51 protein-coding genes, 1 tRNA gene and 1 pseudogene (2 of these 53 running past the window's edge) are annotated in these 57,671 nt (G+C 48.6%); 15 read left to right on the top strand and 38 right to left on the bottom strand.

What is annotated here, in order from left to right; translation table 11 throughout:
- From GO013_RS05015 to ybgF, 7 genes are all read right to left on the bottom strand, one after another.
- Nucleotides 1-52 carry the 5' portion of a peptidylprolyl isomerase gene (locus tag GO013_RS05015; RefSeq protein ID WP_163808955.1) on the bottom strand. It extends 455 nt beyond the left edge of the window, so 52 of the gene's 507 nt are visible here — the first part of the coding sequence; the start codon lies at nt 50-52; its stop codon lies beyond the left edge, outside the window.
- A gap of 3 nt (nt 53-55) precedes the next feature.
- On the bottom strand, nt 56-1,015 hold the full coding sequence (xerC, locus tag GO013_RS05010; RefSeq protein ID WP_163808954.1) for a tyrosine recombinase XerC: 960 nt from the start codon (nt 1,013-1,015) through the stop codon (nt 56-58).
- Nucleotides 978-1,952, bottom strand: coding sequence for a diguanylate cyclase (locus GO013_RS05005; protein ID WP_163808953.1), 975 nt, complete (start codon nt 1,950-1,952; stop codon nt 978-980). The genes xerC and GO013_RS05005 overlap by 38 nt, the downstream gene beginning before the upstream one ends.
- Before the next feature lie 28 nt (nt 1,953-1,980).
- The gene (locus GO013_RS05000) at nt 1,981-2,817 is read right to left on the bottom strand and encodes an HDOD domain-containing protein (RefSeq protein ID WP_163808952.1); all 837 of its coding nucleotides are present in this window, start codon (nt 2,815-2,817) and stop codon (nt 1,981-1,983) included.
- Nucleotides 2,814-3,206 carry a hypothetical protein gene (locus GO013_RS04995; protein ID WP_163808951.1) on the bottom strand — a complete coding sequence of 131 codons (393 nt, stop codon included), beginning with the start codon at nt 3,204-3,206 and terminating at the stop codon, nt 2,814-2,816. The genes GO013_RS05000 and GO013_RS04995 overlap by 4 nt, the downstream gene beginning before the upstream one ends.
- 170 nt (nt 3,207-3,376) lie before the next feature.
- Nucleotides 3,377-4,615 carry a DNA-processing protein DprA gene (dprA, locus tag GO013_RS04990; protein WP_163808950.1) on the bottom strand — a complete coding sequence of 413 codons (1,239 nt, stop codon included), beginning with the start codon at nt 4,613-4,615 and terminating at the stop codon, nt 3,377-3,379.
- A 69-nt stretch (nt 4,616-4,684) separates the two neighbouring features.
- A complete protein-coding gene (ybgF, locus tag GO013_RS04985) occupies nt 4,685-5,575 on the bottom strand; it encodes a tol-pal system protein YbgF (protein ID WP_163808949.1) in 891 nt (296 codons plus the stop codon).
- Between the two features lie 198 nt (nt 5,576-5,773).
- Between ybgF and GO013_RS04980 the strand changes: the two genes are divergently transcribed.
- Nucleotides 5,774-6,700 carry a hypothetical protein gene (locus GO013_RS04980; RefSeq protein WP_163808948.1) on the top strand — a complete coding sequence of 309 codons (927 nt, stop codon included), beginning with the start codon at nt 5,774-5,776 and terminating at the stop codon, nt 6,698-6,700.
- Nucleotides 6,701-6,773: 73 nt separating this feature from the next.
- Here the strand turns inward: GO013_RS04980 and GO013_RS04975 are convergent, their stop codons facing one another.
- The 5 genes from GO013_RS04975 to GO013_RS04955 form a co-directional block, all read right to left on the bottom strand.
- The gene (locus GO013_RS04975) at nt 6,774-9,707 is read right to left on the bottom strand and encodes a chemotaxis protein CheA (protein ID WP_163808947.1); all 2,934 of its coding nucleotides are present in this window, start codon (nt 9,705-9,707) and stop codon (nt 6,774-6,776) included.
- A gap of 101 nt (nt 9,708-9,808) precedes the next feature.
- On the bottom strand, nt 9,809-10,177 hold the full coding sequence (locus GO013_RS04970) for a response regulator (RefSeq protein ID WP_163808946.1): 369 nt from the start codon (nt 10,175-10,177) through the stop codon (nt 9,809-9,811).
- A 62-nt stretch (nt 10,178-10,239) separates the two neighbouring features.
- Nucleotides 10,240-11,115: a protein-glutamate O-methyltransferase CheR gene (locus tag GO013_RS04965; RefSeq protein WP_163808945.1), complete on the bottom strand. Its 876-nt coding sequence runs from the start codon at nt 11,113-11,115 to the stop codon at nt 10,240-10,242.
- Between the two features lie 8 nt (nt 11,116-11,123).
- Nucleotides 11,124-13,061: a HEAT repeat domain-containing protein gene (locus GO013_RS04960; protein WP_163808944.1), complete on the bottom strand. Its 1,938-nt coding sequence runs from the start codon at nt 13,059-13,061 to the stop codon at nt 11,124-11,126.
- A gap of 44 nt (nt 13,062-13,105) precedes the next feature.
- The gene (locus tag GO013_RS04955; protein ID WP_163808943.1) at nt 13,106-14,152 is read right to left on the bottom strand and encodes a chemotaxis response regulator protein-glutamate methylesterase; all 1,047 of its coding nucleotides are present in this window, start codon (nt 14,150-14,152) and stop codon (nt 13,106-13,108) included.
- A gap of 202 nt (nt 14,153-14,354) precedes the next feature.
- Between GO013_RS04955 and GO013_RS04950 the strand changes: the two genes are divergently transcribed.
- Together GO013_RS04950 and GO013_RS04945 are read left to right on the top strand one after the other, a co-directional pair.
- Nucleotides 14,355-14,431: transfer RNA gene (locus GO013_RS04950), tRNA-Pro, on the top strand.
- A gap of 239 nt (nt 14,432-14,670) precedes the next feature.
- Complete coding sequence (locus tag GO013_RS04945) at nt 14,671-15,501, top strand: hypothetical protein (protein WP_163808942.1); 831 nt, start codon at nt 14,671-14,673, stop codon at nt 15,499-15,501.
- Nucleotides 15,502-15,564: 63 nt separating this feature from the next.
- Here the strand turns inward: GO013_RS04945 and GO013_RS04940 are convergent, their stop codons facing one another.
- The 13 genes from GO013_RS04940 to GO013_RS04880 all read right to left on the bottom strand — a co-directional run bounded on the left by GO013_RS04940 (nt 15,565) and on the right by GO013_RS04880 (nt 28,818).
- Nucleotides 15,565-18,672, bottom strand: coding sequence for a DEAD/DEAH box helicase (locus GO013_RS04940; RefSeq protein ID WP_163808941.1), 3,108 nt, complete (start codon nt 18,670-18,672; stop codon nt 15,565-15,567).
- Entirely contained in the window at nt 18,662-19,480 is an 819-nt protein-coding gene (locus GO013_RS04935) for a Hachiman antiphage defense system protein HamA (RefSeq protein ID WP_163808974.1), read from the bottom strand. The genes GO013_RS04940 and GO013_RS04935 overlap by 11 nt, the downstream gene beginning before the upstream one ends.
- A gap of 232 nt (nt 19,481-19,712) precedes the next feature.
- Nucleotides 19,713-20,429 carry a YkgJ family cysteine cluster protein gene (locus GO013_RS04930; protein ID WP_163808940.1) on the bottom strand — a complete coding sequence of 239 codons (717 nt, stop codon included), beginning with the start codon at nt 20,427-20,429 and terminating at the stop codon, nt 19,713-19,715.
- Nucleotides 20,430-20,512: 83 nt separating this feature from the next.
- Nucleotides 20,513-21,412 carry a relaxase/mobilization nuclease domain-containing protein gene (locus GO013_RS04925; protein ID WP_275406320.1) on the bottom strand — a complete coding sequence of 300 codons (900 nt, stop codon included), beginning with the start codon at nt 21,410-21,412 and terminating at the stop codon, nt 20,513-20,515.
- Nucleotides 21,409-21,627, bottom strand: coding sequence for a hypothetical protein (locus tag GO013_RS04920; protein WP_163808938.1), 219 nt, complete (start codon nt 21,625-21,627; stop codon nt 21,409-21,411). Before GO013_RS04920 ends, GO013_RS04925 begins: the two co-directional genes overlap by 4 nt.
- 502 nt (nt 21,628-22,129) lie before the next feature.
- Entirely contained in the window at nt 22,130-22,294 is a 165-nt protein-coding gene (locus GO013_RS04915) for a hypothetical protein (RefSeq protein ID WP_163808937.1), read from the bottom strand.
- Nucleotides 22,295-22,297: 3 nt separating this feature from the next.
- The gene (locus GO013_RS04910; RefSeq protein WP_163808936.1) at nt 22,298-24,097 is read right to left on the bottom strand and encodes a type IV secretion system DNA-binding domain-containing protein; all 1,800 of its coding nucleotides are present in this window, start codon (nt 24,095-24,097) and stop codon (nt 22,298-22,300) included.
- Nucleotides 24,097-25,029, bottom strand: a complete 933-nt coding sequence (locus tag GO013_RS04905; RefSeq protein WP_163808935.1) for a helix-turn-helix domain-containing protein — start codon at nt 25,027-25,029, stop codon at nt 24,097-24,099. Before GO013_RS04905 ends, GO013_RS04910 begins: the two co-directional genes overlap by 1 nt.
- Nucleotides 25,023-25,253, bottom strand: coding sequence for a helix-turn-helix domain-containing protein (locus GO013_RS04900; RefSeq protein ID WP_163808934.1), 231 nt, complete (start codon nt 25,251-25,253; stop codon nt 25,023-25,025). The genes GO013_RS04905 and GO013_RS04900 overlap by 7 nt, the downstream gene beginning before the upstream one ends.
- Nucleotides 25,254-25,372: 119 nt before the next feature.
- Nucleotides 25,373-26,107, bottom strand: coding sequence for a hypothetical protein (locus GO013_RS04895; protein WP_163808933.1), 735 nt, complete (start codon nt 26,105-26,107; stop codon nt 25,373-25,375).
- Nucleotides 26,108-26,151: 44 nt separating this feature from the next.
- Nucleotides 26,152-27,297: a site-specific integrase gene (locus GO013_RS04890; protein WP_163808932.1), complete on the bottom strand. Its 1,146-nt coding sequence runs from the start codon at nt 27,295-27,297 to the stop codon at nt 26,152-26,154.
- Between the two features lie 27 nt (nt 27,298-27,324).
- Entirely contained in the window at nt 27,325-28,035 is a 711-nt protein-coding gene (locus GO013_RS04885; protein WP_163808931.1) for a hypothetical protein, read from the bottom strand.
- A gap of 330 nt (nt 28,036-28,365) precedes the next feature.
- Nucleotides 28,366-28,818, bottom strand: coding sequence for a superoxide dismutase, Ni (locus tag GO013_RS04880; protein WP_239057745.1), 453 nt, complete (start codon nt 28,816-28,818; stop codon nt 28,366-28,368).
- 295 nt (nt 28,819-29,113) lie between these two features.
- Here GO013_RS04880 and GO013_RS04875 point away from each other — a divergent pair, with 295 nt between their 5' ends.
- The 4 genes from GO013_RS04875 (at nt 29,114) to GO013_RS04860 (ending at nt 34,081) form a co-directional block, all read left to right on the top strand.
- Nucleotides 29,114-30,475 (top strand): L-serine ammonia-lyase, encoded by a 1,362-nt coding sequence (locus tag GO013_RS04875; RefSeq protein ID WP_163808930.1) that lies wholly within the window; start codon nt 29,114-29,116, stop codon nt 30,473-30,475.
- Nucleotides 30,476-30,618: 143 nt separating this feature from the next.
- Nucleotides 30,619-31,347 carry an amino acid ABC transporter ATP-binding protein gene (locus tag GO013_RS04870; protein ID WP_163808929.1) on the top strand — a complete coding sequence of 243 codons (729 nt, stop codon included), beginning with the start codon at nt 30,619-30,621 and terminating at the stop codon, nt 31,345-31,347.
- 77 nt (nt 31,348-31,424) lie between these two features.
- Nucleotides 31,425-32,249, top strand: coding sequence for a transporter substrate-binding domain-containing protein (locus GO013_RS04865; RefSeq protein ID WP_163808928.1), 825 nt, complete (start codon nt 31,425-31,427; stop codon nt 32,247-32,249).
- Between the two features lie 68 nt (nt 32,250-32,317).
- Nucleotides 32,318-34,081: an amino acid ABC transporter permease gene (locus GO013_RS04860; RefSeq protein ID WP_163808927.1), complete on the top strand. Its 1,764-nt coding sequence runs from the start codon at nt 32,318-32,320 to the stop codon at nt 34,079-34,081.
- A 541-nt stretch (nt 34,082-34,622) separates the two neighbouring features.
- On the opposite strand, the gene GO013_RS04855 is transcribed toward GO013_RS04860, so the two are convergent.
- Both GO013_RS04855 and GO013_RS04850 read right to left on the bottom strand, forming a co-directional pair.
- Nucleotides 34,623-36,791, bottom strand: coding sequence for a bifunctional (p)ppGpp synthetase/guanosine-3',5'-bis(diphosphate) 3'-pyrophosphohydrolase (locus GO013_RS04855; RefSeq protein ID WP_163808972.1), 2,169 nt, complete (start codon nt 36,789-36,791; stop codon nt 34,623-34,625).
- A 15-nt stretch (nt 36,792-36,806) separates the two neighbouring features.
- Nucleotides 36,807-38,444: a peptide-binding protein gene (locus GO013_RS04850; RefSeq protein WP_163808926.1), complete on the bottom strand. Its 1,638-nt coding sequence runs from the start codon at nt 38,442-38,444 to the stop codon at nt 36,807-36,809.
- A 199-nt stretch (nt 38,445-38,643) separates the two neighbouring features.
- Here GO013_RS04850 and GO013_RS04845 point away from each other — a divergent pair, with 199 nt between their 5' ends.
- From GO013_RS04845 to GO013_RS04815, 7 genes are all read left to right on the top strand, one after another.
- On the top strand, nt 38,644-41,853 hold the full coding sequence (locus GO013_RS04845; RefSeq protein WP_163808925.1) for a DEAD/DEAH box helicase: 3,210 nt from the start codon (nt 38,644-38,646) through the stop codon (nt 41,851-41,853).
- An 87-nt stretch (nt 41,854-41,940) separates the two neighbouring features.
- Nucleotides 41,941-42,831, top strand: a complete 891-nt coding sequence (locus GO013_RS04840) for a hypothetical protein (RefSeq protein WP_163808971.1) — start codon at nt 41,941-41,943, stop codon at nt 42,829-42,831.
- Between the two features lie 26 nt (nt 42,832-42,857).
- The gene (locus GO013_RS04835) at nt 42,858-43,568 is read left to right on the top strand and encodes an SIMPL domain-containing protein (RefSeq protein ID WP_163808924.1); all 711 of its coding nucleotides are present in this window, start codon (nt 42,858-42,860) and stop codon (nt 43,566-43,568) included.
- 167 nt (nt 43,569-43,735) lie between these two features.
- Nucleotides 43,736-44,752 (top strand): amino acid ABC transporter substrate-binding protein, encoded by a 1,017-nt coding sequence (locus tag GO013_RS04830; protein WP_163808923.1) that lies wholly within the window; start codon nt 43,736-43,738, stop codon nt 44,750-44,752.
- A gap of 94 nt (nt 44,753-44,846) precedes the next feature.
- On the top strand, nt 44,847-46,001 hold the full coding sequence (locus GO013_RS04825) for an amino acid ABC transporter permease (RefSeq protein WP_163808922.1): 1,155 nt from the start codon (nt 44,847-44,849) through the stop codon (nt 45,999-46,001).
- Nucleotides 45,998-47,101, top strand: a complete 1,104-nt coding sequence (locus GO013_RS04820) for an amino acid ABC transporter permease (protein ID WP_163808921.1) — start codon at nt 45,998-46,000, stop codon at nt 47,099-47,101. The genes GO013_RS04825 and GO013_RS04820 overlap by 4 nt, the downstream gene beginning before the upstream one ends.
- Before the next feature lie 12 nt (nt 47,102-47,113).
- Nucleotides 47,114-47,860 (top strand): amino acid ABC transporter ATP-binding protein, encoded by a 747-nt coding sequence (locus tag GO013_RS04815; protein ID WP_163808920.1) that lies wholly within the window; start codon nt 47,114-47,116, stop codon nt 47,858-47,860.
- On the opposite strand, the gene GO013_RS04810 is transcribed toward GO013_RS04815, so the two are convergent.
- The 11 genes and pseudogenes from GO013_RS04810 to GO013_RS04760 all read right to left on the bottom strand — a co-directional run bounded on the left by GO013_RS04810 (nt 47,861) and on the right by GO013_RS04760 (nt 57,122).
- Nucleotides 47,861-48,202: an N-6 DNA methylase gene (locus tag GO013_RS04810; RefSeq protein WP_203529389.1), complete on the bottom strand. Its 342-nt coding sequence runs from the start codon at nt 48,200-48,202 to the stop codon at nt 47,861-47,863. It abuts the gene before it with no gap.
- A gap of 87 nt (nt 48,203-48,289) precedes the next feature.
- Complete coding sequence (locus tag GO013_RS04805) at nt 48,290-49,060, bottom strand: HNH endonuclease signature motif containing protein (protein ID WP_163808919.1); 771 nt, start codon at nt 49,058-49,060, stop codon at nt 48,290-48,292.
- Nucleotides 49,061-49,190: 130 nt separating this feature from the next.
- Nucleotides 49,191-49,558 (bottom strand): annotated as a pseudogene (tnpA, locus tag GO013_RS04800) (IS200/IS605 family transposase).
- Nucleotides 49,559-49,844: 286 nt separating this feature from the next.
- Nucleotides 49,845-50,396, bottom strand: coding sequence for a single-stranded DNA-binding protein (ssb, locus tag GO013_RS04795; RefSeq protein ID WP_163808918.1), 552 nt, complete (start codon nt 50,394-50,396; stop codon nt 49,845-49,847).
- A gap of 34 nt (nt 50,397-50,430) precedes the next feature.
- Nucleotides 50,431-50,772 (bottom strand): hypothetical protein, encoded by a 342-nt coding sequence (locus GO013_RS04790; protein ID WP_163808917.1) that lies wholly within the window; start codon nt 50,770-50,772, stop codon nt 50,431-50,433.
- Nucleotides 50,773-50,778: 6 nt separating this feature from the next.
- A complete protein-coding gene (locus tag GO013_RS04785) occupies nt 50,779-51,426 on the bottom strand; it encodes a biotin attachment protein (protein ID WP_163808916.1) in 648 nt (215 codons plus the stop codon).
- Nucleotides 51,427-51,510: 84 nt separating this feature from the next.
- On the bottom strand, nt 51,511-53,778 hold the full coding sequence (locus GO013_RS04780) for a carboxyl transferase domain-containing protein (RefSeq protein ID WP_163808915.1): 2,268 nt from the start codon (nt 53,776-53,778) through the stop codon (nt 51,511-51,513).
- Nucleotides 53,779-55,197, bottom strand: coding sequence for a biotin carboxylase N-terminal domain-containing protein (locus GO013_RS04775; protein WP_163808970.1), 1,419 nt, complete (start codon nt 55,195-55,197; stop codon nt 53,779-53,781).
- 11 nt (nt 55,198-55,208) lie between these two features.
- Nucleotides 55,209-55,589 (bottom strand): PilZ domain-containing protein, encoded by a 381-nt coding sequence (locus tag GO013_RS04770; protein WP_163808914.1) that lies wholly within the window; start codon nt 55,587-55,589, stop codon nt 55,209-55,211.
- Nucleotides 55,590-55,629: 40 nt separating this feature from the next.
- Nucleotides 55,630-56,370, bottom strand: coding sequence for a flagellar motor protein MotB (locus GO013_RS04765; RefSeq protein ID WP_163808913.1), 741 nt, complete (start codon nt 56,368-56,370; stop codon nt 55,630-55,632).
- The gene (locus GO013_RS04760) at nt 56,367-57,122 is read right to left on the bottom strand and encodes a MotA/TolQ/ExbB proton channel family protein (RefSeq protein WP_163808912.1); all 756 of its coding nucleotides are present in this window, start codon (nt 57,120-57,122) and stop codon (nt 56,367-56,369) included. The genes GO013_RS04765 and GO013_RS04760 overlap by 4 nt, the downstream gene beginning before the upstream one ends.
- A gap of 90 nt (nt 57,123-57,212) precedes the next feature.
- Between GO013_RS04760 and GO013_RS04755 the strand changes: the two genes are divergently transcribed.
- Nucleotides 57,213-57,671: the 5' portion of a purine-nucleoside phosphorylase gene (locus GO013_RS04755; RefSeq protein ID WP_163808911.1), read on the top strand. Its footprint extends 381 nt past the window's final position; the window shows 459 of its 840 coding nt (coding positions 1-459); it begins with the start codon at nt 57,213-57,215; its stop codon lies beyond the right edge, outside the window.

Raw genomic sequence — 57,671 nt, 5'->3', positions numbered from 1 at the left:
CAATCAGGATCTCCCCTTCAGGGGTTTCCAGAAGCACCATGGGATTGTCCATTATCTACTCCGTATCGTTGTTTTTTTTCTTAATTCCATTCACACCCGCTCGTGGATGCGCTGCATCGTATACCTGCATGATATGCTGCATGTCCAGATGGGTGTACCGCTGTGTCGTGGTCAAATTTTCATGCCCCAACAACTCCTGCACACTGCGCAAATCTGCCCCGGCTTCAAGCAAATGCGTGGCAAAACTGTGTCGCAACATGTGCGGATGCACGTCCTTGGGCAGTCCGGCCAATTTGGCAAGCTTGGCAATAATCCGATTGGCCTGCCGCCGGTCCAGCCGCTTTCCGGCCCGCACACTCAAAAAAAGTGCCTGTTCGGAGTAGTCATCCTTGAGAAAGGCGTGCCGCTGCTCCATGTACCGACGAATTCGCTGTATCGCGGCATCAGACAGAGGCACGATTCGCTCTTTGTTTCCCTTGCCCACCACCCGGATCACATCTGAATCCACGTCGTTCATGTCCAATCCGATGGCTTCACTGATTCGAAGCCCAGACCCATACAAAACCTCTGCAAGCGCAATATCCCGCAGCCCTTCCGGGTCAGGTTCCACCGCTACTTCCATCATGGCCACGGCCTGATCGACATTCAACAACTGTGGATGCCGCTGCTCCTGCTTGGGATTGCGGATACCAGCCATAGGATCTTTTCCGATCTGCTTGTGCCGCATGAGAAATTTGAAATATGCCCGCAAACTGGACAACTTGCGCCCCATCGACGTCTTTGAAAGCTCCCGCCGATGCAGCTCGGCCAGAAACCCTCGCACATGATCCCGAGTAATCCGTTCCGGGATTTCCAAGGTCCGTTTTTTGCCTCGAAGAAATTGCTGGAACTGGTCCAAATCCGTTCCATACGACCGAAGAGTCGCAGAAGAGTAGCCCTTCTCAACCTCCAAAAAGGCGAGAAATCCCTGCACGAGTTCACCGTGCTGATGACGTTTTTCGTTGGTCGATGACATAACAACTCTTCGGATTTTTCTTGGCCTTTTTTTTCAATTCCATGGCAATCGATGACACTTCGCCATAATGCCGAATCCGTCCGTTCCGATTGATAACAACGGCAAGGGAAAGAGCCATCAACGGAAAAACTCTGGTATTCCCTTCTCGATCAACCGACGTAATGTTTCCCCGTCGTCGATCCGCAGAGTCGTAGAAATGGGGCACGATGTCGTCAAACGCCGCAAGAATCCGCTCACACGCGCCTTCGACCTTCTCCGGAGACATGATGAAAACGAAATCATCGCCACCGACATGCCCCACAAACGTCTGCGGGTCACGATAACTCCGGATGGTATTCACAATCAACCGAGCCGTCATCATCAAAATTTCATCGCCCCGGGAAAATCCATACGCATCGTTGTAGGATTTAAAATAATCGAGATCACAATAGACCAGGGCGAAATCATCCCCTTGCTCGATCAGCTCCTGAATCCGTTGGAGAATCGAGGAATTACCTGGCAACTTGGACAAAGGATTCGCATCAAATGCGCGCATGGCCCGACACAGGGTCAAATTGAGGCGGTGCCGAACCTCCGCAGGATTGAATGGCCTGACAAGAAAATCATCAACCTCAACGGCATTCCAATCCCATTCCTGCTCATCATCCAATGAATCCAAACACATGACGACGGGCAATTGACGGTAGACGTTTTCACTCTTGACCAAGGAGGTCACCTCCGGACCAGAGATATCCGAAAGACGTGTATCCACGACCAACACATCAGGAGGGGCATTAAACAAATGTTCAATAGCTTGACCGCCGTGCTTGAAAATCGTGAATTCTAGGACATCAGGAGACCACAAACGCTGAACAAGCTGAATTAAGGCTGGGTCGGGAGTCAGTAAAAATCCGTGCTGTTTTCGTTGGAAAAGAGACTGTTCAAGTGGCTGCTTCATGCAGCGGACCTCGCAAAAATTTTTAAAATTATAAAGAGAGATCGGAGACTTCAACAAGCTGATCCGACAGCTCATCCATGATCCTATCAAGATCAGACATCTTGAACTTGAGTTCTATAAGCGCCTCGGGACGCAAATACGCAGTTTGATCGTCTCCCGAATTGCCAAATTCCAAAAGACGAATCAGGAAATCTCCCAAATGAACGACGCAGCACATGGGCTTGTAAAATTCCGCCAATTGCGGAGCGTGGTGCCGACTCATTGACTCCCGAATATTGGGAGGCAATCCCCAATGGCGAGCAAGCCACGCATTGATACGGTCATGACCGAACCCAAGGACTTCCTTCTCTGCCTGAAAATACGAGAATTGTCGGGCCTGCACGGTCTTGAGAATTGAAGCATGGACATCAGGGAGTTGAACCGCAGTCACGACCTTGCCGAGATCATGCAGGAGCCCCGCCACCGCGTACTCTTCCGGATCTTCAAACCCGGCTCGACGGGCAATGAGCGTACAGGCTGTCGCACAGCCCAGACTGTGTTCCCACAACCCTTTCATGGACTGCTCCATCATATCGAAAACCGACGTGGAAATGATGATACCCCGCACGACATTGAATCCGAGCAACACCAAAGCGTGCTGTATGGAACTGATCCGCCCGGGGAATCCGTAAATCGGCGAATTGACCATTTTCAGAACCTTGGCCGACAAAACTTGATCTGTTGAAATAACCTTGGCAATCGACTCAGTGGAGGCGTCAGGATCTTCCACGAGCGAGGTCACTTTGTTCAACACATGCGGCAAGGTCGGCAAATCCTTGACCTGAAGAATTTCACCACGAAAACGGGTTTTCAGATCGTCACTCATACGCTCGGCCTATTTTCTCCATTCTCATGTTCATCGTCAACGGAAGACTCAACCGCCCGCATCCTGGCTTCCTGAGCCGCAGCCTTCAGCTGAAAATACTGTCCCATACGTCCTTTGACGCGGGTCATCCAAGTGTCGTTGGCATACTGTCTGAACAAAATATCCAACCGCTCCAAACGCTCGGCCCACCGAGTTCCGGCTCCTGCTCCCCCCATCTCCACCGGGGTCCCCTGCACCGTGATGCGCTCAACATCCATGGAGTCCAAACGAGCAATGAGACTGCTGGTCAGCTCCATTCCTTCAGCCATGATGGTCATCCCACCGTCCTTGAGCACTGGTTTGGCCAACTTCATGCCGGGAGTAGCGAGACTAAGTGGTATTTTCTGCATACATTTTCCGATTCAGAGCACAGTATTTCGTAAAAGAAACAACACTTCGCATTCAGTGCCCACTCTGTCCAATTTTGTCAAAGGGAATCACTCGCCCCCCCCCAATGACATTCGATAATCCACGACGCTCCCACTGGCCATACGCCACGATTCTCATCCGTTTTAGACAATCAGGATTCTCGAACGACATACCACATACCCGGCAACTGCTGGACAGCCCCCCGCATTTCCAACATCAACAAAAGTCGGCTGATCGAAGCAGAATCAAGATCGAGTTTTCGTCCAAGCGCATCAATATGAATCTTGTCAGTAGAATCCATCAATGCCAACACACTCGACTCTTCTTCCGTCAGGTTCATCGCCTCCCTGTCCACGGACGAACGCCGCTTACGCGCCACAGAAGAAGAGGCCCTAGCTGTGGGCTCCTTTTTCTTGGAATGCGATTTTTTCCTGACCTTCGCCTGTTTGACGTCAACCCCTTCTTCAGTCGTTTCAGAAGGCGGGTCAGGAATCAAAGCCAGTTCTCGAACAAAATCATACCGCAAAATTTCCACAATATCAGAGGCGGACTCTACCAATGCCGCTCCCTGTTTAATCAGACGATGACAGCCGGTAAAAGTCGGCTGCCCAATCGGTCCGGGTACGGCAAAAACATCCTTACCCTGCTCGCCAGCCAAACGCGCGGTAATCAAACTTCCACTGTTATGGGCGGCCTCTGCCACTAATACCCCCAACGAAAGGCCACTGATGAGTCGATTGCGAACAGGGAAATGCTGACCACGCGGCCGCACGCCTGGACCGAATTCCGTGACCACCAACCCCTGTTTGTCGAGCTGTCGTCTAACATCACCATTATCCACGGGATACTCGATGTCCAACCCACATCCAAGCACGGCGATGGAACTCCCAATCCCTTTGAGGCCTCCGAGATGCGCCTGCCGATCGATGCCCAAGGCAAGGCCGGAAACAACCGTGATACCAATTTTTGACAACTGCGCACTGATGCGGCCAGCGGTTTCCAACCCGAGGCGAGAACACTCTCGCGCGCCGACGACTGCAACACCAGGATTCTCGAAAAGCGAAACATCACCCGAAACATACAAAATGGCAGGAGGGTCAGAAAGGTGTTTCAAGGCATGGGGAAACCGGGGATCAAACCAGGTGACCACCTCCATTTTTGCCCGAGTGGCCTTCCTGTATTCATCCTCGGCCTTTTCTCGCCAGACCTCTTGGACACAATTCCGGGACACCGCAGGTGTTGCCAAGGCGTAAAGAGGCCATGAGGCGGCATCCTGAACCGCTTCGAATGCACTGTCATAATGGACAAACAATTCACGCCACACCTTGGGACCAAGGCGGGGCGTGTGTTTCAATGCCAAACAGGCGAAATATTCTTTGCGCAGGTCCATTCAAACAGGTCCCTTGATACGACACTCAACAATCACTCTCCCCAGTCACCGCCCGATGCAACGCAGTCACTATCCTCCCAAACGATTCAATGCCTTTCGGCCAAGAGTGGCAGCATCACTTTTGGGAAAATCCTCCACCAGGGCACGGAGATAAAAAACCGCATTTTCGGTATCTCCGACGTTTTCATACGACATCCCGATCTTCAAAAGCGCGGAGGCTGATTTGAGATGCTTTGAAAAACGTCCGGTGACTTCCTTGAAGGTCAAAATGGCTTGGGCATAGGACTTTTGAGAATAATACGTCTCGCCTTTCCAATACAAGGCGTTCGCAGCCAACGTATTGTTCGGATATTTCTGAAGGAATTGATCGAATGTCGCCCGAGACGCGTCAAACTGCTCGGCATTGTACTGTGACAATCCCAGAGCATACAACGACTTGGGACCTGATGCTTTTTTTGTGACCGAAGGAACTGGCTTGGGAGCGGCTTTGGGAGCGGCTTTGGCCACAGGGCGGGACACGACTTTGGGTTCCGGGACAATCACAGGAGCTTGTGGAACCGTGGCCCAAGGCTGTTCGTCATCATTCTGGACAGCGGATTTGTCTGTCGATTTCTGACCATCAACCCACCCTTCGTCCTCGGGCTTCAAATCCGTCGCCCACGCTTCCTCCGCGACTGGCTCCTTGGATTTTACCGAAGATGAAACCGGAGGAGTTATCGCTCGAAGGGCCGCAATCTCTGATTCAAGATCAGCCAATTGTTGTTCAATTGCAGCATTTGCCACGGCAGTTTCGTTCGCCATCGTCCGTTGCTGTTCCCGAAGATTCAGAAATCCTTCTTCAAGACTTTTGATACGCCATTCCGTACTTGCCGAAGCCGTGACCGCATTTTTCCCGGTGGTCGTACACCCGACAAACAAAAGCGTCACAAGAAGAAGTGAAACAAGCTTCAATTGGACCATTATTGATTTCTCCGCATTCTCACGATTAAACATCCTTTAGGAAATTAAGTGATACTCGCCCTTTTTGCAAGGGATCGATAAAAAACCTCTCTCAGGAGAGGCTCTATGCAAACCTTGCATGACAGACGTTTTTCAGGCAAAAAAAGACGCGCACACAGATGGTGGGCAATGCACAGAAAATCGGAGTTCCAATCAATCATGAATACACAAGAAACCTTGACTATGGTCGCATTCCTGCTGGCCCCGGCATTTTTCAGCCTGCTCGGCATGGGTGCCATAGGCAGCCCCGCGATCGCCATTCTCGGTGAGATATCCGCAAAAACCAAAAAACGGGTCTTTTTCGACAAATACGGCCAACAGATCGGTGCCATGGGGTTGGTACTCCTCATCCTTCTTCTGATTGTCGATGGTGCGGCCTATGCCGTGGCCCTAACCAAGTTCCCGCAATACATCCACGCCCTGTTCTCGCTAAATTCCCCTCTTTTGGACACATTTGTGGCCTTTGGCGTCTTCGCGTTTGTGAGCCTCATCTATTTCACGACGTGGAAAAAAATGCGCACGAACAAAGGACTGCACATGACATTGGGAATGGTCGCATCCCTTGCGGCTCTGACCTGTGTCGCACTGGCCATTCCTGCCAAAATAGCTTGGACTCTGTCTCATGGCACACCGTCGGAAACAGCCGTGGCTGCTGCCGCCGGCATGATTTTGCCCATGTCCACCATGTATGCCCTGCTGACGATGTCTGCGGCCGCAGCACTGAGCGCAGCCTACCTCGTACTGAGACGCAACAAGGACGACTTCGGCCGAGACTATTACAACTTTTCTCTGAAACTCGCTGCACGGTGGGCCACACTGCCGATGATCGGTTTTCTGGCATGTCAAGGCTGGCTGTATGCCGTCCTGCCGCCGTCCTACAAGACGTTGGTTCTGGGCACGCCACTGGTTTTTGCCTGGGGCGGCGTCATTGCTCTGGGCGTTGTCTGTATGCTCCTGTGGATTCTTATTGCCCGCAGCGCATCACCACTCAGGCTCAAAGGACTAACTTTCGTGGCCCTACTCATCTTCTGGCTGTTGCATACCTTGAACATCATGACCACCATCAATCTGTTCACCATGCTCTAGAGGCCGGACCAAATCTGACAAAAAAAAGCCGGAAAGCATATGCTTTCCGGCTTTTTCATTCAGTTTCTAAAGACTACTTGGAATTTGGTAACGCGCCCGCAACAGTCAGGGTTTCCTGCTTTCGTCCGAGCTGTGTCGAAATGCTGTATATTTCATGAGGGTCCAAAATAAGTACAACAGACCCGTCACCCATAATCGTGGCACCAGACAGCCCTTGCAAATTGAAATTGTTAAGATACTGCCCCAAGGGCTTGATAACTATTTCCTGTCGCTCCAAGAGCCTATCAACAACCAATCCAAGCCGACGATCATTATCCTGAATCACTACCATGGGCAAAACATCCCTGTCGTCCATGGATTGCGGCAGGCCGAGCAATTCGGCCAGTTCCACCAATCCCAAAACCTCACCCCGCAGAGTGACAGCCTTCCGATTGTTGACGTCAGACAGTTTTTCCACTTCGATCTTCGTTGTTTCGGAAACCGCATCAAGTGGAATAGCAAACGTATCGCCCGCAACCTGAACCATCAGGGCGTCGATAATAGCCAGAGTCAGCGGCAACGTCAGCGTCAATTTGGTTCCCTTCCCGACTTCAGACTTGGTGTGGACGCTGCCCTTGAGATTCTTGATGTTGGTCTTGACCACATCCATACCGACACCCCGGCCAGAAATATCCGTCACCTTTTCGGCAGAAGAAAATCCCGGAGCGAAAATCAGGTCCAGCGTCTCTCGATCATCCATGACATTGGCTTCTTCCGGGGTCAAAATTCCCTTGCGAATCGCCACAGCCTTGAGCTTTTCCGGGTCCATGCCCCGCCCGTCATCTTCCACTTCAATGGCAACGGAATTGCCCTTGTGGTATGCACGCAACCAGACATGCCCCTTGGGCTTTTTGCCCAAACGCACTCGCTCGGCCTCATCTTCAAGACCGTGATCCACAGCATTTCGGACCAAATGAACCAACGGATCACCAATTTCCTCGACCACGGATTTATCGAATTCAGTCTCTTCGCCTTCCATGATGAGTTCGACCTGCTTGCCCGACTTGCGGCTCAAGTCACGAACCAGACGCGGGAAACGGGAAAAGACGGTCTGTACAGGCACCATACGAACTTTCATGATGGTATCCTGAAGATCATCCGAAATACGAGCCATGGCATACGTTGTTTCTGTCAACTGCTGGGCCACCACGTGTACTTCTTCCTGCCCTTCCTCCAGGGCACGAGCCAGCATGGCATATCTATTTCTATTGATAATCAATTCACCAATAACATTCATCAAATGGTCGAGCTTATGATGATCCACACGAATCGTACTTGAAGCCTTGGGTCTGACAGGAGAAGGATTCACCACGCGTTTTTTCCCGCCCGCCTTGACAGGAGTCGTGGCAACAGGTGTTGCAATCGGCTCAGGCGAAGCCACTGGCGTGGGCTTGGGGACAGAAGGCGCAGGCTTTTCCGGTGCCTTTGCAACAGGAGCCGACACCGAAGAAGATGCCGAATCAGCCCTTGGCTGCGCTTTTTGAGAGGGTTTCTTCGATGAACCAACCTTCCGCTTGTTCATTTTTTTCGTCGGGTCCTCGACCGGACTTCCAGTCAGTTCCTCCAAGGCCTTCAAAATCATATCCTTGAGAATCGCAAATTCCTGATCGAGGATATCCAACATCAAGGTAAAATCCATGTCCGTCTTCCGTCCCTGATCGATCAGACCGACCGTTCGGGAAGAGTATTCCTTGATTTCATCCAACCCCATATATCCGGTGGAATTCTGAATCGTCTGAAACGTCCTGAACAATCCATCCACGATATCGGTCTGCCCGGCATCTTTTCTGAGCAGAGAAAGAGCGACAACGGCTGATTCCAGCTGTTGATTGATCGTCTGAACGAATAGCGCAACATCTTCCGGATCATACTCGCCAGCCGACACCGATGTCTCTTCTGACGCGGAAACAGCTTCTTTCAATGCAGAAGAATCCGGCTCTTTTGCCGGAGCCGAAGTCTCGGCACTCGAAGCCGCCTTGGACCCGGGAAACAATCCGAGCACGGCGGAAGCATCACCATCTTCCGTTACCTTTTGCAGCACCTGCACCATCACGCTGGTATCGAGCGGTTCGACCTTGTTGGTTTCGACATTCACCTTGCCAACCAACGCTTCAATGAGATCAACACTCGCCAACAAAAGATCAATCAACCCCTGACTGGATTCGATTTCCCCCTTGCGAACCTTGTTCAACAGCGTCTCTGCTTCATGGGTCAAGGAATTCAATTCCTTGAAACCAATGATCCCGCTGTTTCCTTTCAAATTGTGAAAATACCTGAACGTATCGTTGATCAATTCATCTCGGCCATCCGGCTCGCCCTCCAAGGACAGCAGGCACCGATTGAGATTTTCCACAATCTCGTTCGCTTCTTCGAGAAAATCAGCCAAATGACCTTCTCCGACAGTTGTCAAAGCATATGGCGTCGTATCAAAATCAGGATCCGGTTGGGGATCAAAAAGTTCTTCAGCAACCATTGAAACAGCGTCCTCCGCCACACGTTCAGATTCGATCACCCCGGCATCATCCTGAGCAGGGGCGGTCTCCGGCTCAGCCGTCGGGACACCCTCCGGGATTTTCCCGACCAATGCCGCTTCGATTTGAGCGATGATGGGAGCCGTATCCACGTCCCCTTCGACACCATTGGTTTCCAGATTATCCACCATGGTTCGCAAGGCATCTGTGGCCGACAGAATCAAATCCATGATCCCAGTGGTCACTTGCATTGATCCTTGACGGAGTTCATCAAGGATGTTCTCCGCCTTGTGCGCCAAACCGTTGATCTTGTTCAGGCCAAGAAACCCTGACGCTCCCTTGAGCGAATGCATGGGTCTGAAAATCTCATTGAGCAAACCGAGATTGTCAGGGCTTTTTTCCAGCTCCAACAGATTTGGCTCGATGGTTTCCAAGTGTTCTTTTGCTTCAGCAAAAAAATCGAACAAGATTTCTGGATCAAGAAAGTCCTGGCTCATCGAAATACCTCTGGCAACACCGTCCCGTTGCACCCGTACCAACGAAACCGTCACTGCCGTCTTGGCTGTGTTTTCATCACAAAGCCGTTAGCAAAAAAGCCCTACCCCAGCAGCATCTTGACATTTCTTACAAGTTTTTCAGGCTGTGCAGGTTTAATCATGTACAGGTTCGCCCCAACGATCAACCCGGTCTCCACATCGCGATCCTGTCCTTCTGTTGAAAGCACCACGATAGGAATATCCCGATATGCCGCCTGTTCTCTCACTGTTTTGATAAACGTCAATCCATCCATACGTGGCATATTGACATCCGAAACAATAAGGTCGACCTCTGTCAAGCTATAGAGCTTTTCAAGGCCATCCAAACCATCTTCCGCTGTCGTCACCTTGAAGCCTTCTTTTTTCATAATGAATGCAACAAGATTCCGTACAGTCTTTGAATCGTCCACTATCAGAATATGTTTAGACATGACTCCCCCTGAATAGCATGGCCTTTTCCCAATAATCAATTCCATATAGTGACAGAATCATTTTATTCTTCCTTCTTGTAAATGATCGCTCCGGGATAATGAATGGGCTTGAATGCGCGCGCAATAGTGTGCAACGATTCGGAATGCCCGATAATCAAGTACCCGCCCGGGAGCAAATTGTCATAGAATGCGTTGATAACATGTTTCTTCATGGCATCGTCAAAATAGATGATGACATTTCGGCAAAAAATAATCTGCGATCGCTCAACCCGCTTCAATTGCATCCGATCCTTGAGATTGATCTGGCTGAAACTGACGAGTCGTTTGACTTCGGGCTTGATCTTGTTCAGCCCCTCATCCCTGTCGAAATACCGGGAAAGAATCTCCGGCGGAGTCGTTCTGAGCGTATAATCATTGTACACACCGCGTCGGGCAGACTCCAACACCCGCTCTGAAAGGTCATTTGCCGTAATTCGGATATCCCAGGCCCCAATCTCACTTTTGAGCAACTCATGCGCGATCAAGGAAATGGTATACGGTTCCTCTCCAGTGGAACACCCTGCCGACCAGATACGCAATTTCTTCCCATTTCGCCGACACCTCCCCACCACCTCGCTCAATATTTCTTTCTGAAACACCGTAAGTTGCGGTGGGTTCCGATAAAAGCTGGTTTCATTTGTGGTAATAACTTCAAAAAGCTTTTTGATTTCAGCGGCCCGACAGGCATCAAACCGAAGTAGATTGTAATATTCATCAAAATTTTTGAGATTCAACTTCTTCAGCCGATTTCCCAATCTGTTTTCAATCAGATATTTCCGGTTATCAGCCACAAATATTCCACATTCCGCATAGATGTAATCTCGCAGATGAAGAAATTCCTGGTCAGTAATCTTGAGAGTCTTGCCAAGCGATATAGTCTTGGAAAATAAAGACGACATGCCCCCCCTTACTCCTGCGCTTCCTGAATCCGGAGAATGGCTTCCTCGGCAGCACTCACCAATTCATATTCATCGCTATTGGTCACCTGCAATAATGCGGCAAAGGCCTTCGGTCCGCCGATGTTCCCCAAGGCTTCCACGGCCTTCATCACCACGAATCGATTGGAATCCTGCAACATATCGATCATGAGAGGCACTGCCTCCTGCGCGCCATGCTCACCCAAAGCGTCCATGGCCCGAATTTTGACCCAATCGTCTTCATCATCCAATGTATCAATAAGATGTGGCAAGGTTTCCCCATCGTAATTCTGCCCCAACGTCTCGACGACTGTCAGGCGCACATCCTTGCTTTCATCATTCAACCGTTGCAAGACCAGAGGCAGCCATGCGTCCCTGAATTCCGTAAAAGAAGCCAATCCTTCGATAGCGACCCGACGGACATCCGACTCCTCATCCTCCACCGCTCGCTGGAGAATCGCGAGATTATCCTCGGACTCAAACTTGCCCAAGGCATACGCGGCCATAAGCCGCTCCACCGCATTGTCACTGACAAACATTTTTTGAAACCGTTTCTGCACGTCCTGAGTGCCAATGGCTATACAGGCATCCAAAGCCGCTTCCTTCACATCATCGTACTGATGATGCAATAACGGGAAAATATTTTCGGTAACTTCAGCCAATTGAAGTTTTTCACCCAAAAGATAAACGGCACTTTTCAAAACGGTTCCGTCCGTGTGGTCAGCCAAAACTCGAATGAAAAAATCCTTGGTCTGGGGACGTCCCCGCTGGGCAATGGCGCTGACAATCTGCCGTTGCAACGGAAGAGCGACTTTCCAAAACGCATCCATCAGCACACCACACACATCATTCTGTGCCACACACTCGCTCGGCGCGATTTGCGACAAGACCTGCACAGCGACTTTTGCCACGCCGGGATCATCTCCGAGCACCCCCTCCTTGAGGGCTTCGGTCATCCCTATCTCAGCCAGGAAAGCGATAATGGATTGCAATCGGTCCTGATCCCGATCCTGATCCAAGGCTCCGGCAATCTGAAGAATACCTCTGGATGCCTCTTCGCCTCCAACATAGGCCAACCCCTGAATGGCAGCGTCCTGAATTTCCACATCTTCGTCCCGCAAGGCCACCAACAAGTATCGGCGGAACCGTTCGCGTTCATCAGAACTCAAGAGAGTCAGGGATTTTCCACCAAGGATCTTGACCACGGCCTTGACGATCTTGTTCCGCAAGGCGGTTGGAGAATCGCTCATCCGCCTGAGCAACATGGTCACCGCCTTGACATTGCCCAATTCACCGAGAGCATCGATAATCATGGAGGCCACCAGATCTGAAGCGGTATCCAACGCCTTGACCAGAGCGTCCACAGAACTGGCGTGCCCGATCTTCGTCAAGGCCTCGATCACCGAATACTGAACCCACTCCTCATCGCCGATGGCCTTGTTCAAACTGGGAATGGCTTCGTCCATGCCCAACTCTCCAAGACTCACGGCAGCCTGATACCGGACATTGACTTCCGGGTCTTTCAGCAAAGCGTCGCACAAAGGAGGCACCGCCAAAGGACTTTTGGTCGATCCCAGAATATCCGAAATGAAAATTCTAATATCCGCATCCGCATCATCGATCAGATCAACAAGAGACCCGATGTCTTGATGACCGACTTCTCGCAGGATATCCATGGCCAAATTACGAACCGGGGCTTCATCGGAACGCAGCAAAGGAATGACAGCCAACACGACATCCTTTCCACCGATCTTGCGCAAAGAGCTGTCAACGGCTTCCTGAATACCCAAATGATGTGTCTGAAGTAATTCTGCCAATTTAGGCACGGCTTCGACACAATTATTTTCGCCTGCCTTGAACGCACTTTCCCGAACAACTTCCTTGTTGTCACTTCCTAAAAGCACAATATATTCAGAGCATTCCACCATGATTCCAGTCCCCCATACAGACAGTAAGCGTCACTCACACGATTCTATTTATACAAATTTGCCATAATGGCCTCGGCCATATCATCCAGATCAACGATCTCGTCCGCCAACTGCTCATCAACAATGGATTTCGGCATCCCGTAGACGACACAGGTTGAATCACTCTGCGCCAAGGCACGCCCTCCCCGTTCCTTGAGGTCCCGAATCCCTTCACATCCATCATTCCCCATACCGGTCAAGAGAACACCAAGCCCTCGCTTGCCAACGGCCTCGGCCACGGAACTGATCAGTACGTTGGCTGAAGGCTTGTACAAAGCGTCACGGGGTCGATCGGTCACCACCACGTCAATTCGGCTGACTTTCTGATCCAGAACAACATGCCGCCCTCCCGGGGCCACATAGGCATGTCCAGGACGAAAGACATCGCCATTCTGCGCTTCCTTGACGGTTATTTTGCTGACACCGTTCAAACGTTCGGCAAATGGCCCCGTAAAAGCCGCAGGCATATGTTGAGCGATCAAAATCCCAGCTGGAAAATCAGCGGGAAAAGAGGATAAAATTTTCTGAACGACAGGCGGTCCACCGGTAGACACCCCGATTGCGACGACATCGCGAACAGGACGCCCCCCAATCCGAGGTCGTACAAGAGAAGGTGCTTTCTTTTTTCGAGCGGTAGGTCGAACCACATGACGCATTTTGCGCAGGGCCACAGTCTTGACCCGCTCAATGAGGTCTTTTTCAATCTTGATAATATCGAGAGAGACTTTAGAAAGCTGCTTCGGAATAAAATCAACTGCACCAAGCTCCATGGCTTTCAGCGTCGCCTCGGCTCCTTCGGTGGTCAGGGAACTGACCATGAGAACGGGGCGCGGTGATTCCATCATGATATGCCTGAGGGAGGTCAACCCGTCCATTTTCGGCATTTCGATGTCCATGGTAACCACATCAGGATTGAGTTCACGCACCATTTCAAGGCCTTCCTGGCCATTACGCGCCACACCGATCACGCTGATACCCGGATCTTTGTCGAGCATGGTGCTGATGGCCTTCCGCATGAAAGCGGAATCATCAACAACGAGAACTTTAATCACGTATCCCACTCCTTACCATCTTTCCTACCGGCCAATATCCGGCAGTGATTCCGCAGTATCTGGCTCTATCACTGTACGGAAATCATTTTGTCATTCAATCTCCAATCTTAGGCGGGTTTATGGCCTTTGTCCACAACTTGAAAAAACTTGAAATTTTATCTTGCCTTTTTATTTGTGAGGGGCTAAATCCCTTTCTCGACAGCGGGATGTGGCTCAGTCTGGTAGAGCGCTGCGTTCGGGACGCAGAGATCGGAGGTTCAAATCCTCTCATCCCGACCAGATAAATCAAGGGTTTATGACAAATCGTCATAAACCCTTTTTTGTTCTTGCTAACCTATTGCTAACACGCGCCCCCGTTGTATCCCTATCGCCAACATAGGTTTGGGTGGATTCTTTTACCTATCCATGTCATTCATCTCGTGAACAAGCTTATATAGATTTAAAAAATAATTCTGACCGATAAAGAACGATACTCATTAAAATAAATCACTTATTCTGATAATCGGGGAGAAGCTATCGTGAGTAGTCTTACAGATGTCGACAAACGTTACCTTGAAAACATACTTGGGATGCAGACAGGTTTTGTTTTAGATTACACGGACTCATCCTTTGGGGCATTCTTTAAAAGGCACAACATCGCCATTCACTCTCCAAAGTACCAAACAATAGGGACTTCAAAAGCGAAAAAAATGCGCTCTTTTTGGGAGCAAGAAAACGACACTCTTGTAGGTCAAATCCTAGACGAGATGCTTGAATCATATGAAGCAAGCTGTGTTTTGAATGGGACAAAACCAGACACTCAGGTGTTAGATAAATCAAAACAAATAGTCTCGCGACTGAAAGGAGTATATCAAAAAGAAAACGCAGACACTAAAACATCCTTCCTCGACAAAGAATTTGAAATTCCTAACCTTAGTAAATTACCTATTGAAAGATCCTTGGTCGCAATTATTGAAATGCGCCTTGATGAAGCAAGAACTGCCCTTAAAGCAGGTGCGCACCTATCGGTCATTTTTCTATGCGGGAGTGTCCTTGAAGCTGTTTTGTTAGGAAAAGCCAATAATGAACCAGCGCTTTACAACTCATGCCCTGCGAGTCCTAAAACCCAAGAAGACAAAGTAAAACGATTCAATGAATGGAGCTTAGCAAGCTTAATTGACGTTTCGTGTGCAGTTGGAGTTATTGAGCCAGATATTAAAAAATTTGGGCATGGCTTGCGGGATTTTCGAAATTATATCCATCCATATCAACAAATGATGTCCGGATTTTTTCCAGATGAGCACACTGCAAAAGTTTGCTTTCAAGTCCTAAAAGCAGCTTTAGCGAGTGTGGCAGGAGATAGAGGTTAACGCTCCAATAAGCTTTACTGTACACATGGCAAGATGCCAAATATTTTAGGCCCAACAGAATGACTAAGAAATAATATCAATCATTTGCTGCCTATAATACTCTGGATACGGGGCAATAGTCTCAAAAGAAAACTCTCGGTTTTCCTTCAATTTACTGATCAAGCTCGCTTTGTAACATGTAGCCGGTTGAATTGTATCCGATAGAGTTTGAGCTATGACCCGATCTGCAAATCCCAATTCGTAGTAGGAAACAGCACAAGCTGACGGAAGACCATATTTAAACCTCTTTTGATATGTTTTAAGTTTTTCAACCTCGTAATCAGCATCATCCAAATCAAACAACTCGACGAATTCAGCAATCGCTCCCAAAAGCAACGCACCATCGTATGAAAATGCATGCTCGCACACTTCAACAATGTGGTTAATTGTAACAACTCTACGTTGCTGGCCCCATATTATCCTAGCATTATTGACATCAGCTGTAGCCAACAACCCACCATAGGATTTCCCTTCCATCCATTGAACAGCGAGCCAAAACAAGACGTTTTTATCATCGAATTTATGGAACATTTTATTTGAAACATGCTCTATTAAAAGAGGCCAAATCAACTCCATAAACTGGATATGATTTTCAATTGATTGTATTTCATCAATATTCTCTTCAACCCAACGCTCTATTTTTGCTGCGTCTCTAATGCCGTATAACACCTTACCATACATTTTCTTTCGCTTGTCATCTTCAATTGTCTTCGCGATATTACCAGAGAGCAGCCTAAACAAAGACCGTATATGTTCCTTCTTATCAGCATCAGCTAAGTAGTATGCTAATGTTTCTTCTGCCAAACCAGAGACACCATCGTCTCCATACTCCTCCCAATGAGACAAAAGAAAGCTCTCAAGAGCAGAGATCAAGCCAATTCTCCAAGATATCTGCGCACGAACCCCTTCTACAGAGAATCCCTTGTCTCCATGCATATCTGCCACACTTTTAGTAAAGTCTGGAATCTGCTCTGGAGAATTTACGTAAAGAGTAGCAAAATCGAGGGCATTCATAACTAATGTAGTTTTTTCATCATCACTTTTAATCGGCTCAAAAACTGACAATAGGTTACTAATACAGGGCTCTGAATTGGATGGGTCTAGAAGCTCTTTAACCTGTTGCCACCTCCAGCTTTCTCTAAAAGCTCTTCGTCTGTCGTAAATTTTAGGATCAGCAAACAGGATGCTCCCTTCAGTATGCATACCTGAACGCCCGGCACGACCTATCAAATTGTGGAAATCTCGCACCTTGATACGCTCACCAGCTTGATAAAAATTGGTCATAATAAGATATTTGATTGGCAGGTTGACCCCTTGTGCCAAAGTTGAAGTACAGACGACAAATCTAATTAAATCATTGCTCATAGCATACTCAACAGCCAAGCGAATCCCTTGGGGAGTATTGCCATGATGGGAGAAAATGCCATGCGCCGCACTTTGGGTCGCAGAGGCAGCATTCCCTAAATTTTCAACATGTAATGAAAACAATCGAGCGACTTCATTATGATCGGAAAATTGCAGGGGTAAAGCCATAGGAACTTCACGCCCAATAACATCAACCGCCATATCACAAAGACTTGATGCAGTTGTTTTTTGACCACAAAAGATTGCGATGCTTCCGTTGCGTACCAGCTTTAAGGCGAGGTATAAGGCAATAGATTTACCATCGGACTCTACTGGAAAATACCGTGGAACTCTTTCCATACCTCTTTTGGCCAGTTCTATTTTTTCAATTATTCTAGGAACAAAAACAAGTTCCTGATCAGCATTTTTTTCATCCACATATCTGATTTGGCCTAAGCGATCTAACCAACTAGCAAAACCTATAGAACGGTGAGTGGGATTAAGGTAACTTCCTTCCACAACTTTTTGATGGCCGTTAAGCCATTCTCCAACAGATGCCGCATTACTAATCACTGCGGATATAAGAACTTGCTGGGTATGCTCAAGCAACATGGCACGCAGGGAAGTCAGCAGCAGTTCATAGGTAATGCCTCGTTTACCATTATCGAATTGATGACCTTCATCAAAAACAATGAGGCCTATAAAATCTGCGAGTTCTGGCGAATGTCTCAGGACATAAACAAGCTTCTCAGGCGTAACAATAACCACTTGATGCTGCTCTACCAACTCATCAATATCAAAATCAGCCTGTATTACGTCAGAAAGTTCATCGGCCTTAATTGCCTCACCTTTAAATGCAGCAACTAAGCTATTCTTAATCTCATGACACAACGCTCTAAATGGAGCGACAATCACGGCGAGATTAGTCCTTCCTGATAAAAACGCACTTCGAATAACCAATTCGGTCGCTTTAGTTTTTCCGGCACTTGTTGGCATTTGAACAATGGCAGATTCGCCCCTAAATACACCTTGCTCTCCTAACAGGTGTTGTGCTGGCCATAGTTCTTTAATGAATGTGTCTTTTTGAAGAACTGGACTCCACACGTCCTTTGGCATACCGGAGTATTCTGGGAGAGAGTTCCAAGTTGAATTCTGAATTTTTTTGCGAACTAAAGCAGATAATATGTCAGCTAATAATAATTCCCTAGCTGTCCCTGAAGTGTAAGCTGCCATTCTCAGTTCAGCACAAGATGCAACCAGAGGCTCTCCCCCCAGCCCTTCTTTGAAATATTGGACAAGAAGCATCGAAATCGCATTAATTGATGAAGCGTATACACCTCCAATCTCAATAGGATTCTGCATGTAGCCGCTCTTCAGAATCCACTGAAGAGCGTATTCTATCCCTTCACACCCCAAATCAATCTCAACTGGCAGCATTCCCCCAAGAACGGAGGAACTACCAGGCAAGTCACAAAGATAATATGAAGCTGAGCCAAGAAGAACCAGATAATCTTTTAACTCTCCATGCATATTTGACTGCATATAGGCATCAAAAAATTTTGCTGAAAATATAAGATGCTCTCTCACTTCCGAGACAAGTTCGCCAGGTCTCTCTTCATTAATACTTGCAGCCAAGTCACCAAGTAGACCTATCGACAAAGGAAATAACATTGAAGGGTGTACAGCCAGATTAATCTGTTGGTCTTCCTCGGGCACATTGTACTCTATCATCTTCGCCTTAGACTGAGTTACCCCGAGAAGACGATTAGAGCTATTTTCAGGCCTCATCTGCAGCCCTCCTATACAACGCATGCACAAGCTTCATCATGTCTTCTCCTCGAATAACCACAAGCTTAAGGTTTGCTAAGTGTGGATGTGAAGACGAATCAGTTGTAGAGATGGTCTCCTTATCAAAGACCGCATTTTCAAAAAGAGCAACAGCTCCATAAAAATCTTGATACGGGTTATCTGCTTGGTTCTGGAATCGCTCAATTTTTATTGCGCCATCAATGTCTTTTTTGGTAAAAAGCCTTTGTTTGATGGCATTCAACGACTCTGCTTTCCTTGCTATGTCCTTTATAGACCCATCAACGGCATCTTGAAGCCGTTCATCTGCTTTTTTCCCAGAATATTGAGCCTTAACCTCAAAAAGAGCGAGCCTATCATTCAGACTATGCTCTCCATCTTTTTCAAAATAGAATCCAATAAGATCTGTGCCCTTCGTAGATTCATTACGAACGGTCTTATCGCCATATCGGGTCCTAGGAACCCAAAATCCAAGTATGTATTCGAGGAAGTCAGCTACCAACACCTCACTAAAGTCACCAGATCGGATACTCGGCCCTGGTGCCGCTTTGGGATCTGGGAATTTGATGTCATCTAAATATTCAGTTCGTGTGCATCCAATACCCCGGCAATAAAAGTCAATTTCAGAATCTAAACAGTAATGATTTCTAAAGTGTTTCGCCCATCTTGTAAGCATTTCATCATCGTCCTGATGACAAAACTCCCACACTTCAACATCCTTACCATCCGCAGTTGCCAACCGCTCTCCAGTATCTTTAAGCCACTGTACATGATCATTACTCCAAGGCATTTGCAGCACCAACTCTCAGTTTTCGTATATATGAAGATTCAAACGCATCATTTTATACATTTTCACATATCGCATAGATAGAGACATAGCAACGATCAAAATGATTCAACCAACTGTTTTTTCTTAGTAAGACCATTAATGATCTACCAAACTCAATATATAACACCAAACAAAAGAAGCACGTAAAGCCAACCGACTCTACGCGCTTCTTTTTTACTACTCTTAAAGGCTATCAACTCATTTTACTCCTTAGCCCCGCCATAAACCGTGCCGATTCCTTCATATAGTAAATACCATGAGGCAATGTCATTATCCCCGCACCAGGCGGTACTTCTCGCATACCAAACTGAGCTAAAAAATAATGCTCTAATGCTAAAATTTTTTGAACAATTTCTTCTTCACATTGTATCTCTAACTTCTTTATTTTACTATTATATTTGCACGAAGTAAACTTTCGTTTCGAATACCAACTTCTACACATAATTGGCCTAACCTCATAGATTGAACACTTCCCATCATCTAAAAATGGACATGGAGAGCTAAAAACACTTGAGATATAATCGAAAGTTGCTTTTTCAGTTTTCAATCGGCTGACACTATACCAAAAAGCCTCTCTGTAAGGTTCAAAAGCATCATCCCATTGCGGATATTTTGGAATAAAACCCTCTCTCACAAGTGGGTATTCATTAAGATATTCGTTAATAACAACCAATTGACCAGTGTTTGCAACAATGAGGTGATCGCAGCAATAACTGCACCCTTCTTTGCATTTTACATTTACGCCATTGATTTCACCTTGAATGATCGAATCAGCATGCACTAAAAATTCCGAATATATACCTACAAACTTTGCGATTCTTTTTTTAGGATTCATTGAAGAAAGCTTTGGTAAAACCTCAGCACCAACTTCCCAAAAATCCTTTATAATACTCTCTAGCTCATTAGCCATTCATAGCTCCTTAGCAATAATCTTTGAACACCCGAAGCAGACACATAGCGTCACTTTGTAATACAAAATGACTGCAAAATACATCACATCCCTCTTCCCCTACCTTCTTTTGCCGACCGTCCCACTCCGTTTCTGAATGACGATTTAAGAAGATCATTCAATTCAATTTGAATATCTCTGCACACATCCTTTTCATAGCGACCGACTTGTTCCAGACGGCTTTCCAGTGCTCCACAGGCATACCCCCTTCCAAGACTACCTCCGGCATACCTATCAGCGATCCCCTGCCCCTTTGGGGCATCTTTTAGGCGGTATGAAACTCCGTTTATGGTTCCGTCTCTTTTAGTTCTCCAGTTCACCTCTATTTGATGCTCCTGATCAAGCCACCTCTCAAAGGCTGCTTTCGTCCCATCACAACCCTTGATTGCATGATCTACAGCCAACCGAATTGTTTCCTTAGGGTGCTGGTCTAGCCCCGCTTTATTGGCCTGGTATTGCTCCTCTATCTTCTGCGACCGGCCTTGCCCCTTCTGTTTGCTAGGCATGCGCTTGAGCCCGTGTTTAATCTCTAACTCACGCATGGCGTCCATGTTGCGTCTCTTGGAAAACTTGTCGTTCCAGAATTCTTTCCCATCTCGTCCGACACGACTAGCAATCAAATGGTAATGAGGGCGTCCAGTGTCGATATGCTTGTAGAGGACATACTCGTGCTTATCCGGGTCCATTTGCATCTCCCGCATATAATCCTCTGCCAAGGCCCGGGCATCTTGTATTTTATCACCCTCAGCAGGGTTGAGTGAGACATGAAACACCGCGTTTTTACCCTGCCCCTCATATAGATCGCGTGTTTGGTTGAACTCCTTAGCCAAGTCAGATGGGGTGTCACACAACATATTTGTTGCCTCCAAACGAGAACCTCGTTTTTCAGCCACATACCGCACACACCCCCCGAATCCTTTACCCTGAGTGATATTTCCAATCATTTGCTGACAACCATGGCGCGTATTTCTTTGATCATCTTAACGACGCCATTAAGCCAAGAGATTTGCTCTATGCTCAGATGTCTCTGCCCCTCACGCCCCTGCATGACCAGAATCTTGATGAGGCCGCCGACCCGACCCAATTCGGCTACAACTGATTTATTAATCTCAGGTAAAACTTCAACCCGACATTTCAAAGCCATTTCACGGACAAGCAAGCTAGGCCTCTTCCCCGATCTTTCTGACAAGTCAATCACTCTAGAATATTCTCGATTGGTCAAAGACAATTTTATTTGATGGCGACGTCTATCCTCTTCCAGAACTGGCGGCCGCCCACCTTTTCGCCTCGTAGAATGCATGTGGCTCTCCTTGTTCAAGGGGGTCCAGGGGGGAGCGATAGCCCCCCCTGGCAAGCAGTTTTAGGGTACCGAAAACACAGCTTGCTCTTTCTTCAAACCGCGCCAAGCTATCCTCCACATTCATAGGGCGAGGGAGTATCCACCAACACAGTCAGGCCTAAGAACTCATGAATGTGGAAGAGCTTCCTGCACACCCCACATGCACCGAGAGTCAAGGAGCAATCCTCTTGCTCCTCCTCAATTGGAGAATGATGGACAGTACCACCGCAAACACAAGCCCAAGTTCTGCCAAAATGTATCGAGTGCTCGACCATATTGAGAGGCTTCACCAACTCGCGACGAATACTAAGCCACACCTGCATCATTTAACCGCCTGAGGAGCTAATGAAGGATCTGGAACGAATAAGTCAGAGGGAGCTTCACCTCCACCGAAGACTAGCCCCATAATCACTATCACCGCCAAATTTACAGCTAGAATCACCAAAGGTGCATGGCCGACTACAGAAATCCAATTGATTTTTTTCATTTTCTAACTCACCGGCTTTTCGTGGTTGAAAACCCATGTTGCAAGCTTTTCTTTTTGGAATATCTTTTTCAGCGGCATCCTCGGCCAATGAAGTTGAGTTATCGCTGGAACCCCGCTAACTCTTAAAAACCCTTCCGCGCCACCTCCTTTGAGGTCGCGGGAATGCCTGAGCCCCATTATTTCGCCAGGATTAACAACGGTTTCACGTTGCAAAGAATAATTGACTGAGCTGTTATCATTATTCACTCCTATGCCTTGCCCCTGGCCTTGAAACTGGTGCCCCCGAGATTGCACCTCAACTTCATGAGTCCCAAGTGATTCCGAGGCTTTCTTGGCGTTTTCATGATCGTTCGCTCTGAGCCAGATTTGATTGTTGCATTGGTTCAAGATTGTTTTACAATCTTTTTCCCCATACTTTTGCTCCAACTGCGTCACGTCCTGAGTGCTGACCACGCACCTGAGGCCCCGGTCCCTACCCAAAGTCAGACCACGCTTAAGGTTTGGAATACGTGGGAAATTTGCAACTTCATCCATGAGCAGCCAAATACAATTATCCCCTTCAGGCATTTGCAGTACGCGCTTTATGGTTAGGCTAGCCATGGCAGAGGCCATTGCCTTGGACAGATTCTCAAAGGTTTCATTGAACTGAATAACTAGAAACTGTACATTGTTTTCAGGAGTTTGGAGCCACTGACTCAAAGACCAGTCAGGATCCTTCCCAAAGGCCGCAGCGGCGTCTCTAACCCACTTTCCCACTGAGTTCTGCAACGTGGTCCAAGTGGCTTGAGTTTGGTCAGAGCCACGAGCTATCGCATCAAGCGCCGGACGTGCCGACTCATACCGCCCCAACAATCCAGGGGCCCATTCACCATCGACCTCCTGACCAATGAGTAAGTCAATATTGGTGGTAAATGCTGAGAGATTCGTCCAGGTCAATTTGCCGTCATTGAATAAGCATTGCATGATCGACTGAAAGACGAGCCTTGCCTGTTCCACAAAGAAATCATCCTTGCCTCCTCCACTTTTGTCGGTTGCTCCGGTCTTAAACACCAAGGCCGATGCCAAGACTTCACAATCCTTTGGGTGCTGAATTTCCTTTGAAATATCCCAACGCAGTCCTCTTTCGTCCCACGGAGCCATAAGAGTAACATTTGAGTACTCGGCCAATGCTTCAGTAAAATCACCTTTAACGTCAAAAATAACGCACAGCCCATTTTTCAAACGGGATATATAATTGATAAAACTAGCTAAAATTGCTGCTGTCTTACCAGCCCCAGTCGTTCCAATACTTAAGAAATGCTCTGCCTCAGCGTCCAGAGAGAGTTGTATGGACCCAAAAGATTTTCCAAGTATCCCGCCAGACTGTCCAGGATGGATTTTGAACCCAGGTGTAAATCGTTTATTCTTTTTATTTAGCTTTGCGACCAATCTTGAAAATGCTTTCGGCCTTAAATATTGCATTCCCGCTTTGTGTGTTTTTTCAACATTTGGCGGTGGGAACAGCTCCTCCAAGGCCATGAAAATACAAACGAATGCCGCCAGTCCGAGCGCACAACCAAAGAGCAAATAAAGACGAGGTTCAGGCCAAAAATATACTTGTGTCACAACCTCATGAGCGTGATTGTTAAAATCGACCAACCAAGCAGGGCACCAGCCAATATCGTAATAAAGCCAGCCAACAATTTTTGATAAAGGGAAGAAAGTTAGCCATCCGCCCCAATAACCAGACAGCAATTTAAATGAGATTAGAACTGCAATTGGAAACGCGCCAACGGCAGCAGCTGTTTTTTGTGGATACGTCATTATTTTTCTCCAATATTTTTCAAGAATGATTCAATATATACGTGCGGAATATCGACATCATCTACTGTCACATAGATACTATTAGTGAGAGCCTTCATGTCTTTTAAAAACTTCTCAAAACCGTGATTCTCCAGGCATTTTTTGATCAATAAATCCCATTGAGATTTCTCTTTATCGCGATGGGCAACGACTAGGGCCTCGTCGTATTGTTTTTTGAGACTCTTCAGACATCCAGAACCATTTGCAAAAGCCTTTGCAGTAGCCCGTGCCCACATTTTCGGGCTATCTTTTGTGTTGGAAACAATTCTAATCATTTCACCGACAGCGTTAACCTCTTGCTCCTTAAGAGAAGAAAAACAAGGATCACTAATTGTTTCTTTTGGCTTTTCAGTAAGGTCATTACTTAAGGAATTCGACAGCAAAGTTTGCCTGAGAGGGCTGCTTGGTTTGCCTGAGGGAGCGGCAATGTATTCCTGAGTATGCGGGAACGTTTGCCGTGGTAAGGTGAGGTAAGATGAATGGAAAACGCAATAATAGGAATTGACCATTCCTGCTTCATTCTTCCATACAACAAACCCTTTAGAGCGAAGATTACTCAAGCCATTTCGGACGGTTCTTTCACAAATCCCAATCTTCTTGGAAAGATACTTTTGTCCGGGAAAACAACGACCGTCTTGGCCCGCACAGATCACTAGTTCACGTAAAATCGCCCTTTCTGGCAAACTCAATTCATTATTCTCTCTAATCACATCGAGAATTTTTGGACCAAACCAAGGTAAAGGGATAAACAAATGAACAAAAGCAGGGGCTTGATCTTTTCTCGCTCTTGCAGGAAGATAAATAATATTCCCGTCTACATTCAGCTGGGGAATCAGAGGGGTTGAGACCTGCTTGCCGGCGTTCTCAACTCCCTTTTCTTTTTTCATTAACATGAGCCCCCGCCTTTTCTGGAGAGGCAATCTTCATGTTCGAAAGAGTCAGTTGTATGAACTTTTCCCAAGTTCACAAACAAGTCTAAATCGACCTGATCATACATCACTCTGCGGCCCAATTTGGAATACTGTGGCCCTCGACCATGGCACCGCCAAACCTCAAGCGTCCCTGGACTTAGGCCCAAGTAGTCAGCTGCATCAATAGTACTGAATAATTTTGACATCGATCTACCTCCATGTTGGTTAATTCAACATGACGATAGGCGACTGTCCAAGGCAGTCTACTATGGTTAGAAAAAATAGTAGTTAGACATTTCAACGATGCCTTATGCGAAGTTGTTGGCTACCTAATGAATACGACATTCCAAGCACGTTCTGAATCAACCAATACTCGAGAAGACTGTTTGAACTTTATCTTATGCTCAACCGAATAGTCATAGTAATATTGGGCAAGTTCAAGAAAACCCATTAATCCCTCGGCAAGACTACTAGGGCTCCCTTGTTTTGGAACAATACGATCAAGTGCGATATAACTATCATCTGGTTCAGGCATTTCATACCACGTTAAAGCGGCCCAGAGGTGGGCGACTGGTTTCCATGAAGCCCAAACGTTATTAATAAGATTCTCAGCACTAGTACCGAACTCTTCAAGCATTTTTTGCTCTTTAGCACTATCAATAATCTTCTCAACAGCTTCTTTTAATCCGACCCGATTCACAAAGACTTCTAAAAAAATCATACCGGCAATGTACCCCTGATGTGCAAAAGACTGTAATGAGCCCTTCCCCTCACCTGGAATTCTCTTGGAAAGTAGAAAAAACATAAAGTTCTCCCACGTCCCGAAAGACTCCTCAACCAAAGGAACAAGTACACTACCAGCTCTTTCTTTTGAATAGCCACCATGATCAATTAAGAAGGGAACCGATTGTAAAAGACACCTTGCCTTATAGTGCCCAAGCTTATGCTTGTCCTTTTCTTTTGGAAACAACATCAACCCAGACAATGCGATTGAAATGACACGATTAATCCCAGGATCGTTCACTTCAATTTGTCCATAGTGTATAGGGAATTCTGGCATTATCTCTCCTTGCGACCAACCTAACGCTTACGACACTACCTGTATTATCCCATCAACAATTCGGCAGCCCGATCACTGGCCTGCTTCTTCGTATCAGGTAGGAATTGACCATACCTTTTCGTCATTGAGGAATCTTTGTGAGTCAACAACTCCCCAATCATATCCAATGAGAACTCGCCTGAGTTGGCAAGGGTCACGGCAAAATGATGACGAAGTCCGTGAAAGATTCTAAACTCCTTGGGGAGCTTTGCTTTGGTTTTGATTCTTGTAACCGCAGTGCAAGCGGTTCTCATTACGCCGCCCTTTCCGGGGAAGATGTATGAAGACTGAGGGGAATGCTCATTACGCCACTTGATTTGTGCAGAGAGCACTTTCTTAGCCATTTTATTCATAGGGATTGAGACAGTCTTTCCCCCTTTGGGGGAACGCAAGGTTATGAGTGCCTGTTGAAAGTCTACATCTCTGTTTTCAAGCTTGAATATCTCGCCCCGGCGCATACCTGTGAACATTGCCATTTGAAGCATTCGACAAACGTCCTGCGCGGGCCATTCCTTGAGAACCTTCAAAAATCGTTTGAGTTGGGCAGGAGTGAGGTATTCGACCACTTCATTATCACGCTTGGGCATCTGGATCGTGAATCCCAGAGGCTCACAAAGGCCATTTTTGACCCCGAAGTTGATAATCCGGCGGGTTATCTCCAAACCGCCCCAGATGGAGGCGGCAGACATTCCATCCATTTTCTTTTTTATCCGCTCCATATCCAACGGGCTAAGCTTCTTCACGGGCCGAGAGCCAAGCACAGGGGCAATGTGGTTGTCATATCTTCCCTTGTCAATCTTCGCTCCTTTAGAAGCTTCACCACGAATCTTGAAATACTCGGTGGCAATCTCACTCAAAAGGACATTGGCTTTACGATTCTCCTCACGAAGCTCTTTATGGGTTTTAACCTCCTCCCCATGCCGAGCCTTCTTCAAGCGGTCAGAGCGAAGGTCAGCGGCAATCTGAGGGGTATATTTCTCGGACATCCACCCGACCTTCTCCCATTTGAGTTTACCGTCTAAACGGTAGGCGATATGGTAACAAACGTCCGGCTTACCACGGTAACGTTTAGACCTACTCTCGTAGTAATAGACACCTGGCCAACGCTTCCTATTGACAAGCAACCTTTGCCCAGTATTCTTAGATACCATCTAATCTCCTAGGGATACCCAACTGATTTACAAAGAAACACCACGATCCTGATCAAATTTTTTAATTGCAGAGCTAATTAAACAAAAATACTCATCGAATTCACTCATAACGAAACTCAAATATCCTTTTCGTATCATTAATTCATCCCACTTAATCTCTAGCTCGTCTTTATTCTCAATATATTCTAACAACTTTGAAGACTTACCCTCATCCTGCTCTTCCAGTTGACCAGCGTTATGAGCAAGAAGATTTCTAACCAAACGAATATAATTTAATGATTCCTTTTTCTCTGGGGAACAATTGAATTCATCCTCAAGATACTTCATACAGCTACCAACTATACCAAGTTGCCTATCACGCTTATATTTAATTCCAGAATATTCCTCCATTTTATCCACAACATACTGCAATTGTTTTTCCATTAATCCATAAATCGTTAATAATGCAGAAGATCGATGCAAGGTCGGATAATAGTCGAGAAAAATTTCATCCAAGCAATAGCAACCATCAGAAATCCCCTTATGACTTCTAGTAAGCCAACATCTACTTACAGAGTCACAATTATCATACGGTTCTTCAATTTCATGAGTCTCATCCATCTCACTATTTTCAAAATCACTTGCCATACGTTCAACTGATTTCTCAATTTCAGATATAAATGTATGCACCAAGTCCCCCTCAGGCAGCCCGCCCGAGGCCCACTGGGCTGGAATAAAATTCACCATATTGTAGACCATAGAACATTCCTTCAAATAATAAAGATAAGATATTTTTGATACCGACAACCATTTTTTGCTAACCTATTGCTAACACCTAGATCAATTTTAGGCAATTTCTGAAAAACTGGATTAAACTCAAATCGCAAAACACAACTCAAATTATCCAGTTATTACAAAGGATAAAAAGATAAATTAAACAAGGATAGATTTCGTTAAAGATGTATTAATCTGCGTTCGGGACGCAGAGATCGGAGGTTCAAATCCTCTCATCCCGACCAGATAAATCAAGGCACTTACGAATACATTCGTAAGTGCCTTTTTCGTTTGGGTATATTGTAACCATTTGCACTATTTTTCAGGGTAATATTCCAAGAGTGCCTGAACGGCAGACTCTAGGGCATCCACGGCCTTCATGTCCGCATGTTGTTTGGCCTCCATCGCCGCGAGAATGACTGCATGATGTTTTTTCAAACGTTCCACGTATTCCTTCTGATCGGGTTTGACCCGTTGCGTCAAAAAGTAATCCGCTATGGAACTGATGATCTTTTGCGCATGGCTCTCCTTGTTCATCACCCAACGGACAAACTGTTGTCGAGACTGAACATCCGTCTTGGCTGCCAACTTTTCAAGCATCGTGACCGCCTTTCGAACTGTCGTCACATCCTCCAGCATGGCGGTCACCCGCGCATGATCGTCATAAATTCCGCATGGGACCTGGCAATGGGCTTGAGCCAGGCTGGGTAACACCGCAATCAGAAAACCAAAAATCCCCACCAATCCCACCATCCGCATTTTTGTCATACCGAGTCTCCTTGCAAAAAAAGGGTTCACCTCAATACACTCCTTTACGATGTTGCCATCAATGCGTCCAGTTCCATCGTCAAAACCACAACCACTTTGCCATTTTTCGACATGATTTTCCTCGCCAGCAAAAGACGCCCCCCGGCCTCTCTCCAACTCTTTCTCCCCTAAAAACAGCACAAAATATCAATTCCTTCAAAAAAACACGCTTCGGCCCCACGAAAAACACTTCTCCTCTTTTCTGACTTGTCGTACCGTGTCCTCCACAAAAGCCAAAACTTCACATGGGGACACAATGCCACCAGTTAGAACATCCATATTTCAATTGTTGAAAATCGGCCCAGGCCCTTCCAGCTCACACACTATTGCCCCAATGAAAGCGGGCTATTACTTTATGAAACTGGTTCGCAAACTCCCACGAAAAAAACGTTTGCAAGCTGACAAGCTCCGCATCCGGCTCTTCGGGTCCCTTTCTGCCACAGGTGAAGGGCATGGCACCCGGCGCGCCATCATGTCCGGTCTGCTCGGTTATCTTCCCGACACCTGTCATCCAAATGTGCTGGAGCAGTTTGACGACAAGACTCAGGAATATGAACTCGACCTGGACGGCAAAGCCCTCACTTACAGCCCCGGTTCCATGATTTTCGATGCAATCAAGCACCAGTATTCCCACTCCAATACCATGATTTTCACGCTCATGGCCGGTTCTGAAACGCTGCTGGAACGCGTCTATTACTCGATCGGCGGCGGATTTCTTCACTGGGAAGGCAGAAAAGACCCAAAACGCGGTGAACCAGCTTACCCATACAAGACCATGGCGCAGCTCAAGGAACATCTGCGCGCCAACTCCATGCGCTTGCACGAACTCATTCTGGCCAATGAAAAAGCCATTACTGGCATGAACGAAGCGGAAATTTACCAGGGCTTGGACCACATTGTGGAAGTCATGGAACGCGCCGTTGAACACGGCATACAGACCAGAGGCGTCCTTCCCGGGCCAATCGGTCTGCACAGGAAAGCCGCCATCATGTATGACCAAGCCAAGGCCGAACATTTTCAGGGGCCAGGATTTGTCAAAGCGCTCAATGCCTACGCCCTCGCCGCATCTGAAGAAAATGCCTCGGGACACTGCGTTGTCACAGCCCCGACATGCGGTGCTGCCGGAGTCATTCCCGCCATTGTCTTCATCCTGAAACGCCATATGGGAGCCTTGCAGGACGAAATAAGGGAAGGACTTTTGGCCGCCATTGCCATTGGTTTTCTCTGCAAACACAACGCCTCGATCTCCGGAGCCGAAGTCGGATGTCAGGGAGAAGTGGGCGTCGCCTCGGCCATGGCCTCGGCTCTGCTGGCATATGCACGCGGATACCGTTTTCAAGTTACTGAAAACGCTGCTGAAATCGCGATGGAACACCACCTTGGTCTGACCTGCGATCCCGTTGGCGGCTATGTCCAGATTCCCTGCATTGAACGCAACGCCATGGGAGCGGTCAAGGCATACAATGCCTATTTAATAGCCTCCACCCTCGACGAATCCTACCAAAGAGTGGATCTGGACAAGGCCATCGAAGCCATGGCCCAGACAGGACGCGACATGTCCCGCAAATATAAGGAAACGTCATTGGCAGGCCTTGCACAAAGCGTCACGGAATGCTGATACCACATTTTTGTCAACCAGAGACACTCTAGTGCTAAAAACTTCTTCCATATGATACCAAAACCGAAAATTATTTGCTTACGGCCCCATCTTTTGCTACACAATGCCTTGGCTTTTAGCCTAATCCATCATCGGAGAGACATGTGATTTCTTTCAAAGGCGTCAACAAGTGGTATGGGGATTTTCACGTCCTCAAAAATATCAACCTGAACATTGCCAAAGGTGAAGTCGTCGTTGTCTGTGGCCCTTCCGGCTCCGGAAAATCAACAATGATTCGGTGTATCAACCGCCTGGAACCGATCCAGGAAGGGGACATCGTCGTCGATGGCATGAATGTTTCCGACCCACGGACCAATATGACCCTGCTTCGGGCCGAGGTCGGATTTGTCTTCCAACAGTTCAATCTGTATCCGCACATGACGGTCATGGAAAACATCACGCTGGCCCCGACAATGGTTCGCGGCATGAGTCGTGGCGAAGCGACCACCATTGGCATGGACCTTCTCAAAAAAGTCGATATCCCGGACAAGGCCGGAGCGTATCCCTCACAGCTTTCCGGCGGTCAACAGCAACGCGTTGCCATTGCGCGAGGGTTGGCCATGCAGCCGAAAATCATGTTGTTTGACGAGCCAACATCCGCGCTCGATCCTGAAATGATCAACGAAGTGCTGGATGTCATGAAATCTCTGGCACGAGAAGGCATGACCATGATCTGCGTCACGCATGAGATGGGATTTGCCCGTGAAGTAGCGGACAGGGTCATTTTCATGGATGAAGGCAACCTCGTCGAGGAAAATACGCCTGAAGAATTTTTCAATCATCCCGAAAGCGACCGCACCAAGGATTTCCTCAGCAAGATTCTCAGCCACTAGGCACAGAATATCTACCTTTGTCGAACACTGTGTTCAGCAAAGGTTTTTTTACGGACTCAACCATTGAGGAGAGGTAAATGAGAGTTCTCAAAATCACCGTCATGGCCGCCCTGCTGGTCATGGCCGCGTCCATTGCTTTTGCCGGACCGACCTATGATCGCGTCATGTCCACAAAAGTCGTCAAAGCCGGTTTGTCTAACCAGGGCATCCCCTTCGGCTTCATCAATGACAAAAATGATTGGGTCGGCTTCGATGTTGATATGGCGACAGAAATAGCCAAACGCCTCGGGTGCACACTCGAAAAGACCGTTGTCAACAACAACACCCGTATTTCTTTTGTCCAGACCACCCCCGCCAAAGTGGACATGGTTCTGGCAAATATGACACACAAACGCGTTCGTGACGAAAAAATTGATTTCTCCATCACGTATTTCTTCGATGGTCAAAAATTCCTTGCCAAAAAAGGCATGGTCAAAGACACCAAGGATTTGGCAAAGATGAAAGTCGGCTCCATGCAGGGAACGACCTCCATCGTCAATGCCACTGCCTATTTGAAATCCCTGGGCAACGCCAACCCCAAGGTTGTCGGATATGACGGCGAAGTCGCCATGTTCGAGGCCCTGCGCTCTGGTCGTGTTCAGGCTATCTCCACCGACTCTACCCTCTTGCTGGGGTACGCCGCCAAGGTTCCCGGCCAGTTTGAACTGGTTGGCGAATTCATCTCTGACGAACCGTATGGTGTCGGCCTGCCCCAGGATGACTCCGCATGGCGCGATGCCGTCAACTTCGCAATTCAGGACATCTGGAAAGACGGAACCTACCACAAGATCTACGATAAGTGGTTCGGCCCGGATTCCAAGTATCCCTTCCCCTTGACATCCAAGATCGAAATGTGGCCCTAGGCTCACAATAACGCCCTAACAGGTCCCGAAACTCCAGGGTTTCGGGGCCTCCTTCCATAAAGAGTACAATGATAAAAAGGTATTTCGAGAAAGTCTGGGTTCAAAATGTCGCGCTCTTGGCAATGGTCGGCGCGGTGGTCTATTACTTTGCGGTCATATTCGAATTCAAATATGATTTCGACTGGGCTGTTTTCTTTGTCGAAGGCCAATACGGGCACATGGGGCACTTGCTACTGAACGGCCTGAATTCAACGATCACCATCACCATCTATTCTGCGCTCATCGCCTTGGCATCCGGAACAATTTTCGGCCTGGCACGCTTGTCCAGTTTCAAGCCTGTCTACTGGCTCGCCACCTGTTATGTAGAACTTTTCCGCAATACGCCATTACTCATCCAGCTCTTTTTCTGGAACTTCGCCCTCCCCTATGCCTTCCCGGAAGAAATTCGATTCAAACTCTTTGAAATGGATTTCGAATTCTGGTGTGCCACTGTCGGCTGCGGTATCTTCACTGGCGCTTTCATGGCGGAAATCATCCGCGCAGGTATTCAATCCATCCCCAAAGGATTGCTCGAAGCCTCCTACTCATCCGGTCTCAGTTTTTCCCAAACACTTCGCAAAATCATTCTGCCCCTCGCCTTTCGTGAAATCATCCCGCCTCTGGGCAGCGAATTTCTCAACAACATGAAAAACACCTCCTTGGCCATGACGATCGGTGTCACCGAACTCTTCTGGTCCATGCAGGAAGTGCTTTCACTGACCTATCGCACCTTTGAATCGTTCATTGTGGCCACGGCCATCTATCTCCTGCTCTCCCTGTTCATTGCCTGTATCATGAACATCGTGAACGAACGACTCAAGATCATGCCCCGCGACCAAATAACTATAGTCCGCAAAATCGCCGACACCCTCTTTCTGCCCATCGACTGGATCACCGCCGGTTTGGAGTACGTTTTTTGGCATTTCCGAACATCCCCGGAACAAAAAACAGTCTCTCCGATCACCCGTTTTTTCAAATCATCGTTCAAAACGGTCCTCCTCGGTGCCAAGATTCTTTTCATCGCCGCGCTTGGCTATCTGCTCTATCTCCTCGGATCGGCCTTCCTGAATTTCAACTATGAAATTATCTGGAACAACCTACCAGCACTGCTCATCTGGCGGTTCCCCGGCGGCGATTCTTCAGAATTTTTCATGGGATTGGGCGGATTATCCGGGTCACTACTCATGGCTATTTTTTCCATCTCCGGCAGTTTCATCATCGGACTCTTTATCGGCATGGGACGCACGGCCAAAAACAACGCCATCAAAATCCCCTGCACTCTGTACATCGAGGTTGTACGCGGTGTGCCGCTCGTTCTGGTTATTCTCTGGTTCTACCAGGTCATTCTCGACTTTGTCTTCAAAATCGAAATTCATGCCTTCTGGGCCGGGACCATTGCGTTGACATTCTTCTTCGGCGCATACATCGCTGAAACCGTCAGGGGCGGTATCGAAAACATCCCCGCCGGTCAGGTCGAAGCCGCCAAGGCGTCCGGTCTTTCCTATTTCCAGACCATGCGAAAAATCATTCTGCCTCAAGCACTCAAACAAATGCTGCCCGCTCTGGTCGGCATGTTTATCGCCGCCTTCAAGGACACCTCCCTCGTCTACATCATCGGTGTCATGGACCTGACCCGTGCAGCATACGCCATCAACAACAGGACCATGATCTACCCCTTCGAAATATACACCGCCGTCATTATTCTCTATTTCATTTTCAGCTACGTCATGAGCCTCTACGCAAAACGACTCGAAAAAAAACTCAGTCCAGAAAGCGTTCGAATCGAAATGTAAAAGATGGCTCCGACACCCCTCGCCGGGGTGGCAAGGAATGTCTCCGACGGCCAGAGGGGAACCTCTTGGAAGAGGTTCCCCTCTGGACTCCCCTCCAGAACTTTTTGGCGCGCCTTCGGCGAGGTCCTACGGTATCCGTTGAGTGGGATTAAAGAAACAAGAGGGAAATGAAAGAGGAAATCGTTAAAAAAAGTAAGAGGGCCTTGTAAAAAATACATTTTTTTACAACATTCTTCCAAAAGTCCGACGAATTCACGCTACCGACAGCTTCGAGCGAAGCGAGCGATAAAAAGTTTCGGAAAGTCCAGAGAACCCTTTTCAAAGGGTTCTTTGGTCGCCGAAGGCATTCCTAAAATCCGCATTTCCCACCAAATCGCACGGACTTACGCTGCCGACAGCCCTCGCGAAGCGACCCAAAAAGTTTAAGAGAGTCCAGAGAACCCTTTTCAAAGGGTTCTTTGGCAGGTCCAGAACAGCGTCCTGGTCACGCTGAAAGCGACCGCCGGTAGGCTCCCGCTGAAGGCGCCCCCCGGTCGGGCAATCAGGAAACGCGCAGGGCTTCTTGAACGGCTTTCAGCTTCTTGACGTGTGCCAGGGCGGAATAGAGCTGATTGAGATCTTTGACTTCCACGGTAAAGTGCAATTTGGATGTCCCGTCAACATTGGATTCGAAACTCCCGGAATCAATATTGACTTCCATTTCGGCAAGAATCGAACAAATTTTGCCAAGCATACCGGGCTTGTTGAGACATTTGACCTTGATTTTTGCAGGATACGGTTTTTCTTCAACCCCTTCCCAGGTGACTTGAATCAACCGCTCGTCTTCGAAATTCTTGACGTTGTGACAATCAATGCGATGGACAGTTACACCTCGTCCACGGGTGATGTAGCCAATGATCGGTTCGCCGGGGAGTGGCGTACAACAACTGGCAAATCGTACAAGCACGTTGTCCACACCGGAAATCTGCAAACCATCAGTCTTGGCCTTTTTCTTGTCGGCCTCATCAGCAGTTTTTTCTTTGACCTTCCGCTCATCCAAGGTTTCGCCGTTCATGAGCGCGTACAGCCGCTTCACAACCTTACGAGGAGTAAACCGAGAAAATCCGATCTGGCTAAGAAGATCATCAACACTGCCACAATTGAATTCTTCGGCCAAACGAAGGAACTCACCATCTTTCATGGCCTTTTGCACATTCAAACCAACCCGACGGCCTTCCTTGTCGAGTAACTCCTTGGCAAGAGCGATGGACCGCTCGCGTTCGACAGTACGAATATACTGCTTGATCCGAGTCCGTGCCTTGGCGGTCTTGACGAATTTGAGCCAATCCCGACTGGGCATCCGGTTCTTGTCGGTGATGACCTCGACGGAATCCCCATTTTTCAAAGCGGTATGCAATGGAACGATACGGCCGTTAACCTTTGCCCCGGCACATTTGTCACCGACCTCGGAATGAATGGCGTACGCAAAATCGACTGGCGTAGCCCCGTCCGGCAACTCCTTGATATCACCGTGAGGCGTAAAGACGTAGACTTCTTCCTGAAACATCTCCAGACGCAAGGAAGACATGAACTCACGGGGGTCGGAAAGCTCCCGTTGCCAATCCATGATCTGCTTCAGCCAGGTATACCGCTCGGCATCACGCGTACCAGTGGTTTTCCCTCTTTTACTCCCCTTCCCAACTTCTTTGTACTGCCAATGCGCCGCAACACCATATTCGGCGATTTGGTTCATTTCTTCGGTTCGAATCTGAAATTCGATACGCTCCCCTTCGGGACCGATAACCGTGGAATGAAGCGACTGATACATATTCGCCTTGGGAATAGAAATATAATCCTTGAAACGTCCGGCGACCGGCCGCCACACCGCGTGAATCAATCCAAGAACAGCATAACAGTCCTTCAATGACTTCAAGATGATACGAAAAGCGATGAGGTCAAAAATCTCGTCAAATGTCAGCCCCTGCTGCTCCATTTTGACATGAATCGAGTGAAGATGCTTGGTCCGTCCATAAACCCGCCCCTGCATCTTGTTCTGCTTGAGCATCTCATGAATCAGCTCGATAACCTTTTCAATGTAGGGTTCACCAGCGGCCCGATGTTCGGACACAGCTTCACTCAGCTGAGAGTAGACATCAGGCTTGAGATACCGCAGACAGAGGTCTTCCAACTCAGTTTTGACCCGGTGCAAGCCAAGACGGTTGGCGAGTGGCGCATAGATATCCTGCGTTTCCTGAGCGATAAGCCGCTGCTTGACCGGCTTCATGAACTCCAAGGTACGCATGTTGTGCAGCCGATCCGCCAACTTCACCATGAGCACACGAATATCCTCTGCCATGGCAAGAATGAGCTTACGGATATTCTCGGCCTGCTGGACGGCTTTGGACTCGAAATCCATCTTGCTGATTTTGGTCACACCATCCACGAGATCGGCCACATCAGCCCCAAAAAGATCTTCGATTTCATCAACCGTAGTATCCGTGTCCTCCACCGTATCATGCAATAACCCTGCGGCCACTGAGGCCTCATCAAGCTGCATGGTAGCCAACAGGTACGCCACATTCATGGGATGAGAAATGTACGGCTCTCCGGACCGACGCACCACACCGTCATGGGCCTGTGCGGAAAAGACATACGCCCGTTGAATCAAATCCAAATCGGGATTGTCGATATATGAGGCCACCTTGTCGGTGATCTGATTGATGCGAATCATAATACTCATTACTTCCTAGGGCTGTCGCTGCAAGGACCGGGGTATCCACCACTTTTCAAAATTGTAGGAGATTCCGGCCGGAGCCGCTTTTATATTCTGCACCCGAGCCTGAACAATCGGCAAGGACTTGGATACATACAAAAAACAATATGGCACGTCATCGAACAAAATCTGTTGAATTTCATCATAAATAGGCTTGCGATCTTCCTGCTTCACCAGATGACGACCTCGTTCCAATAACTCATCCAATTCAGGGTTCATGTATCTGGTAAAATTCAATCCACCGTCAACCGCCATGCTTGAATGCCAGACATTATAGATATCAGGGTCTTGTGTAATATTCCATCCTAAAATAATTGCATCAAAACGCCCTTTATCCACGAATTCCTTGATAAAAGCGGCCCATTCCACGATGCGAAGTTCTACCTGAATCCCCACATCCAAAAGACGTTGCTGGAGGATAACTCCCGTCTTGATTCGTTGGCTATTACCCTGATTGGTAATAATGGAAAAGGAAAACGGCACCCCGTCTTTATCCAAAAGGCCATCCCCATCGGAATCAATCCAACCGGCTTCAGCCAAAAGGGCTTTTGCCTTGGCCGTGTTGTACTCCCGAGGATTGATCGCCGTATTATATACCCAGGTTCCCGGTTTATAGGGACCATTGGCAGGCTCGCCCAGCCCATATAACACCCCTTTGACAATTTCGCGCCGGTCAATAGCATAATCAATGGCTTGACGAACTCGCACATCCTGAAAAAAAGGATGCTTGAAATTAAATCCGAGAAAGGAATAGCCAAAGGCCAGAAATTCGAACTTGTTGAAACTCCTGTCCCACCCTGCCCCCGAGGTTTGATACAGGTATTGCAATGGAGTAAGACTGACGGAATCAAGATTACCAGCCTTGAGTTCCAGAAACTGCGTGGCCGTATCGGGTATGAATCGATACACAACCGTATCAATAAACGGCTTGCCTTCAAAAAAATGCGGATTGGCTTTTAAAACAATCTGGCTGCCAGGAACCCACTCCTTGAGGATATAGGGACCGGCTCCAATCGGTTCCCGACTGTATTTCGTGTTGAGCAGATCTTCCCCTTCCAACAGATGCTTGGGCATGATGTCCATGGCCCACGTGACCAACGCCTTGGCAAAAGGCTGATCGTACTCCACCTCAAACGTAAATTTCCCAGTACGCCGAAAGGCCTTCACCAACTTAAAATTTCCGGCATAGGCCGTTGGCGTCTTTGGATCAATCATCATTTTATAGGTAAATTCAACATCTTCGGCAGTCAACTGCACACCGTCAGACCAAAAGATATCTTCACGCACCTTGAATTTTAAAAAAGTGCCGTTACGCAGTACCTCATAGGATTCAGCGGCATACGGCACCAAATTGATATCCTTATCATATTTGAATAAACTGACATAAATCTGCGATGCCACAGAATGAGACGAACTATCCGAAGAAAGTGCTGAAATCAAATTGCTTGGTTCACCGAGCATAGATTCGACGATACGCCCACCATCTTCTGGCAAAAGAGGAATATCATGGAGACTTACTGGCTTGACAGGTGTTGCCGGACGGTTAGAATCGGAACAGGATCCGACAAAAATCAAGCACAATATAAAGATAAACAGATGAATGTGTCTCATTTTTCCTTGCAAAACGAACATGGTTGGACCATATAATGATACGAGCGTGGCATTGTTTGGTGAGTATGAACCAATGGTCTTGAAAAGCCAAGGGGACAAAGTGTCTGTGAACACATATATCATACTTGCCCATTGGGAGAGATATATGTAAATAGGCCTGTCCTATTTCACAGAAAAAACATCATTTCACGGGTTTTGAATGAGTACTGGCGAAGAACAAATAGTAAAATCCATAGTGCAGAAATTTCTGGCAGACAGTGTTCCTGACTATATCCTGGAAAGTGCACAAGGCATTGTTGCGGACGGTGGGGTCAAGAAACTTGATCTCAAAAAACGCGACCAATACTGGGATGTTGATGGTCAGGTCGAAGGTGACGATTTCCAAAATTACACATCGGAAATCGGCCTGAACCTGACTGACAAGACAGTCAATTATTACTGCAACTGTCCGGATTCCTTTTCCGGCGTCTGCCGTCATGTCGCAGCCACAGCAATTAAGCTCAAGAAATCGCTCAATGCGGATTCAACGGATGAAATGCCCATTCCCCGAACGGATTGGCGTCAAACTTTCCGCCCATTTTTCGCGACAGAACTGGAACCTGAAGCTGGCCGGCATTATATCATCTATAGGATCTACCCAGAGCCAGGTCGCCTTCAAGTGGCTTTTTTCCGTGCTCGACAAAACAAATCAGGTATTTCCCAAGTCCAAAACGAAGTGACATTGACGCAAATCGTCGAGAATCCGGATTGGTGTGAGACCTCTCCAGCTCTGCCCGGCGTCATCGAACAAATCGGTCATTATCTGGATTATTGGGGACATAAAGTCGAAATACCGGCTGGGCTGCACTCCTGGTTCTTCCGCGCGGTCAAAGGCGAGTACTATTTGTACCTGCGTGAAACCGACAAACCCATTTCCATCGAATCCAAGACCATGCAGCTCAAACTGTCACCAGCCTTGAGTGAAAACGGTTTGGACTTCGACATTCTGCTGGCTCGGGAAGACACCATGCCCTTCCCGATCACCGACGAAGAAGAAATCTTTTTTTACGGCAGACTGCCGCTATGGGTCTATTACAAGAATTCATTCTATCCAGTACAGACCGGGCTTGATCCAAAACTGGTTCAATCCATGGTCGAAAAAAAACCCATTGTTCCCCACGCCGACGTTTCAGAATTTCTGGACCGGGTCTGGACACAAATTCCTGTATCCGACTTGTATGGTCAGGAAGACTTCCTCGAACGCGTCGGCCCGATCTTTCAGGATGCCGATTACAACCCCAAGTTGTATCTCGACGAAGAAGGAAGCCTGCTCGTTCTCAAGATTCAGAATATCTACGAAAACGAACACGGGGAACACGTCATGGCCGGCCCCAACCCGGACCTCCAGACAGGCAGCTATCACGAAGGCGGAAAATCCTATCTCATTCGCCGTGCGCAGGACGAAGAAGCCCGCTTGTTCGCTGAATTACAGGCCATGAACTTCCAGGCAAGAAACAATCAGACCTGGTTCATGGAACAGGAAGAAGCCATCACGTTTCTGCTCGACCATTACCCGCAACTCGTTGAAGCCTACCGAGTCTATGGAGAACAGAACCTGACCCGGTACAAAGTCCGCACCACGCAACCGCAGGTTGTGGCCGAAGTCGAGACCGATGAAGATGAAAAATGGTTCAATCTCGAACTGTCCGTGGAATACGACGACCAAAAAGTCCCCATTGATATCATTTGGGAAGCGTGGACCAAAGGGAAACGCTACGTTCAACTCAAGGACGGTTCGTACACCAGTTTGCCAGAATCATGGTTGAATAAATTGGGCCACAAGCTCAAGGCTCTTGGTTTTGATCCGGAAAAAGCACCCAAGCAGCAGTTCAACCAGTTTGAAGCTCCTGTGCTTGAAAAAATCCTGGAAGATCTGCCACAGGCTCAAACCGACGAATTTTTTGTCAAATTAAAAGAAAAGATCAATAATTTCGATGAAATTAAAATGATCGACCAACCCAAGGATTTACAGGCGACACTCCGCCCGTACCAGGTTCAGGGTCTCAGTTACATGAACTTCCTTCGTGAATACGGTTTCGGCGGTATTCTGGCAGATGAAATGGGCCTTGGAAAAACAATCCAGACCCTGTCATACCTGCAATCGTTGACAGATCGGGGTATCAAAGGACCGAACCTGATTGTCGTGCCGACATCCGTTCTTCCCAACTGGGAACGTGAAGCCCAAAAATTTGTCCCGGATCTCAAACGATTGACGATTTATGGAGCCAAACGCGAAGGGTTATTCCAGCACATCAAGGATTCACAGCTCGTCATTACCACCTATGCACTGCTCCGCCGTGATTTGGACGAACTGCTCAAATACGAATATGTCTCGGTCATTCTTGATGAAGCACAAAATATCAAGAATCCCAATACGATCACAGCTCGTTCAGTCCGCAAACTCGACGCAGGGCTGCGTGTCTGTCTGTCTGGTACGCCTATTGAAAACAACCTGTTCGAATTATGGTCTCTGTTTGAATTTCTCATGCCCGGATTTTTGGGGTCACAACACTCCTTCCAGCGCGGTATTGTCAAACCGATCAAGGACGGAGACGAGGAAACGCTGGACTACCTGCGGACCCGCGTCAAACCGTTTATCCTGCGGCGCACCAAGGCTGAAGTTGCCAAGGATCTGCCACCCAAGATCGAAACAACGCATTACTGCGAATTGGTGGATGAACAGCGTGAACTGTACAACGCGCTGGCGACAAAACTCAAAAACCAGGTCCTTCAGGATGTCGAAGAAAAAGGCATGGCCAAAAGCCAGATGTCCATTCTCGACGCCCTGCTCAAGCTCCGTCAAATCTGTTGCCATCCCCGTCTGCTCAAACTCGACATTCCGGGTGTGTCCACCAACCTGCCCTCTGGTAAATTCGATGCCTTCAAGGATCTGGTCGTGGATATCATTGAAGGCGGTCACAAAGTGCTCGTTTTCTCCCAGTTCGTACAAATGCTCCATGTCATCCGCAACTGGTTGCAAATTCGGGAAATTCCGTTCTCCTATCTTGACGGCTCGTCCAAAGACCGTTTCGATCAGGTGGATCGATTCAATGACAACCCGGATATTCCCATCTTCCTCATTTCTCTCAAGGCAGGCGGCACGGGCCTGAACCTGACCAGTGCAGACTACGTCATTCACTATGACCCGTGGTGGAACCCGGCCGTGGAAAATCAGGCGACAGACCGTACCCACCGTATCGGACAGAAACGACAGGTCTTTGCCTACAAGATGATTTGTCAAAATACTGTGGAAGAACGCATTCTTAAATTACAAGAACAGAAAAAGGGTGTGGCCGAAGCAATCATTCCAGGACAATCCGCGCTCAAGAGTCTAACTCGCGACGACTTGGAAATGTTATTTGAAATATAACGATCCTCTCACGGAAAAGTCGGACGGCTTTTCCGTGAGACGGTCTCAAACCGACGAGCAAAGCTGCCATCGCAGACGGGAACCATGATGAACAATCCCATGAACACCATCTATTCCTGGGCGACATACCTTTTTGACCCAATCCACTATTTCTGGGAAAAAGACAGCACCCAACGGGCGGTTGCCGGTATCCTCGTGGTGGTCTTCATCCTCGGGCTAGGCACCATTGAACTGAAGCGACAGGGGCTCCTCACCGGACATCTCGCCACACTGATCCCGACAAGTCACTACATGGCCATCAGTCTGGCATTCACGCTGGTACTCATTCTGGAAGTGATCGGCCTAATTTTCACGTTGCCATGCTCCATTTCAAAAGCCGTTGGCAAACAATTTGAAATATTGGCCCTCATTCTGCTACGAAGTGCTTTCAAGGCACTGGCTGATTTCCCCGAACCAATCACCATCACCGGCCATGAAAAGGAACTGTGGATTCTGCTTGCCGACGGCGGTGGCGCCATTGCCATATTCGCCCTCCTCGGAGTCTACACCCTGCTTCGCCGTCATTTGGATGAAACACTGAAGGGCGGAGAAAGACTCTTCAAATTCGTTGCCTCAAAAAAAATTGTCGCGCTATTCATGCTGGCCATTTTCATTGGAATGGGCATCAAAAATGGCCTGCTGTTCATTCACCACGAGCCGACTTTCCATTTTTTCCAAAGCTTTTATACCGTTTTGATTTTCAGTGACATCATGCTGGTTCTCATTGCACAACGTTTTCTCCCGGAATTTCGAGCAGTCTTTCGCAACTCGGGTTTTGCTCTGGCCACCCTCCTGATACGCCTTGCATTGACCGCCCCTCCCTATTATAATGTGTTGATCGGCATTGGTTCCGCACTCTTTGCCTGCATACTGACGCTTGTCTACAATACCTTTTATTCCAGCTCGTCACGGTATGTTCGCATTCGAAAATCAAAATAAGCAATCACTAAGAGCAGAGGTATTCCATGGATCAAAAACATTCAATTCAAACAATCCTGGCCGGAATCGTCCTGGCGCTCGGTCTTGTTGGCGGGTGCTGGATACTCGGCAACGCCCTGGTCGAATTCAAGGCCATGGACCGATACGTCACTGTCAAAGGCCTTGCTGAACGCGAAGTTGCCGCCGATCTCGCCATGTGGCCCATCAGTTATAGTGCCGGGGCAAATACACTCACTGCACTCGATGCCGAATTGGCCCGTTCCCAGGCCGCGATCATGCTTTTCCTCAAAGAACAGGGGCTGGGAGATGCCGAAGTCATGACCGCCGCCCCACGTATCCAAGACAATCAGTCCATCATGGGCAATCGTCAGCCAGCCGAACGGTACCGAGCCGAAGCGGTTCTGACTGTCCGTTCAAACGACATTGTCAAGGTTAAAAAAGGCATGGCCGCTGCCGGAGCATTAATTTCACGCGGGGTTCTACTCATTCAAAATTATGAATTTCGTCCGACGTTCACTTATACAGGGCTGAATTCCATCAAACCGGACATGATCGCCGAGGCCACTCGTGACGCCAGAAAAGCGGCCAAACAGTTTGCTGAAGATTCCGGGTCCAGCGTCGGGACCATTCGTCGCGCCACACAAGGATATTTCAGCGTTCAGGATCGGGATCGATATACACCGGAAATAAAACGTATTCGCGTTGTCACCACGGTGGATTACCTGCTGCAAAATTAATCTGTTTCAACAAGAGTGCCCGCCAGTCTTTTTTGTCTGTGCGGGCAATATTTTGCCTTCCTCCCGTTGACACCGATACCACCTATTTGTAACACATCCATACCATTCATTTCCGCAAATATTCAAAATCATCTATCAATCACATCATCATTTTGAAAGGAGAGAGCATGAAACTTTTGGGTAAACTGTTGTTGACGGCCCTGCTGGTCGCTCTGGCATCCACAGCCATGGCTGGCAGCCTGGAACGCATTCAGGAAAACGGCATCCTGACTTTGGGTGTCAGTGAAGGTGTTGCCGGATTTTCCGCTCCGGATTCCAATGGACGTTGGACCGGCTTCGACGTCGATATGGGTCGAGCTGTCGCCGCTGCCGTTCTGAAAGATCAGGACGCCATCAAATTTGTTCCCCTGGCATCCAAACAAAAAATTGTTGCCGTGTCTTCCGGCCAGGTTGATCTTGTTTCCAGGACCACCACCTGGACCATGAAACGCGACGGCAAACAGGGCGTGGACTTCACGGTCGTGGTTTTCTACGATGGTCAAGGCTTCATGGTCAAAAAAGAATTGGGTGTCACCAAAGGGTCAGAACTTGACGGAGCATCCGTTGCCGTTGTTTCCGGCACCACCAGTGAACTGAATGTGGCCGATTTTGCCCGTCAGAACAACATCACTCTGGAAACCGTCGTCTTTGACAGCAAAAAGGAAGCATTCAACGCCTATATTGCCGGTCGGACAGACGCATTCACTACAGATGTCAGCCAGCTGGCTTCCCTGCGGACCAGTGCACCGAATCCCGACGCACACATCATTCTCGCTGAGACCTTTTCAAAAGAGCCTTTGGCTCCCTATGTCCGCCACGGCGACAACCAGTGGAAAGACCTGGTAACCTGGGTCCTGTACGGTCTTATCGAAGCAGAAGAAAAAGGTATTACTCAAGCCAATGTTCTGGAAATGAAAAAGACCTCCAACGACCCGGTTGTCAAGCGGATGCTCGGCGCAACAGGCGATATCGGTTCTTTCGTCAATCTGGACAAGGACTGGTTGGTTCGCGCCATTCAGGCTGTTGGTAACTATGGCGAAATCTATGATCGGCACTTCGGTCCCGAAACCGCAATGAATATTCCCCGTGGTCACAACGACCTTTGGACTCGCGGCGGTCTGCTCTACGCTATGCCCATTCGGTAATCGACAATCGTATCATTCAAGCAATAACCGCACTGGACGGGAAATTCTCGTCCAGTGCGGTTCCATTGTTCACATCAAACTCCAGTAGTGTGTAATGTCACCGACTTCCGACTTCAAAAATCAGCTTCCTGTCATCCTGATGCAAACGCTCGTGATCGGCGTGGTCATCTATATGGCGTTGCAGCTCTTCTACAACACGCAAGCCAATCTCGAAGCACGCAATATTGCGTCCGGATTCGGCTTCATGTCTGTAGAAGGCGGACTGCCCATTAACGACACTCTCCTGCCCTATGAGCCTGCCGACACCTATGGATATGCCTTTCTCATGGGGGCATTGAACACGATTTTCGTTTCAATCATCGCCATTGTCCTATCGACCATACTCGGCATTATTGTGGGATGCGCCCGCGTTTCCAGCAATTGGCTCGTGGCCAAAATCGGAGCCGTCTATGTGGAAACACTGCGCAATATCCCTTTATTGCTGACCCTCTTTTTCTGCTATTCCGTGGTCATCGTCTCCCTTCCACACCCTCGGAAAAGCCTGGTTCCTTTTGAGGATATCTTTATCAACAATCGAGGAATCTTTCTCCCTCGCCCGGAATGTCAAGATGGCATGACCTGGGTCTTTATCGCCCTCGCCATTGCCATCATCGTTTCCATCGGCATTTTCCGCTCTTCCAAACAACGACGGGACACAACGGGAAAAGGACTTCCATCCGGATGGATGACACTCGCTCTCTGCATCGGACTTCCCGGATTGACATATTTTCTCGCTGGACAGCCCGTCACATTTGATATCCCGGTTCTCAAAGGATTCAACTTCAAGGGCGGCATGGTCCTCAGACCGGAATTCTCCGCCCTGCTTTTCGGACTTGTTCTCTACACCGCCGCATTTATCGGCGAAAACGTCCGAAGCGGTATTCAATCAGTCAATAAGGGACAACTCGACGCGGCCAAGGCACTGGGACTCAAACCCAGCCTGATTATGCGCAAGGTCATCCTCCCGCAAACGCTCCGGGTCTGCATCCCAGCCACAACCAACGACTACGCCAGTCTCGTGAAAAACAGTTCACTGGCTGTAGCCATTGGCTATCCGGACATGGTGTCCGTCGGCGGAACCATCATCGGTCAGAACGATCAGGCGATCGAAGTCATCGGGCTGTGGATGGCGGTCTATCTGTCCATCAACCTGCTCATATCTCTCGGCATGAACTGGTTCAACTCCAAGGTACAAATGGTGGAACGATGAACCTCGAACACAAAACACAGCTTTTTACTCCCACACCGCCTGCCCCTGCACCGATCGCGGCAACCGGCGTTATCCATTGGCTTCGCAAAAACCTGTTTTCCAGTTGGACAAATTCCATTTTAACCATCTGCTGCCTGGCACTGCTTGCCAAATGTATTCCCCCGCTTCTTTCCTGGGCTCTGATTGACGCGGTCTGGTCCGGCGATCCTGCAATGTGTACCAATGACAGTGGTGCGTGCTGGGCCTTCATCGGTGCCAAATATCGCATTCTGCTCGTGGGAACCTATCCCCCTGAACTGCTTTGGCGGCCTATTGCTTCTGCCCTGCTCTTCGCGGGTGTCATTGCAGCAACGGTCTCGGGATGCTGCAAAAAACGACATCTTTTCGCGGCGTGGCCACTGCTGCTTATCGTCATTCTCTGGTTTATCGGTGGCGGCGCAGGTCTCAAGGAAGTGGATCAATCCATGTGGGGCGGGCTGATGCTCAGTCTCGGACTGGCAGCGGTTGGTATCCTGCTATCCATCCCGTTCGGCATTCTGCTGGCTCTCGGCAGACAATCAAAAATGGTTGGTATCAGTACTCCCTGTATCGGATTTATTGAACTCATCAGGGGTGTCCCGCTCATCACCATCCTGTTCATGGCCTCTGTCATGATGCCGCTGTTTTTGCCCGAAGATTTGCAGATCAACAACCTGCTCCGGGTCCAGATTGGCATAATTCTGTTCTCGTCCGCATATATCGCGGAAGTGGTCCGAGGTGGCCTGCAAGCCGTCTCCACAGGACAAACCGACGCGGCCAAAGCCTTGGGACTCAGTTCATGGATGGTGACCCTCTTCATTGTTCTCCCTCAGGCTCTACGGCATGTCCTTCCGGCCCTGATTGGACGGTGCATCGCCCTGTTCAAGGATACGTCACTGGTCATCATTGTCGGACTACTCGACTTTTTGGGTATGGCAAAAGCCGCCTCCCAGGATCAAATCTGGCTTGGTCACGATGCCGAAGGGTACGCCTTCTGCGCGATCGTGTACTGGTGCATCTGTTTTGGCATGAGCCGCTATGGTCGTTCTCTCGAAAAACGCGGCCCCAAAAAAAACAACTGATAAGGCTGAATTATGGAATCTCAAAAAGTGGTGATTGACGTCAAGGGACTGAACAAGTGGTATGACGACTTTCACGTTCTCAAAAATATCGATCTTCAGGTCCATCATGGTGAACGAATTGTCATCTGTGGACCGTCCGGCTCCGGCAAATCGACACTCATTCGATGCATGAACCAGCTTGAACACCATCAGGAAGGCTCAATCACTGTCGAAGGCACGGAACTGACCGGCAACCTCAAAGGAATCGAAAAGATTCGCACGGAAGTCGGTATGGTCTTCCAGAATTTCAACCTGTTCCCACACATGACCGTGCTGGAAAACCTGATTCTCGCCCCGGTCTGGGTCCGTAAAATGCCCAAAAAGGAAGCGGAAGAAATCGCCATGCACTATCTCGGTCGTGTCCGCATCGCCGAACAGGCTCAGAAATACCCGGGCCAATTGTCCGGCGGCCAGCAACAACGTGTCGCCATTGCCCGCGCACTGTGCATGAATCCCAAAAGCCTGCTCTTTGATGAACCGACATCCGCCCTTGATCCAGAAATGATCAAAGAGGTGTTGGATGTCATGATCGAACTTGCGGAAGAAAAAATGACCATGGTCTGCGTCACCCACGAAATGGGCTTTGCCCGCACCGTGGCCGATCGCGTCATCTTCATGGACTCCGGCGAAATAGTCGAAGAGAACTCCCCTGAAGAATTCTTCACCAACCCCCAATACGACCGAACAAAGCTCTTCCTGAGCCAAATTCTACAACACTGATTACAATGCAAGGCCTCCGGCATACCGCTGGGGGCCTTTGTTCGTCTGCTTCCTCAAACCGCCTGTTCCAGTGGCAGAGGGCTGAATCAAGTCCACCATACACTCACTCAGCCGACGAGATGTAAAGTACTGTTCCGCCCCTTTCTTCAACTCGGTGGCGTGCTTCTCAAGCAACCCTTCATAGAGGTCGCCAAGCCCTTCTTCCCGTGCGCTGTACCAGTCCAGGTCATCAATGTCGCTAACCAGCTTGTTCCACCAATACTCTTCCGGGAGCTGAGACTCTTTGCCGGTCTCTTCCGCCATCTTGAAAAAGAAGAGGTAGGTACGTTCATTGACGTACAAGTGATAGGAAACGCCGTCACCTCAAAGGATTTTGCAAAGTTTCCAGAGTTTTTAAACGATATCGTGCGTGGTGGTCATTAAAAACTTTTATCCTTTGAATACTTTTTTTTGGTGATATTGAAGGTAGTTTTTGTGAGCCTTTGTCAGGCCGTTGATCTTCATCTGACTGCTGATTCCAAGTTTGTGCAAATCTTCAGCAGCATCGCTTATAAGAATTTTCCCGCTGTCAGAGAAAGAGATCAGCCCTGCATCAAAAGCTGCATCCAGTGATGGACTCAAGAGCAAACCATTCGCAGGATCAAGCCGCTCTGTATTGCTGCTTACAGCCCACGGCTTGATGTGGGAAGCTCTCAACAGTCTTGCATCTTCCACGCCAGTAACAGCGCAACATCCTCTCCAAAACTCAATGAGGGCATGTCGAAAACGACCTTGTCCGATTCGTGCGTTTACAATGGCTTCCACTGTTGTTTTATTAACTAAATCAGACTTGATTTCAGCGACAATCTCAACAGTTTTATCAACCTCAACAAGTCCTACCAACTCAAGAGCTTCCGCAAAGAGAGGCCGAAGACTGAGAACCCAATGCTTGTCCTCATTCTTTTTGGCGGTTACAATTCCATCCAAATGCCATTCACATTTATCAGAGTCAGGCTTGACTCTCGAATTAATCCGTTTTGCAAAGGTACCGTACGATCTGTTGATTGTGCGATAATCTATCCCAAGATGTGCCGCCAATTGCGGTGCCGTTGCTTTCTGGGCAAACACCTCATAATGGGTTTTCAAAATTTGTTTTTGCAGATCAGTGAAATTCTCAAATTCAGCGTTCAACGCATCAACATATTTTTCCAACATACTCATAATTACCCAACCTCATCCCAAAGGCTCTCGTTAATCTCCCTCAAGACCTCTTCCAACTTACCGCCAAAAACGCGGTTCAAACGATTGAATCCACCATTTGTGGACCACTCAAAGAGGCTTTGAGAACCGCCTAAAGGCGGAATTTCAATTGCTCTATCCGCTTGTCCTCATGCTCTTGCTTACGGATGTATTCCCTTATCACCTTTTCGTCTCGCCCCACTGTGGTGGCGTAATATCCACGCGCCCAAAGGCTCTGCCCAGCAAACCCTTTTGCCCGACCTTGGACTCCTCGCCGCTCTTCCCCTTTATGTAACAATCCACTTGAGACACAGCATATTTGGGCAGAATTGCAGTATACATATGCACAGGCTCAGCACACAGGTGCCCTTCCAATATTTTGCTTTCTCGATGTACTGCCAATGTATGGAACACATCGCCCAAGTAGTTTCTCAGTTTTCCAAACAGCACCTTACGGCGAGACTGAGGTATTCAAACGATATGGTACTTGCAGTCCTATTTTGTATGACATGGGCTCGAATTGTACTTCATTGAAGCCTCTCCCTTGCTCACTTTGAGCAACTCACAAGGGGGAAGGCGTCATGCTACTCTCGCATAAGTCAAACTTCTATGGCCGCCCCAGCAGAGCTGGGGGGCTCTCATTGGGACCAGACTCCAAAAAAAGAGGGCGGATATACCGCCCTCAGAACTACTCTTAACTCTGACGAGTATTAGGTTAATAGCTTTTTACACTTCCCCCAACGAGCCACTCTCTTAACATGCCCGATTAGAACGGCACATCGTCCATCCCACTGGCCTCCGAAGGGAATGCGGGACCAAGGTCCTCTTCTTGCTGTTGAGGCTGTTGACGAGGAGCCTGCGCCTGATTCTGCTGCGCATACCCACCCTGATTCTGCTGCTGTCCACCCTGCTGTTGTTGCTGATATCCACCCTGAGACTTCTGATATCCGCCACCTGTCTGAGAACCGGCACCATCGGTCGCCCGATCAAGACCTTGAACTCTGTCTGCGACAATCTCGGTCATATAGCGATCCTGACCAGTGTTCTGATCCTGCCATTTACGCGTCTGCAACTTGCCTTCGACCATCACCAAACGGCCTTTACCAAGGTAGTTGCCGCAAAATTCAGCGGTCTGCCGCCAAGCAACAATGTTGTGCCACTCAGTCTTTTCGACCTTCTGACCAGTTTGCCTGTCACGGTAGCCTTCGTCCGTGGCAATAGAAAACTTTGCCCGAGCCTGTCCGGCGGGCGTATAAGACAACTCGGGATCACGTCCCAATCTGCCGATAAGAATCACTTTGTTCATGCTGCCAGCCATATTAACTCCTTACAATACTTGTCTACTTCAGTCTTTAAAATTGAGAGGCAATTTCTTCAAGACTCTCTAATAAATCTTCCAATTGATAGATGAGCTTATCCGCTTCTCCGGGCTTCCATTCACCGAGACGCTTTTCAATGTCCAGCCGTATTCCTTCGGCTTTTTCAGCACCATCTTTCAAAGCGGCCGCCTTATCCGCGTCGATCAATCCGACTCGGACGGCGTCAAATACAGCTCCTGTCAGTTCAAGAACACCTTTTTTCTGAATAACTTGTGGGTCCTGCCACACAAGCTTCCAAAGCGAAGGAAATGCTTTTTCAACGTCAGATTCACTGACGGTCCACGCTATCACCCGAACTTGAAGGAGTTTGCCCATGGAGTCCTACTCTTCTTCCCATTCACTTTGGATGCGTGCGACCACATCCTGAATGAGGGTCAATTGATCTTCAGGGCAGACACCAATCAGGGGACCGCCCTCATCCACATTGTCACCACGACCAAAATACACAGAATAAATAATCCCCTCAGGCCCGGTATAGGCCAGGGGTGTTTCCCGTTTCATACGGGAAACAATAAGAATCTCCATACCATCGTGGACCTTGACGGACCGCTTTCCAGAGACCTTGAGTTTCTGATCGACTTCGGGAACAAAATAATATTTTGCCCGTTCAGGAGCACGAAACAAATACAGTGCCTCCTGCAAAATCAACTCGATGACTTCCTTGCGGGTCAGATAATGCTTGATAACCACAAGTGGCTCGCCAGCCTCGACAAACTGCCCTTCATGACGCAGATGCACGGACTCGATTTCACCTTTTTCTGGTGCCAAAATCGATTTTTTGTTCTTTTCTCTGGTCAAATGGGCCAGCAAAGTGCCGGGTTTTTCCATGTAGTCACCCCGAGGTCCGCGAACCATGTCGCCCTGTTTCAGTCCAGCGAATTCAACAACGCCGGTATGCGGAGCACGGATCACGATTTCACGATAGGGAGACGCTTTAACCTTATCAAGTAACTCTTTGATATTCAGCACTATCTTTCCTTGTATTCTCTTTTTTACTTTTTGCCTTCATACTGAAGGGACAAAAGGAACGGCCCGCCAAGAGCGGACTGTGGACTACCGATAGTATAGGTTGCGACCACCCATGGTCAAGAGCGACTGATGGAGGTTTTTTTTGACCTCTCGTCTATCCCAAATACCATGGATGTGCCCTCGGGAGAGGGCATGATACGCACGGTGATAATTGGGTGGCGTGGTGATGCCTGTGGTCTCGGTAATCACCCCAGGCCCAGCGAACCCGATATTCGACGACTGTACGGCAAATTGATAGGGCGAACACCCCAGAAAGCTGGCAACCGGGCCAGCATAGGAGTTCGTGTCGTACAGCACGAGATACAATCCGCCAGCATCGATATACCGCCGGACCGCAATGGTGCACCGAGGCATCTGAATGACGCCGTTCACCCCTTCCTGAATACGGATACCGGCCGTGCCGTGAACATAGGCTATAAACGGCTGACGTTTGCGTCCGGCCCGTTCCGCAGCCCGAATAAATTTTTCACCTTCAGCCGCGCCCACACTTCCACCCCGGAATGGTGCACACAAGACGGCAACAACAGCGTCCACATCCTCAATGGATGTTTCAAAGGTCATACACGCGGATTTCAAGCCGGTCTTTTCCTTGGCCTTGTCCAATTTGAGATCAAATTTTTCATACCCCAACGGGTTGACGGCTTCCAACTGCTGGTTGAATTCCTTGGACTCGTTGTATTCGAAAACATTTTCCAGATACCACCGATATTCCATGGGGAAATGATGACCGCAGGACGGACAGACTCCAGCAAAATCACCAAACAAGTCAGGCACCCATAAATCAGGACAATGTTGTGTACGGACATTGGGACAGGTGATGGTCCGATCTTCCTGACTACGGGGACTGGTCCATGCCCACTCGCTCCCCACAAGGCACGCTCCATCCTCGGGGCAGGACAATCGGGTCAACCGATTCATGACGTCTTCGCCCACCACCGGGGTATCCACCCCATTGCCCGGCAAGACCTTATCAACCGTTTTCTTCAACGGCATAAGCAACTTGTGTCGAACCAGATGCGCCTCGGCACCAATATCCTCGAACATGGCGTCCAGACGTTTTTTCTGCCGTCCCAAAAGATCATATCGGAAAAAAGAATGGGTGGCCCACACCGCGCCCTTGGTTGCGGTGACGGCCCGGTTGACGATCCCGGTCCCATCCAGACGGGCATGTCGGCTCAAACTACGGTATTTCCGCTGTCGCTGATCCACCAAACGATGCAACGCGGATTTTGAAAGCGTCCAGCGCATGTAGATGGATTCGGCATCATCGGTTTTACTCGCACGAACCGCCATAGCCCTGTACAATTTCATGGGTTTGACACCGCTGACCACTTCATTGGTCGCCTGAATCAACTCCCGCCGTAGTTCCCGAAAAAATTCATAATGATTCGGCCTCGCACCCAATGGAGGCTCTTGCAAAATGCGATCAATGTACCCATTTCGAAGATTATCCTCAGCGGTAATGCACAACTGGCTCGCACATTTTTCAATCAGCTCCGGGGTTGCCCGGGTCCCGCCACGCAAACCGGCCTCGATGGCAGCCGCGCCTTCGGGTGAAATAACCGAATAATACCCGTGAGAAAGCATGATGCGACGATCAGCCAACCCAATGGCTTCAGCACCACCTGACCCTCCTTCGGAAAAAACCGAAATCACCGGGACTTTCAACGCGGCCAACTCATACAAATTTTTCGCTATCTGCTGCGCTGCACCGGGCCAATCTTCCACCGGATATGCCCCAGGCGTAAAAACAAAGGTATGGATCGGAATATTTTCGGTTTCAGCGACTTTCATGTACTGCAAAGCCTTGGCATTGCCGGACGGCTTGACAGATCCGCCATTGCGGAAGGCTTCGCCATGCCCTTTTTCCTGTCCAATAACCATGACCATCTGGTTGATGACCTTGCCATTGACCCGCCGAGAAAAGACAGCCCGGGCAATCAGCATGGACGGATCGATGTTAAACTCGCCACGCCCACCGATTTCCGTGTAGTTATCGTACACATTTTCAAGAATGTCCTTGAGGCACATCCGCTGTGGATGCCGAACAATACGCACTTTGTCCATCGGGGTCAGCGTGGTATCGAGCTTCCGTTCGGAAAAATCGAACAAATCCTCAAGGCGTGCCAATGCATTGGCTGAGACTCCGCCCGACTGCGATTGATTCAATTCCAACAACTCGTTCAAACGAGCAGAGAGCAGACGAATGGAATCGTCTTCCTTCCCCGCAAAAATTTCACGGATATACCGCAAACGGTCTTTCAGATTCTGGACTTTTTTTGCTCTATCCATCTAAAACTCCAGAAGTCTTTCGGTCTTGCCTTTCAAATACTCAATATTGGTATAAAAATCGTCAGCAGAACCACCAACATCACCATCCAACATCAGGGAATCTAGAAACTGTCGTCCCCGATTCTTGGCCTCATCCAGATTTTTGCCCCAAATAATCGCCAATGCCAAATTGGGATCAAATTCCATGGGAATTTCGTAGGGCACACCGACAGGAACCTGTGTATACACATCCAACCAGTCCTGTACTTCCCACTCAAAACGGGTAATGCGACCGGCACACGGTGTAAACCAGTTGCCCGTATTCTCGGCAACGATCCGGTATTCAATGCCAACACCGTCAAGCTCGATGTCTTCCTGACTGTACCCCATGGGTTCGCCCAGCGCCAAACGAATTTGCTCGGTAATGATATCGATCGGTTGTCCGTCCACCTTGGAAATAATCGCGGACACCCCGTTTTCAACTTGGATACGAGTATTGACTTCCATGAGAAACGGCTCCCCTCTCGGGGTGATGATCCATTCCCAGGTTCCCACGTTATCATACCCTGATTCCCGCGCCATAGCCAAGGAATGCTGTGTGATCTCTTCAAGGACTTTGCCTGCGTCAAAAGTATAGGGCACCACGCCAGGAGCAAACCCGGGCGCGACTTCGATGCGTTTCTGCTTGCCCGTTGACTGCACGGAACAATTTCTCGTCCCGAAATGAACATGCTGTTTCCCACTGCGCTCACTCACCACCTGGACTTCCAGATGATTGAAATCAAAAATGCGCTGCTCGATGAGCACCCCTTCATCACCGAAATTTCGCTTGGCATAATTTCGAATACGCCGAAAAACAGACCGAAATTCGTCCAGATCTCCGACCTCTTCAATGCCCATCCCGCCACCACCTGCCGAGGCCTTGACCATGATCACGCCATTGAGAATGCCCTGGCTCGCTTGAAAATCAAACAGACTGGACGCTATTTCATCCGCTTCAAGCTCACTGTACACCGGCCGGTCAGAGCCGGGAACAGTCGGGACATTCAGACTTCGAGCAATGCGTTTGGTATTAATTTTATCTCCCAAATCCCGAATCACCCACCACGATGGGCCAATGAAAGCCATAGGCCGATCACGACGGACCACACGTCGTGCGAACCGAAAATCTTCAGCAAAAAAACCGTACCCGGGATGAACGGCCGTGGCACCACTGGCATCGGCCACAGAAAAAAGTTCATTGGCATCCAGATACGAAGTAATCGTATAAACAGCACTATCTCCAGCAAGTTCCCGGGCAAGCGCAACATGCCCCGACGCCGTGTCTTCCGGTGTGCAGACACACACGAAATCCAACCCCAGACGCTGGCAGGCCCTCATCACCCGCATGGCTATTTCACCACGATTGGCTATGAGGACCTTATGCTGCTCCTGATTCATGCGTGCCACGATCAGCCCTGCTCCCTTTTTTTCTTGCGTAAGGCAATCAGTCGTTTCTGGACTTCAAGAACAAGCTTGTCCAACTTGATCTGTTTCTGTCGTTCAAGATCGACAAAATTCAGCCCGACAATACCATTATCCAAGACTCGCATAACCGATGAGGATACACCACGCAAAAAGAATTTCTTGTTGATGAGTAACTCCACTTCAAGCACCTGCTTTTCCGAAAACCGCTTTTCGGGGTCAAGCACGGCACACCCAGTGGCACTCAAATCCATGACATCCAAAACATAATTCTGTTCCGGAAACCGGGCCGTCAGGCCGGGAACCTTTGTACGAAAAGCCTTTCGCAACCGATCCTGATCTTCAGGTATGCTTATTTCAAAATCCATGATTCCCCCAAATACAATTCAATAAAATCGCCGAGCGACACTACTGACCCGATACCCGTTTTTCAAGCACGAATTCAACACGCCGATTTTTGGCTCGATATTCAGCGGATGAGTTCGGAACCAGTGGATTCAGATAGGCAAGACCCGTGGCGGTCAATCTGGTGGACTCTATTCCCATCTTCAGTAATTCCCGCAGGACATTCACTGCACGCAATGCGGAGAACTCCCAATTATCCTTGAAACGCGATCGCCGACTCGGACGGACATTATCCGTATATCCGACAATCTTGATCGTCTGATCCTTGTGCTGAATGAAAAAATCCTTGAGCGTTGCGACCAGCCGTGCGCCTTCGGGCGTAAGCGTCACTCGACCAGAAGGAAACATGACGTCACCCGGTACCCGAATGACAATTCGGCCATCCTCGAAATTCGCACTGACCAGTCCCTCGATGCCTTTCTTGGTCTGCAACGTCTTGACCTCGGCAAAAACCTTGCGTTGAGATTCAATGATCTGACGACGCATCAAAGCCTGATCGATGAGCACCCCGGCTTCTTCCCGGGTAATCCGACTGGTAGAAATCTGCCGCATCTTGCCCTGCAAAGCCTGTGTGACCGACGAAAACGTCTCGGAAAACTTATGGGTATCAATGGTGGACATCGAATAGAGCAAGACAAAAAAGACGAGCAACAGCATGGAAAGATCGGCAAAAGTCGTCAACCATTCATTGCCGCCGTCTTCTTCCTCTTCCTGCAAAAAAATCGACCGATCATCATCTTTCATCGTTGCGTCTCACGTTCTGCCGGGGCCAGGAAGGATGACAGCTTCTCATAGACAAGCCTCGGATTGTTGTTTTCAAGAATGGACTTCGCCCCTTCGAAAATGACTTCCAAATGTAATTGCTCCTGCAAAGTCCGTGCTTTCAACTTGGCGGCCATGGGAATAAAAAACAACGTGGACATGGCCGAACCATAAAATGTCGTCAAAAGAGCGACGGCCATTGCCGGACCAATGGATTCGGGATCTTCCAACTGCGACAGCATTTGCACAAGACCAATCAGGGTTCCCATCATCCCGAAAGACGGAGCCAAGGCTGCCAGCCGTTTGAAGACATCCTGCCCGACCTGATGCCGTCGTCGCATGGAGCTGATCTCGATAGCGAGCGTTGAGCGGATGAGATCCGGATCAGCGTTATCCGCAATCAGTTGACAGGATTTCTTGAGAACCATATTTTCCGTCTGCACATTTTCCAAGGCAAGCAGCCCTTCCCGTCGGCTGATTTCAGCCACCTTGACCATGATGTTCACGACATCGCGAACCCGGGTCTTTCGAGAAGCAAAAATCTTGAAGGCCGCCTTGAAGGCCTGTATGACTTCTTCAAAGGGAAACGCGACCATAATGGACGCCAACGTGCCGCCAACAACAATCATCATGCCGGGAACATTGATAAAAACATCAACAGCTCCACCGATGACAATGGCACCGATGATAAGCGCGAGACCAACGGTAAGGCCAAGGAGTGTCACAATATCCATACGAAAAGCCTGTCCTTCATGGGTTCAATTCAATCCATTCACACACTGTTTTCCCAAACAAAAAAACAATCAAAAAATAGAGGGGCCAGCATGGAATACCATAAAAAGATACAACATTCTGCCGCATACATACAGGAAAAGTTAGGCAAAGTTCAAGGACAGACTGTCGCTCTGGTGACCGGAACCGGTCTTGGGGCACTGGCTGATGCCATTGAAAACCCGATTTCCATTCCCTATGAAGCCATCGATGAATTCCCGGTTTCCACGGTCAAGAGTCACACCGGGCAACTAATTTCAGGCACGCTTGAAGGTCTCCCCGTGCTTGCCCTTCAGGGACGATTCCATCTGTATGAAGGATTTTCCGCGCAGGAAGCCACACACAACATCCGCGTTCTCGGAGAACTCGGAATCAAGACATTGATCCTCACCAACGCAGCGGGTGCGCTCAACCCCTCATTTGCAACCGGATCTCCCATGGTCATCGAGGATCAGATTAACCTGACAGGACACACTCCGCTTCGAGGAGAAAATGTGGACACCTGGGGTGAA

The sequence above is a fragment of the Pseudodesulfovibrio sp. JC047 genome (assembly GCF_010468615.1).
Lineage (GTDB): Bacteria > Desulfobacterota > Desulfovibrionia > Desulfovibrionales > Desulfovibrionaceae > Pseudodesulfovibrio.
Note: the sequence above shows the minus strand (reverse complement) of the source record. Positions and strands in the feature narration are given on the sequence as shown.

What these genes read in the sequence shown, in the direction of transcription:
- xerC (WP_163808954.1), bottom strand. Translation starts at nt 1,015, where the DNA reads ATGTCATCGACCAACGAAAAACGTCATCAGCACGGTGAACTCGTGCAG.
- GO013_RS05005 (WP_163808953.1), bottom strand. Translation starts at nt 1,952, where the DNA reads ATGAAGCAGCCACTTGAACAGTCTCTTTTCCAACGAAAACAGCACGGA.
- GO013_RS05000 (WP_163808952.1), bottom strand. Translation starts at nt 2,817, where the DNA reads ATGAGTGACGATCTGAAAACCCGTTTTCGTGGTGAAATTCTTCAGGTC.
- GO013_RS04995 (WP_163808951.1), bottom strand. Translation starts at nt 3,206, where the DNA reads ATGCAGAAAATACCACTTAGTCTCGCTACTCCCGGCATGAAGTTGGCC.
- dprA (WP_163808950.1), bottom strand. Translation starts at nt 4,615, where the DNA reads ATGGACCTGCGCAAAGAATATTTCGCCTGTTTGGCATTGAAACACACG.
- ybgF (WP_163808949.1), bottom strand. Translation starts at nt 5,575, where the DNA reads ATGGTCCAATTGAAGCTTGTTTCACTTCTTCTTGTGACGCTTTTGTTT.
- GO013_RS04980 (WP_163808948.1), top strand. Translation starts at nt 5,774, where the DNA reads ATGAATACACAAGAAACCTTGACTATGGTCGCATTCCTGCTGGCCCCG.
- GO013_RS04975 (WP_163808947.1), bottom strand. Translation starts at nt 9,707, where the DNA reads ATGAGCCAGGACTTTCTTGATCCAGAAATCTTGTTCGATTTTTTTGCT.
- GO013_RS04970 (WP_163808946.1), bottom strand. Translation starts at nt 10,177, where the DNA reads ATGTCTAAACATATTCTGATAGTGGACGATTCAAAGACTGTACGGAAT.
- GO013_RS04965 (WP_163808945.1), bottom strand. Translation starts at nt 11,115, where the DNA reads ATGTCGTCTTTATTTTCCAAGACTATATCGCTTGGCAAGACTCTCAAG.
- GO013_RS04960 (WP_163808944.1), bottom strand. Translation starts at nt 13,061, where the DNA reads ATGGTGGAATGCTCTGAATATATTGTGCTTTTAGGAAGTGACAACAAG.
- GO013_RS04940 (WP_163808941.1), bottom strand. Translation starts at nt 18,672, where the DNA reads ATGAGGCCTGAAAATAGCTCTAATCGTCTTCTCGGGGTAACTCAGTCT.
- GO013_RS04935 (WP_163808974.1), bottom strand. Translation starts at nt 19,480, where the DNA reads ATGCCTTGGAGTAATGATCATGTACAGTGGCTTAAAGATACTGGAGAG.
- GO013_RS04930 (WP_163808940.1), bottom strand. Translation starts at nt 20,429, where the DNA reads ATGGCTAATGAGCTAGAGAGTATTATAAAGGATTTTTGGGAAGTTGGT.
- GO013_RS04925 (WP_275406320.1), bottom strand. Translation starts at nt 21,412, where the DNA reads ATGATTGGAAATATCACTCAGGGTAAAGGATTCGGGGGGTGTGTGCGG.
- GO013_RS04915 (WP_163808937.1), bottom strand. Translation starts at nt 22,294, where the DNA reads ATGAAAAAAATCAATTGGATTTCTGTAGTCGGCCATGCACCTTTGGTG.
- GO013_RS04910 (WP_163808936.1), bottom strand. Translation starts at nt 24,097, where the DNA reads ATGACGTATCCACAAAAAACAGCTGCTGCCGTTGGCGCGTTTCCAATT.
- GO013_RS04905 (WP_163808935.1), bottom strand. Translation starts at nt 25,029, where the DNA reads ATGTTAATGAAAAAAGAAAAGGGAGTTGAGAACGCCGGCAAGCAGGTC.
- GO013_RS04900 (WP_163808934.1), bottom strand. Translation starts at nt 25,253, where the DNA reads ATGTCAAAATTATTCAGTACTATTGATGCAGCTGACTACTTGGGCCTA.
- GO013_RS04895 (WP_163808933.1), bottom strand. Translation starts at nt 26,107, where the DNA reads ATGCCAGAATTCCCTATACACTATGGACAAATTGAAGTGAACGATCCT.
- GO013_RS04890 (WP_163808932.1), bottom strand. Translation starts at nt 27,297, where the DNA reads ATGGTATCTAAGAATACTGGGCAAAGGTTGCTTGTCAATAGGAAGCGT.
- GO013_RS04885 (WP_163808931.1), bottom strand. Translation starts at nt 28,035, where the DNA reads ATGGTCTACAATATGGTGAATTTTATTCCAGCCCAGTGGGCCTCGGGC.
- GO013_RS04880 (WP_239057745.1), bottom strand. Translation starts at nt 28,818, where the DNA reads ATGACAAAAATGCGGATGGTGGGATTGGTGGGGATTTTTGGTTTTCTG.
- GO013_RS04875 (WP_163808930.1), top strand. Translation starts at nt 29,114, where the DNA reads ATGCCACCAGTTAGAACATCCATATTTCAATTGTTGAAAATCGGCCCA.
- GO013_RS04865 (WP_163808928.1), top strand. Translation starts at nt 31,425, where the DNA reads ATGAGAGTTCTCAAAATCACCGTCATGGCCGCCCTGCTGGTCATGGCC.
- GO013_RS04860 (WP_163808927.1), top strand. Translation starts at nt 32,318, where the DNA reads ATGATAAAAAGGTATTTCGAGAAAGTCTGGGTTCAAAATGTCGCGCTC.
- GO013_RS04855 (WP_163808972.1), bottom strand. Translation starts at nt 36,791, where the DNA reads ATGATTCGCATCAATCAGATCACCGACAAGGTGGCCTCATATATCGAC.
- GO013_RS04850 (WP_163808926.1), bottom strand. Translation starts at nt 38,444, where the DNA reads ATGAGACACATTCATCTGTTTATCTTTATATTGTGCTTGATTTTTGTC.
- GO013_RS04845 (WP_163808925.1), top strand. Translation starts at nt 38,644, where the DNA reads ATGAGTACTGGCGAAGAACAAATAGTAAAATCCATAGTGCAGAAATTT.
- GO013_RS04840 (WP_163808971.1), top strand. Translation starts at nt 41,941, where the DNA reads ATGAACAATCCCATGAACACCATCTATTCCTGGGCGACATACCTTTTT.
- GO013_RS04835 (WP_163808924.1), top strand. Translation starts at nt 42,858, where the DNA reads ATGGATCAAAAACATTCAATTCAAACAATCCTGGCCGGAATCGTCCTG.
- GO013_RS04830 (WP_163808923.1), top strand. Translation starts at nt 43,736, where the DNA reads ATGAAACTTTTGGGTAAACTGTTGTTGACGGCCCTGCTGGTCGCTCTG.
- GO013_RS04825 (WP_163808922.1), top strand. Translation starts at nt 44,847, where the DNA reads ATGTCACCGACTTCCGACTTCAAAAATCAGCTTCCTGTCATCCTGATG.
- GO013_RS04820 (WP_163808921.1), top strand. Translation starts at nt 45,998, where the DNA reads ATGAACCTCGAACACAAAACACAGCTTTTTACTCCCACACCGCCTGCC.
- GO013_RS04815 (WP_163808920.1), top strand. Translation starts at nt 47,114, where the DNA reads ATGGAATCTCAAAAAGTGGTGATTGACGTCAAGGGACTGAACAAGTGG.
- GO013_RS04805 (WP_163808919.1), bottom strand. Translation starts at nt 49,060, where the DNA reads ATGAGTATGTTGGAAAAATATGTTGATGCGTTGAACGCTGAATTTGAG.
- ssb (WP_163808918.1), bottom strand. Translation starts at nt 50,396, where the DNA reads ATGGCTGGCAGCATGAACAAAGTGATTCTTATCGGCAGATTGGGACGT.
- GO013_RS04790 (WP_163808917.1), bottom strand. Translation starts at nt 50,772, where the DNA reads ATGGGCAAACTCCTTCAAGTTCGGGTGATAGCGTGGACCGTCAGTGAA.
- GO013_RS04780 (WP_163808915.1), bottom strand. Translation starts at nt 53,778, where the DNA reads ATGGATAGAGCAAAAAAAGTCCAGAATCTGAAAGACCGTTTGCGGTAT.
- GO013_RS04775 (WP_163808970.1), bottom strand. Translation starts at nt 55,197, where the DNA reads ATGAATCAGGAGCAGCATAAGGTCCTCATAGCCAATCGTGGTGAAATA.
- GO013_RS04770 (WP_163808914.1), bottom strand. Translation starts at nt 55,589, where the DNA reads ATGGATTTTGAAATAAGCATACCTGAAGATCAGGATCGGTTGCGAAAG.
- GO013_RS04765 (WP_163808913.1), bottom strand. Translation starts at nt 56,370, where the DNA reads ATGAAAGATGATGATCGGTCGATTTTTTTGCAGGAAGAGGAAGAAGAC.
- GO013_RS04760 (WP_163808912.1), bottom strand. Translation starts at nt 57,122, where the DNA reads ATGGATATTGTGACACTCCTTGGCCTTACCGTTGGTCTCGCGCTTATC.